Annotated in this window: 45 protein-coding genes (2 of these 45 only partly in view); 15 read left to right on the forward strand and 30 right to left on the reverse strand. The window is 54.8% G+C overall.

Annotation, left to right across the window (positions count from 1 at the left end; translation table 11 throughout):
• The 15 genes from rfbB to MM194_RS14300 form a co-directional block, all read right to left on the reverse strand.
• Window positions 1-860 (reverse strand): dTDP-glucose 4,6-dehydratase (gene rfbB / locus MM194_RS14230; protein WP_241343913.1); only part of this gene is annotated, 860 nt, incomplete at its 3' end.
• 1 nt (window position 861) lies between these two features.
• On the reverse strand, window positions 862-1,791 hold the full coding sequence (gene galU, locus MM194_RS14235) for a UTP--glucose-1-phosphate uridylyltransferase GalU (RefSeq protein WP_241343914.1): 930 nt from the start codon (window positions 1,789-1,791) through the stop codon (window positions 862-864).
• A 26-nt stretch (window positions 1,792-1,817) separates the two neighbouring features.
• Window positions 1,818-2,843, reverse strand: a complete 1,026-nt coding sequence (locus MM194_RS14240) for a glycosyltransferase family 1 protein (protein ID WP_241343915.1) — start codon at window positions 2,841-2,843, stop codon at window positions 1,818-1,820.
• Window positions 2,831-4,846 carry a glycosyltransferase family 2 protein gene (locus tag MM194_RS14245; protein ID WP_241343916.1) on the reverse strand — a complete coding sequence of 672 codons (2,016 nt, stop codon included), beginning with the start codon at window positions 4,844-4,846 and terminating at the stop codon, window positions 2,831-2,833. The genes MM194_RS14240 and MM194_RS14245 overlap by 13 nt, the downstream gene beginning before the upstream one ends.
• 93 nt (window positions 4,847-4,939) lie before the next feature.
• A complete protein-coding gene (locus MM194_RS14250) occupies window positions 4,940-5,845 on the reverse strand; it encodes a glycosyltransferase family 92 protein (RefSeq protein WP_241343917.1) in 906 nt (301 codons plus the stop codon).
• A gap of 146 nt (window positions 5,846-5,991) precedes the next feature.
• The gene (locus tag MM194_RS14255; RefSeq protein WP_241343918.1) at window positions 5,992-7,044 is read right to left on the reverse strand and encodes a hypothetical protein; all 1,053 of its coding nucleotides are present in this window, start codon (window positions 7,042-7,044) and stop codon (window positions 5,992-5,994) included.
• On the reverse strand, window positions 7,034-8,233 hold the full coding sequence (locus tag MM194_RS14260; RefSeq protein WP_241343919.1) for a hypothetical protein: 1,200 nt from the start codon (window positions 8,231-8,233) through the stop codon (window positions 7,034-7,036). The genes MM194_RS14255 and MM194_RS14260 overlap by 11 nt, the downstream gene beginning before the upstream one ends.
• A gap of 191 nt (window positions 8,234-8,424) precedes the next feature.
• Window positions 8,425-9,591, reverse strand: coding sequence for a nucleotide sugar dehydrogenase (locus tag MM194_RS14265; RefSeq protein WP_241343920.1), 1,167 nt, complete (start codon window positions 9,589-9,591; stop codon window positions 8,425-8,427).
• Between the two features lie 56 nt (window positions 9,592-9,647).
• Window positions 9,648-10,874, reverse strand: a complete 1,227-nt coding sequence (locus MM194_RS14270; protein ID WP_241343921.1) for a hypothetical protein — start codon at window positions 10,872-10,874, stop codon at window positions 9,648-9,650.
• A gap of 11 nt (window positions 10,875-10,885) precedes the next feature.
• On the reverse strand, window positions 10,886-14,428 hold the full coding sequence (locus tag MM194_RS14275) for a glycosyltransferase (protein WP_241343922.1): 3,543 nt from the start codon (window positions 14,426-14,428) through the stop codon (window positions 10,886-10,888).
• Between the two features lie 413 nt (window positions 14,429-14,841).
• Complete coding sequence (locus MM194_RS14280) at window positions 14,842-16,044, reverse strand: sugar transporter (RefSeq protein WP_347006506.1); 1,203 nt, start codon at window positions 16,042-16,044, stop codon at window positions 14,842-14,844.
• Between the two features lie 15 nt (window positions 16,045-16,059).
• Complete coding sequence (locus MM194_RS14285) at window positions 16,060-16,710, reverse strand: ABC transporter ATP-binding protein (protein WP_241343924.1); 651 nt, start codon at window positions 16,708-16,710, stop codon at window positions 16,060-16,062.
• A gap of 22 nt (window positions 16,711-16,732) precedes the next feature.
• Window positions 16,733-17,533: an ABC transporter permease gene (locus tag MM194_RS14290; RefSeq protein ID WP_241343925.1), complete on the reverse strand. Its 801-nt coding sequence runs from the start codon at window positions 17,531-17,533 to the stop codon at window positions 16,733-16,735.
• Between the two features lie 63 nt (window positions 17,534-17,596).
• On the reverse strand, window positions 17,597-19,399 hold the full coding sequence (locus tag MM194_RS14295; RefSeq protein WP_241343926.1) for a polysaccharide biosynthesis/export family protein: 1,803 nt from the start codon (window positions 19,397-19,399) through the stop codon (window positions 17,597-17,599).
• The gene (locus MM194_RS14300; protein WP_241343927.1) at window positions 19,386-19,760 is read right to left on the reverse strand and encodes a hypothetical protein; all 375 of its coding nucleotides are present in this window, start codon (window positions 19,758-19,760) and stop codon (window positions 19,386-19,388) included. Before MM194_RS14300 ends, MM194_RS14295 begins: the two co-directional genes overlap by 14 nt.
• 833 nt (window positions 19,761-20,593) lie before the next feature.
• On the opposite strand from MM194_RS14300, the gene MM194_RS14305 reads away from it, so the two are divergent.
• Window positions 20,594-21,118: an acyloxyacyl hydrolase gene (locus MM194_RS14305; protein ID WP_033130080.1), complete on the forward strand. Its 525-nt coding sequence runs from the start codon at window positions 20,594-20,596 to the stop codon at window positions 21,116-21,118.
• A gap of 99 nt (window positions 21,119-21,217) precedes the next feature.
• Here MM194_RS14305 and MM194_RS14310 read toward each other — a convergent pair whose 3' ends face one another.
• The 3 genes from MM194_RS14310 to MM194_RS14320 all read right to left on the reverse strand — a co-directional run bounded on the left by MM194_RS14310 (window position 21,218) and on the right by MM194_RS14320 (window position 25,825).
• Window positions 21,218-21,859: an energy-coupling factor ABC transporter permease gene (locus MM194_RS14310; RefSeq protein ID WP_033130079.1), complete on the reverse strand. Its 642-nt coding sequence runs from the start codon at window positions 21,857-21,859 to the stop codon at window positions 21,218-21,220.
• A gap of 99 nt (window positions 21,860-21,958) precedes the next feature.
• Window positions 21,959-22,807: a pyruvate formate lyase 1-activating protein gene (gene pflA / locus MM194_RS14315; protein WP_152599100.1), complete on the reverse strand. Its 849-nt coding sequence runs from the start codon at window positions 22,805-22,807 to the stop codon at window positions 21,959-21,961.
• 75 nt (window positions 22,808-22,882) lie between these two features.
• Window positions 22,883-25,825 (reverse strand): GGDEF and EAL domain-containing protein, encoded by a 2,943-nt coding sequence (locus tag MM194_RS14320; protein WP_241343928.1) that lies wholly within the window; start codon window positions 25,823-25,825, stop codon window positions 22,883-22,885.
• A gap of 401 nt (window positions 25,826-26,226) precedes the next feature.
• Between MM194_RS14320 and MM194_RS14325 the strand changes: the two genes are divergently transcribed.
• The 3 genes from MM194_RS14325 (at window position 26,227) to MM194_RS14335 (ending at window position 29,228) form a co-directional block, all read left to right on the forward strand.
• Window positions 26,227-26,937, forward strand: a complete 711-nt coding sequence (locus tag MM194_RS14325) for a UTRA domain-containing protein (protein ID WP_033131532.1) — start codon at window positions 26,227-26,229, stop codon at window positions 26,935-26,937.
• A complete protein-coding gene (locus MM194_RS14330; protein ID WP_241343929.1) occupies window positions 26,870-27,922 on the forward strand; it encodes a TIM barrel protein in 1,053 nt (350 codons plus the stop codon). Before MM194_RS14325 ends, MM194_RS14330 begins: the two co-directional genes overlap by 68 nt.
• A gap of 145 nt (window positions 27,923-28,067) precedes the next feature.
• The gene (locus MM194_RS14335) at window positions 28,068-29,228 is read left to right on the forward strand and encodes an MFS transporter (RefSeq protein WP_277605126.1); all 1,161 of its coding nucleotides are present in this window, start codon (window positions 28,068-28,070) and stop codon (window positions 29,226-29,228) included.
• Between the two features lie 117 nt (window positions 29,229-29,345).
• On the opposite strand, the gene MM194_RS14340 is transcribed toward MM194_RS14335, so the two are convergent.
• The 5 genes from MM194_RS14340 to MM194_RS14360 are packed head-to-tail and all read right to left on the reverse strand — an operon-like array spanning window position 29,346 to window position 34,456.
• A complete protein-coding gene (locus MM194_RS14340; RefSeq protein ID WP_033131535.1) occupies window positions 29,346-29,765 on the reverse strand; it encodes an ion channel in 420 nt (139 codons plus the stop codon).
• Window position 29,766: 1 nt separating this feature from the next.
• Complete coding sequence (locus tag MM194_RS14345; RefSeq protein ID WP_033131536.1) at window positions 29,767-30,792, reverse strand: DUF2955 domain-containing protein; 1,026 nt, start codon at window positions 30,790-30,792, stop codon at window positions 29,767-29,769.
• 8 nt (window positions 30,793-30,800) lie between these two features.
• Complete coding sequence (locus MM194_RS14350; protein ID WP_241343930.1) at window positions 30,801-31,895, reverse strand: HlyD family secretion protein; 1,095 nt, start codon at window positions 31,893-31,895, stop codon at window positions 30,801-30,803.
• Window positions 31,888-33,414: a TolC family protein gene (locus MM194_RS14355; protein WP_033131538.1), complete on the reverse strand. Its 1,527-nt coding sequence runs from the start codon at window positions 33,412-33,414 to the stop codon at window positions 31,888-31,890. The genes MM194_RS14350 and MM194_RS14355 overlap by 8 nt, the downstream gene beginning before the upstream one ends.
• A gap of 4 nt (window positions 33,415-33,418) precedes the next feature.
• Window positions 33,419-34,456: an AI-2E family transporter gene (locus MM194_RS14360; protein WP_238566442.1), complete on the reverse strand. Its 1,038-nt coding sequence runs from the start codon at window positions 34,454-34,456 to the stop codon at window positions 33,419-33,421.
• A gap of 560 nt (window positions 34,457-35,016) precedes the next feature.
• Here MM194_RS14360 and MM194_RS14365 point away from each other — a divergent pair.
• Together MM194_RS14365 and pbpC are read left to right on the forward strand one after the other, a co-directional pair.
• Window positions 35,017-39,870 carry an alpha-2-macroglobulin gene (locus MM194_RS14365; protein WP_241343931.1) on the forward strand — a complete coding sequence of 1,618 codons (4,854 nt, stop codon included), beginning with the start codon at window positions 35,017-35,019 and terminating at the stop codon, window positions 39,868-39,870.
• A gap of 37 nt (window positions 39,871-39,907) precedes the next feature.
• Window positions 39,908-42,232, forward strand: a complete 2,325-nt coding sequence (gene pbpC / locus MM194_RS14370) for a penicillin-binding protein 1C (protein ID WP_241343963.1) — start codon at window positions 39,908-39,910, stop codon at window positions 42,230-42,232.
• Window positions 42,233-42,335: 103 nt separating this feature from the next.
• Here pbpC and MM194_RS14375 read toward each other — a convergent pair whose 3' ends face one another.
• Window positions 42,336-43,295: a hypothetical protein gene (locus MM194_RS14375; RefSeq protein WP_241343932.1), complete on the reverse strand. Its 960-nt coding sequence runs from the start codon at window positions 43,293-43,295 to the stop codon at window positions 42,336-42,338.
• A 190-nt stretch (window positions 43,296-43,485) separates the two neighbouring features.
• On the opposite strand from MM194_RS14375, the gene thiI reads away from it, so the two are divergent.
• Complete coding sequence (gene thiI, locus MM194_RS14380; protein WP_241343933.1) at window positions 43,486-44,934, forward strand: tRNA uracil 4-sulfurtransferase ThiI; 1,449 nt, start codon at window positions 43,486-43,488, stop codon at window positions 44,932-44,934.
• A gap of 100 nt (window positions 44,935-45,034) precedes the next feature.
• Here the strand turns inward: thiI and MM194_RS14385 are convergent, their stop codons facing one another.
• Both MM194_RS14385 and MM194_RS14390 read right to left on the reverse strand, forming a co-directional pair.
• Complete coding sequence (locus tag MM194_RS14385; protein ID WP_033131544.1) at window positions 45,035-45,427, reverse strand: hypothetical protein; 393 nt, start codon at window positions 45,425-45,427, stop codon at window positions 45,035-45,037.
• Window positions 45,428-45,528: 101 nt separating this feature from the next.
• Window positions 45,529-46,161, reverse strand: a complete 633-nt coding sequence (locus MM194_RS14390; RefSeq protein ID WP_241343934.1) for a trimeric intracellular cation channel family protein — start codon at window positions 46,159-46,161, stop codon at window positions 45,529-45,531.
• A 404-nt stretch (window positions 46,162-46,565) separates the two neighbouring features.
• Between MM194_RS14390 and MM194_RS14395 the strand changes: the two genes are divergently transcribed.
• From MM194_RS14395 to MM194_RS14430, 8 genes are all read left to right on the forward strand, one after another.
• On the forward strand, window positions 46,566-47,480 hold the full coding sequence (locus MM194_RS14395) for a flagellin (protein WP_241343935.1): 915 nt from the start codon (window positions 46,566-46,568) through the stop codon (window positions 47,478-47,480).
• Window positions 47,481-48,101: 621 nt separating this feature from the next.
• The gene (locus MM194_RS14400; RefSeq protein WP_042641680.1) at window positions 48,102-49,001 is read left to right on the forward strand and encodes a flagellin; all 900 of its coding nucleotides are present in this window, start codon (window positions 48,102-48,104) and stop codon (window positions 48,999-49,001) included.
• 592 nt (window positions 49,002-49,593) lie between these two features.
• Complete coding sequence (locus MM194_RS14405; RefSeq protein WP_241343936.1) at window positions 49,594-50,505, forward strand: flagellin; 912 nt, start codon at window positions 49,594-49,596, stop codon at window positions 50,503-50,505.
• Window positions 50,506-50,544: 39 nt separating this feature from the next.
• Window positions 50,545-51,000, forward strand: coding sequence for a flagellar protein FlaG (locus MM194_RS14410; RefSeq protein WP_241343937.1), 456 nt, complete (start codon window positions 50,545-50,547; stop codon window positions 50,998-51,000).
• A 34-nt stretch (window positions 51,001-51,034) separates the two neighbouring features.
• On the forward strand, window positions 51,035-52,438 hold the full coding sequence (gene fliD / locus MM194_RS14415; RefSeq protein ID WP_241343938.1) for a flagellar filament capping protein FliD: 1,404 nt from the start codon (window positions 51,035-51,037) through the stop codon (window positions 52,436-52,438).
• 29 nt (window positions 52,439-52,467) lie between these two features.
• On the forward strand, window positions 52,468-52,890 hold the full coding sequence (fliS, locus tag MM194_RS14420) for a flagellar export chaperone FliS (protein WP_241343939.1): 423 nt from the start codon (window positions 52,468-52,470) through the stop codon (window positions 52,888-52,890).
• The gene (locus MM194_RS14425) at window positions 52,887-53,213 is read left to right on the forward strand and encodes a hypothetical protein (RefSeq protein WP_241343940.1); all 327 of its coding nucleotides are present in this window, start codon (window positions 52,887-52,889) and stop codon (window positions 53,211-53,213) included. The genes fliS and MM194_RS14425 overlap by 4 nt, the downstream gene beginning before the upstream one ends.
• The gene (locus MM194_RS14430) at window positions 53,213-55,306 is read left to right on the forward strand and encodes a 6-hydroxymethylpterin diphosphokinase MptE-like protein (RefSeq protein WP_241343941.1); all 2,094 of its coding nucleotides are present in this window, start codon (window positions 53,213-53,215) and stop codon (window positions 55,304-55,306) included. The genes MM194_RS14425 and MM194_RS14430 overlap by 1 nt, the downstream gene beginning before the upstream one ends.
• Window positions 55,307-55,401: 95 nt before the next feature.
• Here MM194_RS14430 and MM194_RS14435 read toward each other — a convergent pair whose 3' ends face one another.
• A complete protein-coding gene (locus MM194_RS14435) occupies window positions 55,402-56,067 on the reverse strand; it encodes a class I SAM-dependent methyltransferase (RefSeq protein ID WP_241343942.1) in 666 nt (221 codons plus the stop codon).
• 16 nt (window positions 56,068-56,083) lie between these two features.
• Window positions 56,084-57,124 carry a pseudaminic acid synthase gene (gene pseI / locus MM194_RS14440; protein WP_241343943.1) on the reverse strand — a complete coding sequence of 347 codons (1,041 nt, stop codon included), beginning with the start codon at window positions 57,122-57,124 and terminating at the stop codon, window positions 56,084-56,086.
• Window positions 57,121-57,671 carry the 3' portion of a UDP-4-amino-4,6-dideoxy-N-acetyl-beta-L-altrosamine N-acetyltransferase gene (pseH, locus tag MM194_RS14445; protein WP_241343944.1) on the reverse strand. Its footprint extends 13 nt past the window's final position, so only the last 551 of its 564 coding nucleotides appear in the window; the start codon falls outside the window, past its right edge — the gene reads right to left on this strand; its stop codon occupies window positions 57,121-57,123. The genes pseI and pseH overlap by 4 nt, the downstream gene beginning before the upstream one ends.
• Window positions 57,666-57,671, reverse strand: the end of a protein-coding gene (locus tag MM194_RS14450) for a hypothetical protein (protein ID WP_241343945.1). Its footprint extends 939 nt past the window's final position; the window shows 6 of its 945 coding nt (coding positions 940-945); its start codon lies beyond the right edge, outside the window; the stop codon is at window positions 57,666-57,668. Before MM194_RS14450 ends, pseH begins: the two co-directional genes overlap by 19 nt.

Raw genomic sequence — 57,671 nt, forward strand, 5'->3', positions numbered from 1 at the left:
TAAGAGCCCGCCTTGGGCACCATCTCATCGAGCAGATCGCAGATGGTGTGCACCACCTCCAGATTCTGCTTCTCGTTGTGACCGCCGATGTTGTAGGTCTCACCCATCACGCCAGTGGTCACCACGGAATAGAGCGCGCGGGCATGATCTTCCACGTAGAGCCAGTCACGGATCTGGTCGCCCTTGCCATACACCGGCAGCGGCTTGCCATCCAGCGCATTCAGGATCACCAGCGGGATCAGTTTCTCGGGGAAGTGATAGGGGCCGTAGTTGTTGGAGCAGTTGGTGACCACGGTCGGCAAGCCGTAGGTACGACGCCAGGCGCGCACCAAGTGGTCGCTGGAGGCCTTGGACGCAGAGTAGGGGCTGCTGGGGGCATAAGGGGTCGTTTCGGTAAAGAGCGGCAACGTCTCGCCGGGCGCAACTTCATCGGGATGGGGCAGGTCGCCATATACCTCATCGGTGGAGATATGGTGGAAGCGGAAGGCCGCCTTGCGTGTCTCGTCCAGGCCGTTCCAATATGCACGGGCGGCTTCCAGCAGCATGTAGGTGCCGACGATATTGGTTTCGATGAAATCGGCAGGTCCGGTGATGGAGCGATCGACGTGGCTCTCTGCGGCCAGATGCATCACGGCATCGGGTTGGTGGGTGGCAAAGACGCGATCCAGCTCGACGCGGTTGCAGATATCTACCTGCTCGAAGGCATAGCGCTCGCTGCTCGATACTTCTGCCAAGGACTCCAGGTTGCCCGCATAAGTCAGCTTGTCGAGATTGATGACGGAGTCTTGGGTGTCACGGATGATATGGCGAACAACGGCAGAGCCAATAAAGCCGGCACCACCGGTCACGAGGATTTTCATATTACACGCTTGCCTTTTTATGAGACGTTGAGGTTAAGTTTTCGAGATAGTCGATAACTGACTGACCGATCTCATGATGCCGCATGGCATAAGTGATATTGGCCTTCATATAGCCCAGCTTGTTGCCACAATCATGGGATTGCCCTGTCATATGAAATGCATCGACAGTTTCTTGTCCTATCAACATGGCAATAGCGTCGGTCAGTTGTATTTCGTCGCCAGCACCGGGGGTAGTTTTTTTGAGCAATGGCCAGATATGGTTGCTTAAAACATAGCGGCCAACCACGGCCAGATTACTTGGCGCCGCATCTACATCAGGCTTTTCAACTAGGCCCACTATGGGGGCAGATTGACCGGGTTGCAGTGCTATCTGGTTGCAATCGGCAATGCCATACTTGTCGGTATCGCTCAGGGGAACCGGCTCCACCATTACCTGGCTTTGGCCAGTTAATTGATAGCGAACCAGCATGGCCGCCAGATTTTCGGCATGTTGATCGGCGGTATATTCATCCAGGATCACATCAGGCAATACGACGGCGAAAGGTTCATCACCAATAACTGGGTAGGCACACAAGACCGCATGGCCCAGACCTTTGGCCTCTCCTTGGCGCACATGCATGATGGTTACATCTTTTGGACAGATAGCCTGGATCTCATCAAGCAGTTTGCGTTTGACTCGGGCTTCAAGGGTTGCCTCCAGTTCGAACGAGGTATCGAAGTGGTTCTCGATGGCGTTTTTGGAGGAGTGAGTTACCAAGACAATTTCCTTGATCCCCGCGGCCACACACTCATTGACCACATACTGGATGAGTGGTTTGTCGACAATGGGTAACATCTCTTTGGGAATTGCCTTGGTTGCAGGCAACATGCGGGTACCAAGACCCGCGACAGGAATAACCGCCTTTCTAATTTTAATATTCTTATATGGCATAATTAATATTATCTCGTGCTGCTTTTTTAATTTATTAATGAATGTGCGTACTCTCTGGCATTGTACGCAAGCTTATGACGTTTTTGCTCGGCATTAACCAAAAGCGATAGCGCCTTTATCCATTTTTGTGGGTCATTATCCAGCAATACACCGTTTACGTTTTGCTCGATAAAATCACTGTAAGGGGCACAGTTGCTATAAATTCCCACTGCGCCCATTCTGACAAAGTCATAGAATTTGACCGGCCCTCGTGCCAGATTAAAAGCTGAATCGAGCAAAGGGGCCAGGCCGATATCCAGTTGATTGCTCTGAGTGTAAGCCAAGTAGTTTTGCCAGTTCATCGGATGTAACACCGACACTCTGGGCAGGTCCCGATAGAGTTTATATATATCATGTTCGCCAAAAATTTCGAAGCTGGCTTGTGGACACAGTGCCAACACCCCCTCGACCACCTGTCGCAGCCAGTATTTTTCATCCCGATGAGAACTGGACCCATGATAAGCAATTTTTACTGGCCGCTGTGCCACAAGGAGCAAGGGAGAGGGTTTGGCAGGCACGATATCAGGATTAAGGGATGCATATTTATTAGCCAGGTAAGGGGTCGATACCCAGATGTCATCGCAATACTCAGTGATCCATCTATGCTGAGCGGCAGAGCGTCGTATTATCTTTGAGCGGTATTCTTTTGGCAACGAATTTAATGCCGACGGATCGAACAGATCATCGTCCATGAAGTAGACCACCCTAGAGAGCCTATCGATGTTTTGTTCAATTTCTCGTTGCCATAGTGGGGTAATAAAGCGAATTATTACCATGGCCGCCCCCTCATCAATGGTGATGTCTGGGGTGGCTGATGTATCAATCAGCTGACATGCGGTACCCGGGAAACGATTCTTTATCGCCGCTTCAAAATAAGCCAGTGTAGGGGAGTTACCCTCATGCAGGATCAATAAATTTTGACACTCAATCAAAGAGTCGTATTGATTTCCATAACTCTGCTTACTTAACTTCAAGTAGGGTTTGAATAACGCCTTTCTAATCAATTCATCCATGGCAACACCACATTGGGAGCATGACTTAATGAAAAGTCTGGTCGGTCATAACTCAAGTTGGGGTTATAGGCCGGATCGTGTTCAAGCCGCTGAGCCCAGCGCTTCTTCATATAGCGCAGCTCCCTTTGTGCTCGCGCCAACTGTTGTGGCGTCACATCCTTGCCACGGGATACCGACTCATGATGATAGAGCTCTGCAAAAGGAGTCCAGACAACTCGCCAGCCAGCCTCACCCACACGCAGGCAATAATCCACATCGTTGAAGGCAACGGGCAGATTGCTCTCATCCAGACCACCGAGGGACAGAAAGAGCTGCCGATGAGTCAGCAGGCAAGCCGCAGTCACGGCAGAGAGCTCCTGAGCACAGACAGCCCTGCGTTGATAGCCGGGGTCATCAGAGGTAAGGCCTGCATGAAAGTGATCGGCGCAGCCGCCAGGCCCAACGGCATCGCCACCATGCTGTACTCGACCGTCACCATAATAAAGCTTGGCACCCACTACACCGACGCCTGGACGCAGCAAATGAGAGACCATTTCGTCCAACCAGTCCGGGCTCATGACCTCAGTGTCGTTATTGAGCAGGCAGATGAGCTCACCACTGGCCTGGCTCACTGCACTGTTATTAATGGCCGAGTAGTTGAACGGATGGTCATAAGGGATTACCCGTACCCCGTATTCCTGGGTGGCATGAGCCAAATAGGAAAGGGTACCGGCCTCATTGCTCTGGTTATCCATCACCAGGATCTCCAGATTGGGATAAAGAGTCCGTTGCACCAGACTGTCAATGCAGGGCTTGAGATGAGCCACGCCATTGCGGGTGGGGATGATCACCGAGACACGTGGCAATTGGGCTGGCAATGGCCAGTGCCAGCGACAGATCCCGTGGGGAGCAGGGGATACCGTCACGCCCGAAGGCATCACTTGGCTCGCCTGAGCGATCAGCCCATGATCATCCTGCTCTTCACAGGGTTGATGCATCATCAGCACTGGAATATGGGCTATCTGGGTGGCTTCCAGTTGCCGGGCAAGTCGTAACCACCAGTGATGGCACTCGGCCCGACTGACAGGTATATGGGAAGTACCTTGGTCACGCCATAAGGCGCCCCAGCCAATATAGTTTTGGCTGTGCAGCAGCGTTTCATTCCAATCCGGTTTGAAGTGGGGAGAGTGGCGTTTGCCATTCTCATCCCGCAGATCGTGATCCCCGTAAATCCATTTTGCATCCGGAGTCAGCCGCAACTGATGAGCGACCCAAAAGAGCGCAGCTGGCGCGAGCTCGCCCCCAAGAGGGATGGCCCAATGCCAGGTTTCGGCAGTGTGCTCAGACTCAGGCCTCTCAATGCCCTGCTCCAGCGGGGTGATGTGGCTTGTCGGGTAGCAGAGCGCCTCGATACTGGTCAGGGTGCGCTGGCGAGCGGCCTCATCCCCCTCGCCAACCAGATGCAGGTAGATATGAGGCAAGTTGCCCCAGCGAGCCAACAAGCGGCCAATCATCTGACGATCCCCTGGCAGCAAGCTATCGAAGGTGGCCAGCCAATGTTCGTAGGCGTGCAGGGGTCTGTCATCACGCAGTTTGCCAACCAGTTCATATGCCAGAGGCAGATTGGTTAGCCATAGGTGCCAGGATAATCCCAGACGTTTGCGCTTTTGAGCATTAAGCCGCCCGTAGAAGGGCCATACCCGGCGCAGACGGCGCCAGAGGCTCTCGATGGACGATGCCTGACGTATCTGGGTAAGCTCAACCAGGCAATCTGCCCCCTGATTGCTTGCCAACAAGGCGAGCTGACAGGCTCCCATGGGGAGATAGACCAGCTCTTGCAAGGTGCCACGGCGGGTGACGGGAAGTATCTGTTCATGCCAGCGCCCTTGGCGGCATTGCCAGCGCAACCGGGTTTCCCCCCGTGGTTGACGGGCCTGGACTTTGCCTTGAATAAAGAGCCAGCCTGATCGCAACGAAAATGAGTCTGGCAGGCTCAGGGGCTGCCAATGGTCATCGCTATACATAACAAGTTTCACAATCTGAAGAAGAGGGTGCCCAGTTTGACCACAGGGATGGCTGGTAAAGCATGGGCAAGAGAAGTGAAGGCCGCCGTGGAATCAGCCCATCCATTTCTTCATCTTGGTTCCGATCCAGGAGCCACCAGGGGTTGTCTCTTCGGCGGGGAGGGCCGCCATCCGCTCGCCAAGGGCGGCCATTTCTGCTTTGACCCTTGGAGCCAGAGCGGCGGCAAGCAGGCAGGTTTCATCGTTGCGATCATGGGCTTTGAAATAGGCTTTGTGCTTGACCCGGTTGGCGGTTGCCGCACTGCCGCGTAAGTGTTTTCCCAGCAAGAACTCTTCCAGCGACTTCACAACATAGTGATTGACCCGAACCCCACTCCAAAGTACCTCGGCACTGACCCCATTGCCGTGCTTGGGGTGCAATATCAAATCATTTCCCAAGGCATCGATATAACGGCCAGAGCGCAGCTCGGCATAGTGCGGGTTATGAAAACGATTCACCCGCTGTGGCCTCACGACGCTTTTAAAATTGTGGTGAACATTGAAAGATTGCGGCGCACGCTTGGTAAAACGCTCGGTTACTAGGCCATCTTCGGCAAACACCTCACCGTTGGACCCGAAATTGGCCCAGTTCAGGGCGAGGGCACTCACGTTTTCATCACCAAAGCGACTTGCGATAAATTCAGTCAGCGATTGATCTTGGCCAGTGGGTAGCAGAAATTCGTCGGCATCGATAAAGGCCAGCAGATCGATGGAGGCAGGACAGGATCGTAAGATGCGTTCATACGCCGGTAATTGGGGTTTATCCTCGCCGATGGTAGGATGATCCAGCACGGTGACCAACCCTAGTCGGGCCAAGGCACCAAGCAGCTCACGGCTGCCATCATGACTGCTGTTATCGGCGATGATAAAACCCTGAATACCCAGCACACGGTGATAGGCGATCCATTCCAGCAACCCGGAATGCTCATCTTTGATGATGGAAGCAATAAATAGTTTCAAAATTTATCCAACTGATAATAAAAATGCCATGCCGGCTTCATTGAAATGTTGAATGTTAGCACATATATTAAACATGTGAACAATTAGGCTGGGTTTAATTAATAACTATCGATTAAATTAATTTAATCGATATTCAACGGCTCAGCTTATAAGTGAAGTGGAAAATACATTTTATCATTGTGAATTGAATTTAAAAATTTTTTATCAAAGTCTTTATCTAATGTAATGATGTTATCTGAGAACAAAAAACCAGCTATGCCATATACATGGTCGCTTTCGTTTTCAATAATGAATGAACCGTTCACGTCAAATGGCAAGGACGTTAACTTTAAATATTTAGATCTAAGAAGTCCATGAGCCAACTGCCCACATGATGAAATCTTAAAAAGATTTTCATTCATATCTGACCAATGCAGGATGCCGATTAAACTATGGTCAAAAGGAACCTCAACGACTAACTTATCTTTTAGTTCAACAATATCACAAGAAAATAATGAAGTGGATTTTCTTATTCTAATAGTGCTTGATGGGGGGGGGACGTAAAACATCCTTGATTTTGATTTACATTTTAAATTGGAAGTCCTGTCCTCATCATTCCAATTTTCTATGAATTTAATGATCCAATTTGATATTAACTCAGAAAATTTACAATTTAAATGCGCAGGATCTTTGAAGGCTGATTTAATCTGTATATCATCTAATGATTCAAAATATGGATGACAATCTAGAATCGTCACATTAGATTGTGCGGCATAATATAAATGTGCTTTATAAATGTCATTTGAAAAAATTCCATGTATTCTTTTCTGAGTGGGCAGCAATAAGACAATTAGTTTTTTACTGATAGTGGCATCAAAATTATAGTAGTAATCAATGCAAGTGAGGAGCGCGGCCTTCGTTAACTCCTTGTTACCTACAAAGGAGACATCATTTACAAATGGCTCAACAATAATGTATTTTGCATTATCTAGTAGTTTTCGATGAATTAAGAATATTAGCGCTATATAGCTTGACGATGTTGCACCTAAAGACAGATTTATGACCTGATATAAAGCTATTTTTTTTGTGAAAAAATATGCCCATCCTTGACTCATAAGACTATTGCTTGCACCAATAATTACGATGTATTCATCATTACAAGTGCGCGCATTCAAGTTGTTTATTTTGTGTTCAATAATGTTTGAGTTATTAATGTTCATTTGCAGGGCCACGTTCTTTATGACTAATATCAAACATAGTGTCGGCAGATGAACCTAGGTCTAATGCAATACCACCAGAGTTTTTAATAATATCGCAATAAATAATCCCTAAAATTCCAGCTCCGACAAGTACGAGATCACCTGCTTTAATTTCTTCAGCAAGAAAATTAGATATTTTAAAAAAAACGTCCGGGTAATGCTTTGTGTTCTGTTCTTTGTTAGGTGAAACCTGCTTTGCAGGGACTGGTATCTTAATTATGTCACGGCCTAGTATAGAGGCTAGAGTTGAAATATCGCAATGTGTGATAACGTATAACTTATCCACTTGCATCAACAGTTTCTTGAAATCAGAGCTTTTTGAAAGATCATCGTAAATATTAACTGCGGTAAAATTTTTATTTTTATAGGCGTTTAAAATACGCAGATTATTGAATGTATTCTTTTCCAAAAGATGAAGCCGATTAGAGGATACTCTCTTTAGTGTTGGAACCGCAATGATATTACAGTTAATTACAGCGCGCTTTATTAATGTCGAAATATGATAAGTATCTGCCTCATCTAAAGTATATCCAAACTGATGGCTGTATATAAGCTTGATTTCTTCATGTGAGTACGAGTGTCCATAGCCAAGTAGCTTATTCTCGCAATGGTGAATTTTCAAAACACTATATGCTTTTTTTATTTCAAAAGAAGATGCTATTTCTATCAAGAATGCAGCTGTAGTAAGCATATTTTTATTTACTTCATTAAAGACTAATTGTTGCTCTAATTCACTCCATTTGTTGGATGGTTGCTTCTCGACTGTTAAACTAATTGTGAAATTATCTTTTTTATAGATAGGAGTTATACCAATGGCGTTAAACACTCGAGATAATAAGCTCGCTCTTGATTCTATTTTATTTTCATGATCAATATACTTAAATGATTCTTGACTGATTCCAATAAATGTAGAAAACAATGTCTTTACATTTATTTCCGATGAAAAATCCAATATTGAGCCTATAACAATTACACTTGTGAATATAAAGTGTTTTTCCAATATTTTAGATAGTTCAACTATGTTTGAAAAATAATGGACAGTCTCATTAAAGCTAAAGTTACCTTCGTGAATATTTATTGTTAAGGTTGAATTGGTATCTATATTTGAATGTCTCATCACCCCTTGAGTAAGCACAATTAATTTATTCATATTTTCTCATTTAAATATATGTTATATCAACGCTTAAGGAAATCAAAAAATGAGCTAATAAATGTAGCCATTGATAACTAAAAGTAATTAAAAGGCTAAAGCCTATTTTTGTGAGGGATTTTTTTCGAATCAGTCTAGTGAAATGACGGCTTTTTATATGGCTTAAGTAAGGGCGTTTGTTTATAAGTTTCTTAATCGGACCCAAAGAGATCTCTAGTGTAGACCTTGTCTGCTACATCGACCAGTTCGCTGGCCATTCGGTTGCAGAGGATCACGTCGCTAAGGGTTTTGAACTCATCCAGATCGCCAATAACACGAGAGTGGAAGAAAGTTGTTTCCTTGAAGGTGGGTTCAAATATCACCACCTCTATCCCCTTGGCTTTTATTCGCTTCATAATCCCCTGGATGGCAGAAGAGCGGAAGTTGTCAGAGCCTGCTTTCATCACTAAGCGGTGGATGCCGACCACCTTGGGATTGCGACGGATCACGCTGTCGGCAATAAAATCTTTGCGGGTGGTGTTGGCATCAACGATGGCGCGAATCAGGTTGTTGGGCACTTGGTTGTAGTTGGCCAGCAACTGTTTGGTATCCTTGGGCAGGCAGTAGCCACCATAGCCAAAGGAGGGGTTGTTGTAGTGGCTGCCGATGCGCGGGTCGAGACCAATCCCCTCGATGATTTGACGGCTGTCCAGCCCATGGGATTGGGCATAGGTGTCCAGCTCGTTGAAATAAGCCACCCGCATCGCCAGGTAGGTATTGGCAAACAGCTTGATGGCCTCGGCCTCTGTACTGCCAGTCAGCAACACAGGCACATCCTGCTTGATGGCCCCCTCTTTGAGTAGATCGGCAAAGAGTTGGGCCCGCTCGCTGCATTCACCCACGACGATACGAGAGGGGTGGAGGTTGTCATATAGCGCCTTGCCTTCGCGCAGGAATTCGGGGGAAAAGAGCAGATTCTCCGTGCCAAGTTCGCGCCGCATTCGCTCGGTAAAACCCACCGGAATGGTGGATTTGATCACCATCACCGCCCGAGGGTTGATGGACATCACATCGCGGATCACCGCTTCGACTGTGCTGGTATTGAAGTAGTTGGTCTCGGGATCATAGTCGGTCGGGGTGGCGATAATCACAAAGTCGGCGGTTTCATAGGCTTCAAATTTATCCAGCGTTGCCTTTAAATTGAGCTGCTTGCTGCCCAAGTACTCTTCGAGCTCTTTATCTGCAATAGGGGATTGGCGCTCATTAATCAGCTCGACCTTCTCTGGCACTACGTCCAAGGTTATAACATGATGATGTTGAGCTAGTAATACAGCATTTGATAACCCAACATAACCAGTTCCGGAAATACATATATTCATAATGCACCAATAGAAATACTTAAAGGGAAATTTAAATCACTATGAATATAGAACAATTAGGTAGACCACCAGAAATTGAATTTTTCAAATCCATCCCCTCTTGTTTTTATATTTTCGATTGCATCCATAAGAGAGCCTACGTCAATAGATATACCACCATGTCGGAATACGGTGTCACAATATATTTTACCAAGTATCCCTGCGCCAATTAATACAACGACTCCAGGGGACACAATGCGTTCTATTTCCTGTTCTATTTTGTTAAATGCTTCAGGGTAATGCTGGTAAATATGATCGTCATTTCCTTTGAATCTATTTTCTGCAGGAATACTTATTTTTTTTATAGTTTTTCCTAGTTTATGTTCTAGGGCACTAATATCTCTGCACGTAATGGCAACAATGTTTTCAGCACTCTCAATGATTTTCTTAAAAGCTTCATTTTGTCCTAGATCATAGTGAATGTTGACGTTGGTGAAAAGTTGATCTTTTAAAAGTGATAATTTATATAAATGTATCCTGGTAGAGTGTTCTAGTAATCTCAATTTACTAGAGTTAAGATCATTATCCTGTGGTATTCCTAATACAGTAGAGTTTTTTACAGCTTCTTTAATTCTAGACGAGATGTAACCTGTTTCTTTTTGATTTAAAACTTTACCAAATTGTATATCATAGGTGATGTCAGCTTCTTCCTTTGAAAAACTGAAATCATACCCTAGAATTCTATTTTCACAATGATTTAATCTTATAAAACTAAATGGCTTTTTAGATGCTATGTGATCTGAAAGTAATGATATGAACTGATCATGACTAATTGTCTTCTCGGAGGTCGCTCGCTTAACTTCTTGATGACAAAAGCGGGACCATCTAGTTGGAAAGTCGAAATCTAAAATGATATAGCCATCATGAATTCTTACAGATGGTTCTTCATTAATAGCAGTAAAACATCTATTTAATAGCGTAAGCTTGCTGCTTATTCTACTTTTTTCATCCACATATAATAAGCGACCCTTAACTAAGCTAGTAAAGCCAGCAAAAGCGGTCCTTATATTTATTTCTGATGAAAAATGGCTTATGGCACCGTATATTATAATTTGCTCTATATTAAGCGACTCTTTTTCTAAGCAAAAAAGGAACTCTAATATGTTGCTGAATGTAAATTTTACATTTCCAATGATGGTTGTACCGGAAGAGATATTTACTTTAATTACATCATTCATTAGTTCTGGAAATATAGCTTCAGAAATATAAAAGCCATCATCATTATTAGATACAATTAGTTTCATTTTGTTGACCTTTATTTAAAGATGATAGCTTCAATGCGAGATACCCATTGGACAATATCATTGTCGACTTTATATATCTTCGAGTTATTCGATAGATCAATTGTGGTATATGGAGTAATATTGCTACACACGATAGGTAAACCCAAGGTCGCCAACTCTAAAACCTTTAAAGGGCTTTTCTTTTCCGAAAACGTCTCATTTACTAATGGTGCAACACCAAGATCAAAATTATGAGAAATTCTAATCATCCAATTTACAAAAATATCATAGCGAGAACTTGGTGGTGCCAGTCTAGTAATACTACTGTTTTCAGAGAAATCGCCACACCCTATAACAAACAAATGAACCTTTTCCTCATTCTCATTTATTTTGTTTATAACAGATACTAAAAAGTTTAAGTCCTCTTGATGTGTCTTCGAACCGAAATAAACAATACTCTTCGTTACATCATTTTTTTCTATATTTATCCTCTCTTCCGGAGAAATATTCATATTCCACCGATGAGGAAATATTTTATTAGGCCTTATTATTGTATTGCTATTGTATTCAGATATTGTCATTGCGAGCGAGGGGTTGGTGACATGCACTGATTCTGCATTAATTAAAAGTTGTTTAAAGTGTTCTTTATATTTTTTATAACATCCGTCAGTATCAATGGTATCAGGAACATGCAAGAGATCGTCATCGATTTCATATTCAAACGGAATTAGATTTCTTTTCAGTGAGTTGATACACCATTCTACAGCAATACTAGGTATTGCATCCCTCTGAATAATAACTCTATTCAGTTCGTTGTTCTTATATGTCAAAAGCTCGTGCCATGCCATAAACTCAACTTTTAATTTTGTTTTTTTCTCAAATTCATCCTTCCAATCTATGAGTCTAACATATGCAGTCGGCGGGACATTAGGGTAATATCCTTTCATGACTATACCCAAAGTTCGCTTCTCTGGAAGTTGTGTTTTAAATGAATCCTGATAAATAAATATATATTTTTCAGTCATTCTACTGACAGTATTATACGTACCATAGCCACTTTGCCACTCGGCAACAAACTTAAGCTTATCTTCGATTTGATGTGGATTATTGCAAAGTGAGATTAACTGTTCATAACACTCTTTAGGATCATTGTTCACTAACCAGCCAGCGCTATGTTCTTTAATTCTCTTTTCGACGGCGCCATAAGATAGTCCTATTACAGGGAGGCCTGATGCCCAACTCTCAGTTAATGTGTGACAATAAGTTTCTGGCCATATAGAGAACACCGCTGAGATATCAGGATTAATTTCCGCTACTTTTTTAGTAAACTCATTCCTATGATATTTTCCATGATAAGTGACAACCTCCATGAGGTCTTTATCGCACGTACCTAATACATGGAAATTAATCTGATTGTTTACATCGAGCGCTTTAATTTGTTTTATTAGAAACTTGCCTTTTGTGAGGGTTATATTCCCTGGTACGAGAACATTAATACTATTACTTGAGAATGTTTTTTTAGGTTGTATGTAACTATCGAAATCTCGGCCATGTGGTATAACTGTAAAGGGAATATATTTTAATTTTGGCAAGCTCTTTAATATTATTTCTTTGGCACTTTCACAAGTAGTAATAAAGTGGTCGCAGTATGATAGGGCATGTGTCATTCTTTCCTTCCATGCTATAAGCATGGATGGTGTCATCGGATTAACAGTTTCATCATGCCATAATGGATTGTTAATCCCATGGTCCAAACCGTCTATAAACAGTTCTCCATTTTCATCAACTAAGTTTACTGAGGGGCAAAGGGTATAAAAATCATGAAATGATTTTATTACCGGAATACTCATCTCCTTTGCTATCTGGGGTAGCTTCAGGCTATGCCACGCAATGTGTCGTATGTGTAAAAGCTCTATGCTGTACTTGTAAATTATGCTTCGAACAACCTGCTCATATTCGAATGACCTATGGGTAGAAAAAATAACAGGTTCTTGAAGATGAAATTTTTCTATAACCTCATAATCTTTATCACCCGCTCGCATGATTTCAATTGTTTTGGAGTTTGATGCTAGAACATAGCAATCATAAATATCACTTAAGGCCCGCATAAGGTCGTAGTTTGTCTTCGGTGTTCCGCCTGTGCGAGTTGATATGACAAATAATATCTTCGGCTTTACTATAGCCCCATTTTGGGGCGTTTTATTTATCTTGTTGTCAATCAAATCCCTAGATTTTTTAAATAAGGCGGATTTCGAGATAGCTTTAATCGCGCCAGAGTAATATGGGTGATCATTTTTAACTTGAGAAATTCCTTGCTCAATAAGCAGTTCTTTTTCACCTTTAAATGATGCTGAGCGTTTATGATATACAAATGTCTTGATGTCGATAATGTTGACCCATCCTTTGGAGACGGCCCTCATACAGAAATCGTTTTCTTCACCATAGCCGCGTGGAAATTTAGCCATATCGAATATACCGATATCATCGATTAATTCACGTTTAATGAAAAGACAAAAGCCATTTCCTGTTGGTGTTGTGACAAACGCTGAGTCGATAGAAGACGCTACTAGTCGAGCAATATGGGTAATCGAAAAATGATCAGGTATATCGTTCCAGCCTGCCTTGGGTACTGAGAATGCCCCTGCACCATTAGATACAGCAGTTACAGTACCAATATCGTTGCTTTGATATGCAGCTATAGACATTTGTCTGAGCCAGTTTTTTGATACGATTGTGTCACTATTCAAAAGAACAACGTCATCTTCCCCACAAAGAGAAAGACCATAATTAACGTTGTTTGTATATCCGATATTCTTCTTGTTATGAATTATCCTAACGCCGGATATATTTTTGTAAGTATTTAGTCTGGTATATATATTATTATCTGTGCTAGCATCATTAATCACTAAAAGTCTAATGTTACTACCAAGATGCGTGTTTTGAATCACACTATCTAAGCAATCTGTAACCTCATCAATAGCATTGTAGACGGGTATTATTATAGTTATTTTTATTTTTGAAAGCTTTGAAGGAATATTGATTAAGCTGATTTTTTTTTGTTCTTTTTGTGATTTTGAGATTGCCCTTTTTTCGTTTACACCGTATTTAAGGTAATGATAAAGTGGGTTCATCCCTGATTTTCTTACATCACTATGTAAATAGTAGTAGAAGGAACCATCAAATTTTTCTGATGTACGATTTAGAATAGCATTAGGTGAAGATATATAATGTGCTAGTGAGGTAATATTAACCTCTATATTATAAACACTTTTATAAAATGCAGGGTCGAAAAATTCATTAGGCCAGCGATTCTCTCTATGGCCATGACGGATAAAATGACGGATTGGGTCTAGTTTTTTTTGTGAAACATCTTTATATCTTCTATTGTAGTATTCTGAGTCAAATAGCCCAGAATCTTTTATCATTTTGTACTCTGCATCATACGATAGTGTGTTTTTTGAGGAAGGGGATTCATCATCTTTTGGGATGAGTGATTCTTCATATGAAAGCAAAGTATTTTTTTGTTTTTTTGTTTTTATATTTTTTATTTTTCTTAAAAAATCAGTTACTATCATGTAGTTACCTTTTTTACAATGCACCAGGCGTAATTAAGTGCTTTAATATTGTCTAAGTTGATTGCAACATGTAAATATGGTTGCTTATAAGTATTTTCCCGTGATAAATTTCTATTGGGTTATGATGACCTCGAATTACATTCAATTATAATGCATGGCATTATTTACTCTACTTAAATGCCACATGAAAAATAGCTAGTGGTAATGTATGCTTAATATTTATTATTTTTATAATAAATATTCCTGAATGACATCTCCCTAGAGGATGTTTGTTTTGTCCCTATTTGGTAGTCAAGTTTTTTTAGTACAATGAAGTGCAGGTAATACACTATTAAACTGTCGGAAACGAAGTGTTGAAAGCTGGTTGCATATAACCGCCAGCAGAGGCAGCTGTATTCGAGGTTGCATTCCTATCAGTCTTGATGCTCACGCAGGGTGGCAAGGCCCATCACGATCAGCCCATAGAAGAGGATAAGCAGCACGCTTACCGTGGCCAAGTTATAGAGACGGCGAGGATATTCCGCATCTTGGGCCAGGCTCGGCTGGCTGATGACCAACAGGTGTTTGAGCTTGCGATACGCCTCTATTCTGGCCTGCTCCAAGCTAATGAGGCCTGTCTTGTAGAGATCTGCCGCCAGGGTAGCCTGGGTCTGCATATCCATGTAACTGGCGGTGATCTCGTTCATGGCATCTTTATCAAGGCCGGTGAGCTTGGCGCGCTCCTGCTCCAGTTGCCTGGTCAAGGCATCTACTCGACTCTGCACCGAGATGACAGCGGGAGCAGTGCCCTTCATATAACTGCGCAGTTGCTTCAATTCTGCCTGTTGGCGCACTAGCTCGGCTTCAATCTGGCTGACTACCCCAAGACGGGCACTGCTGGTGGATTCCGGGCTGATCAGTTGATGGGTGTTTTGAAAGGCCAGCACCTTGGTTTTTTCATCCTGCAGCCGTTGATAGGCGCGATCGACCTCTTTCTCTACAAAGGCCAGTTGATCCAGTGCGACCTGATGCCCCAGTTTATTGATAAAGTGCTCGGACTCTTTGAGCATCAGGCCCACCACCTGCTGACCATATTCGGGATCAAATGCCTGCAATTCGATGGTGAGCACCCCTGACAGTTCGTCGAGGCGCAGCGTCAGGTGCTTACGGTAGTATTCGATGAAGTCTTCCCGGCTGACATCCTGCGGCAGACGGGAAAAATAGTCAGCCTTGTCACTCTGGTAATGGGACTTGAGGCCTAGCTCCTTGTCGAGCTTGGACAGCAGATCCCAGGATTTCAGGTATTCCTGGATCAACAGCACATCCTGATGATTGCTGCCACCCAGGCCTAGCATCGAGAGGGCATCTGGCAGCATCTTGATCTGATCTGCCTGCTTGATCATCAGCTCTGCTCGGCTCACATAACGGTCAGAGACGATGACACCCAGATAGAGGGTGGCGATGGCAAAACAGGCTAGCACCCAGAGAAAACTGCCGAGCTTGAGACTCTGCTGCCAGGAGCGGTGGGCAATCTGAAAGCTGTTGGAGTCGATAAAGAAACGTTTGGGCTCGTTGCTTAGTTTGCGCAGTTTGCGCATGAGGCGTGATGGTCTTTCGGAACTTATAGGTTGGGTCATAGTGGATGCAGCTTGTTATAGATTCTGATAGATGCGGATGGCGTCGTCGATATCGTCGAATATTTCCAATACGCTATTACGCAGCAAAATACCCATGTCACACTGTTGACGCAGGTTCTTCATATCGTGCGACACCATGATAAGGCTGGCGGTTTCGCGCTTCTGATTAAAAGTGTCGATGCACTTCTGTTTAAAGCGGGCATCCCCCACCGAGGTTATTTCATCAGTAAGATAGATATCAAAGTCGAAGGCCATGCTGACGGCAAAGGAAAATTTTGATTTCATCCCGCTGGAGTAGGTCTTGATGGGCAATTCGAAGTGCTGACCTATTTCGGAGAACTCCTTGACCCACTCCTCTACTTCTTGAGTATCACGTACCCCGTGGATGCGGCAGACGAAACGGGTGTTCTCCCGTCCTGTCATGCTGCCTTGAAAGCCGCCGCCGAGGGCTAACGGCCAAGAAACTCGACATTGCCGGATCACCCGGCCTTGGCTAGGTGCATCCATGCCTCCTAGTAGGCGCAACAGGGTGGACTTACCCGCCCCGTTGATACCCAGAATGCCGATATTGCGATCTCTTGGTAGCTCGATGCTCACATCGCGCAGTACATAGTTACGGCCAAATTTTGTAGGGTAATACTTGGAGACATTGTCAAGAATGATCATGTTATTTCGCTCTCATTGGCGATCAACTGGCGATTAGTCGACGGTGGCTCAGGCGATAGCAGCTCATGGCAAAAGTCAGTAGCAGCAAGGTCACCCCGGATAAATAAGCCCAGCTGACGCCGGGACTGCTATAGCCCGCGATCCAGCCGCTTCTGATCAGCTCGAGGGCATGTACTAGTGGATTCCATAAAAACCAGTGTTGGTATTGCACCGGTACTGCCGTCAGCGGGTACATTACGCATGAGATAAACATCAGCGGCATCATTAACAGGCCGAGGAACTTGTCCGCCTCTTGGAATAGCTTGCCAATCACGCAAAAGACAATGCCGAGGGAGAACGAGAACACCATAAGCAGCAGATAGCCAAGTATGACTTGTAAGGGATCCGCCGGAATGGCATCAAAGCCGAACCAGAGCAGCCCCAGCACCAAAATAATGCCCACCATCATGCCAACCATGACCTCGAGCATAAAACGGGCAACAAAGGTGGCAAAAGGGGTGACCTGGCGGTAGCAAAACAGCCCCATATTGGCGCTGACGGCAGATTTAAGCTGACTCACCACCTTGTTGAAAAACATGAAAGGTAGGTAACCGGCCGTAATAAAAACCTGCGCAGACACTCCACCGAAACCGCTCTGGCTACGCATCCCGAAAATCAGGCTAAATGCACCAATCATTAGCAGAGGGTCAAGCAAGGCCCAGGCATAGCCCAGCCGGTAACTGCCAAAACGGGTTTTCAGCTCGCGGATCAGCAGGCCAAAGGTTACATCGCGCAGTACCTGCAAGGGCGTCCGAGGTGTTTGGTTGAGGATGGGTTTATGCATTGAGTCGTTTTACCCTATAACAGACTCGCCACCAGGCGAGTCTGTCTTTTTTCGGGGGAGGGGTTAGTTACCCAGCACCACGTCCGCCGCTACGGCGATCTGATAGATGATTTGGGTGATGTCTTTGACCGACTGCATGGTTTTGCTGTCAACCTTCGGCAAGACCAGGATCTGATCTCCCGCCTGAACACTGCCCTGGCCTTTAAACTCCACCAGCCCATTGGCATGGACAACGGCGATGCGCTTGTCATTCGCACGTTCGGTAAATCCACCCGCCCAGGCGACATAGTCATCGAGATCGGCATTGGCGTTGTAGACCACGGCTTGTGGCATCAGCACTTCACCGCCAACCTGGATGAGATCTGTCTTGTTCGGGATAACGATCTGGTCGCCCTGCTCCAGCTGGATATTGGCAATGATGCCTTTATCAGCCACCACGACTTTGCCAAGAGGCTGGATCCTGCGGGCTTTTTCCACAAACTGCATGACCAGTTCGGCTTCTTTGGCGCGAATGACCGCTTCCCCATCCGAACTGGCCGGCGCGGTGAACACGCTGCGCTCCAATCGGTTGAGTGATTCATCCAGCATCTCTTTTTGCCTGGCCGCCACGCTCTTTCGCATCAGGTAGATGGATTGGTAATCGGCCAGTTTGGGATCGATGGGAATGTGATTGAGCAGATCGTGCAGTTTGGTCTCTTTGCGGACGGTGAAATAAGAGGGCCCCATGTAGCTGCCAGTGACCTGCACATCGTAGACCTGGGCATGCATATCATCGTTAAACAAGACTTTGTCCCCATCCTTGAGCTGGACACTGGCAAAATCTTTGTACGGAAGATAGATAGAGAAGGGGCCGTTGGGACGATCACCTATGACCCCGACGTGGCTCACCTTGGCAAGGGGAAGAGCATAGTCGATGAGCTCAGAGCCTTGTGTATTGCGCTTCTTCAATTCAAAGCGGAACGGGTTTCGCACCTTGCCCGCCACATTGATCATCGGTCCCTGCGGCTCTACCAGGATCACATCCTGATCTTTCAGCGAAAGCTTGGGCATCCGGCCTTGCTGCATGAACTCGTACAGATCGATCTGCTGAATGACTTGGTTTTGGCGCAAGATCTTGATCTGACGGTAACTACCACGATCTGAGTCGATCCCCCCCGCTCGTTTGAGGAAATAGAGCACACTGTCAGAGGATTGTCCGGCGTATTGACCCGGACGGATCACCGGACCAGTGACGAATACGCTGACGGGGGTTGTCGTCAGCAGATTGACGTAAATATTGACATTGTTGGTGAAGACGTCCCCTATCTTGCTGGTGACCAAGTTATTGATTTGGCTGGCGGGCACGTTTTTGACGTTGATCGGACCTACATCGGGAATAAAGATGTTGCCCTGATTATCGACGGTCACGACGTTGGAGAAGTTGACTGCACCCCAGATCCAGATATTGAGCTTATCCCCGGGTGCTATCAGGTAATTGTCATTCAAGCCGTCGCTGCGTTCGGTTTCATACCCTCCGGCAAATAGGTTGGCGCCGTAGGGCGGGGGCAATCCCGCCTCTGACTGCGGCAGCAATTTGCGCACATCAGACTCACCAGGCAGTAGCATTCCCTGCCGATTTTGTTGCGTAAAACTGCCGGTAGTGGAGTTGGTGTTAGCTTGACCGCTCAATGCCGACTGACCACCGAGTTGGGGTCGGTCGCCGCTACCCGAAAGGCTATAGCCAAATGACTGACCATTGGGTTGAGCCTGATCCTGTGTGGTGGCAGCAATGGATGCGCAGGAGGCACTGACGAGAAACAGGATGGTACTCAGGTGACGAATGTTCGTTATCTTCAAAACGTATACCTTCAGGTTATTGATCAGCAAGGAGGTTGCTGACGGATGCCTGTTCCAATTGAGGTATCAAATACCATTGTTCTGCGATCTTGCATGCAACACTTCTTTGAGAGTGGATTTGATCACTGTTGAACAACAGCTCAATGCACTCACTTCCCAAGGCTGACACATAACGCTGGCCCAAGGTGAAGGTGGTGCTGTTTGTGCTGAGGACTGCTCCTTGCGGCAGGGTATTGAGAGCCTGTTGCAGATTGGCAGGCATGGCCTGCAGTTCAGTGGAGGTAGCCGGGTTGACGAGGGGGCGGGATGCTTCGACTTTCTTTGGCTCATATGCGCAGCCACCAATCTGTATAGCTAGCGATATTGCCAGAAACCGGGTCGCGTAGTTCATGTGTCAATATTTTCCATAGAGTCAAAACTCGATATGTGATCAAGTTGTTGATCAAATGTGTCGTGATTGGTTGTTGAGTTATTCGGTATTATATGTAAATGCGGGAGCTGCTTAAGTGGAGACTTGTATATCGAGGAAAAAGAGCAAAGCTACCGCACGGAAGTAACATGGCCCCGGTCTAAAAAGTAACAATTTGTGGTTGTAAACAGAAATATAAAACAAGGCAACTAAATTGCAGATCTGTTCAATTCTCGTTCAGCTTTTCCGAAAGCACGCTATTCATGTAGGGAATTAGCCTGTATATAATGCTTCATTTTGCGGCGAACGTCATGCTTAATTTATTTCGCGCGCATAGTACTGATGGGTGTTGTTTGAGTCAACTCCCATTTGGGATAATACGTATGAGTTACTCAAGAATGTTGACTGAATCAGTGTAATCCATTGTTATAAATGGTAAATATACAAATGATAGAGTTGTTCATACAGTTCGGCTGAGTATTGGCAATGAGATGGTGATTAATTAAGAAATACCTTACATAAGATACCATCATCAATATTATTTTATTTTGTGATCTCTGTTTATTGTGCTTATCAATTTTCTATGATTTCGGTGAGGCGAGTATGTCATCGAGGTTACATAATGACCACAGGATATACATTGCTTTGAATGTAAAAAAATAGTGCCACCATTGCTAGACCATCTACTCATAATTGTATGTTTTTTTTAGTTTTTAACACTTTATTGACAATGTGCTTTTTTACCGACTATTCCTGAAGTGTGCCTGCCGAATGCATGGCTGGCACCTTAAAATCACAAGGATGTGGGAGTAGAAATGCGCGCTGACATTCTCTTGGTTTCTGGGCTGCTGGCCTCATTGACAGTTGGCACAGATGCAGTGGCAAACGATGACATTGTGGTCTTGCAAGTGGGTACACCAGCTGAAAGCCAGAAGTCCGATGTATTTTTTGTGGATGTAAAATACCACCACATGTTCTGGCAATGGGGAGACTCAGGTTGCCAAGCGGGGTTGGGGGGCCGTGCTGGCATCTTGGATGTCGGACACGAGTCTGGCGCCAGGTTGGGAGCCGGGGCACGTGTAGAGTGTCAGTGGAACCAGTGGGTTGTATGGATGCCTTTTGAAGTGTTGTGGCTCAGCAAGCATGAATTTGGGCAGAAGGGGGATTGCTTCAAGGATTATGGCGGCCCTGTTCAGCTATCAACGGGATTGGGGTTGGGCTATGCCTTCACCAGGAGCTGGTTGATTGGCTACCAGTATGAGCACATGTCCAATGGGCACATGTATGAACCCAACCCGGCACTCGACAGCCACACACTTCATATTGAGTACCGATTCTAGATTTTCACCTGTGAGGATTGGCTGCTGAAGTTAAGGAGCCAATCAAGTTGATGCTGCCTGAAACCAACATATAAATGTCCGCATGGGCGTCTTTCAGGGTTAACGACCCAGATATTCCCTGTCGAAGAAGGTGTTGACCCAGTGGGGGCGGTAGACGGCGAGCAGAGTCATGGCCATGCCGTTGAGCAGTGCCTCGGGGAAGAGCAGCAGCGGCCAGATGGAGAGATAGTCTGCGCTGATCACCTGCCAGCTGTAGCGCTCGTCCAGTCCCATCAGCAGGGCGCTGGCAATCATCTTGAACGAGATGCTCAGCGCCCCGCCGAGGAAGGCTGCCACGAACAGATAGACGAACAGGTGGCGGGGCATCCAGGCCCAGCTAGCCAAGAACAGCAACCAGCTGGTGGCCACCGGCAAGCCGATGCCGATCAGCGCCTGCGCGCCGAAGTCGGCGAGATCGGTGACACCGAAGTAACCGAGGATCAGCAGGGTGAGGCAGGGGGCGAGCAGGGCGAGGCGCCAGCCCAGCAGCAGGGTCAGGCTGGTGAGGCCGAGAAAATGGATCTCCAGCCCCTCGTGCAGACCGGCCCGCAGATACCAGAGCGGCACCAGCGCGATGGCGCTCCCCAGGCAGAGATGCTGATAGAGGGGATTGTCATGCAGGGTGCGCAGCAGGGAGCCACGCAGGCTGGCTGCCAGCAGCACCAGCCATAGCAGGAGGGCGGCAACTTGTCCTTCAGTCATGGCATGTCCTTTTGCACGTTACTGATTGCGGATGAACGAGGGGCCATCGCCGGGATGGCAAAGAAAAAGGGCTGACCCTGTCGGGTCAGCCCTTTTTCTTCAGTATTTGACGTTGGGGTGGTACTTGCCGAGGATCGCCTGGACCCTGTCCATGGTCTCCTTGCTGGGGGGCTTGATCCCGGTGAGATCATAGGTGTCACCCAGTACGTCCCACTTGTGTTTGCCGAGCTCGTGGTAGGGCAGCAGTTCCACCTTCTCGACGCAGTCACCCAGCTCGGCGATGAACTGGCCGAGTCCCTCGGCGCTCTCGTCATCGTCTGACCAGGTGGGCACCACTACGTAACGGATCCACATGGTCTGGCCCCTGGCCGCCAGGTAACGGGCAAATTCCAGGGTGTATTTGTTGCTGACGTGGGTGAGCGGTATGTGCTTCTCATCATTGATCTGCTTGATGTCGAGCAGCACCAGGTCGGTGTTGTCGAGCACCCGATCGAGCAGCTCGTCGTAGTGGCGCACGAAGCCGTTGGTATCGAGACAGGTGTGGATCCCCTGCGCCTTGCAGGCGGCAAACAACTCGGCGATAAAGTCTTGCTGCAGCATGGCTTCCCCGCCGGAGGCGGTGACGCCGCCGCCGGAGGCATTCATGAAGTGGCGGTAGCTGGTGAGATCCTGCATCAGCTCGGGCACGGTGACCTCGCGGCCACCCTGGGTGTCCCAGGTATCCCGGTTATGGCAATACTTGCAGCGCATCAGGCAGCCCTGCATGAACACGATGAAGCGGATGCCGGGGCCATCGACGGTGCCGCAGGTCTCGATGGAATGGATCCGGCCAATGACTTCGGTATTGCTGGCGTCGCTAACGGTGGCGGCAGGGATCCGGTGATTAGCCACTTTCCTGTCGGCAGAGCCGCTGGCTTCGACGGCAGGGATCCGGTTAATGATTGACATAGACGACTCCAATTGTTCTGGCAGGGTGCGAGCGGTCGTTATTTTATTACAAAAAGCCCTATAAATCCTACCTGTTTAGCCCGACCGGGCTTTGCCCAGCAGCACCTCCAGTGCCTTGACCGCGAGTGGACGGCTGGTCAGGAAGCCCTGATAGTGCTGGCATCCCAGCTGTTTGAGGACGTCCAGCTGCTCCTCATCCTCCACCCCTTCGGCGGTCACGGTGAAGCGAAATACCCGGGCGAGATCCAGGATCGCCTTGACGATGGCCCTGTCCTGCTCGCTGTGAACCAGCGTCTGGATGAAACTCCTATCCAGTTTGACCTCATCGGCGGGCAGATCGCGCAAATAAGCGAGGGAGGAATAACCGGTGCCGAAATCGTCGATGGAGATCAGGATGCCGAGCGCCTTGAGCTGGCGGATCTTGGCGATGCTGTCCAGCCGGTTTTCCAGCACCACGGACTCGGTCACCTCCAGCAGCAGGCGGGAGGGAGGCACGCCGGTGTCGCGCAGTATGTACTCCACCTGCTGCACGAAGCCGGCGGTGTGGAACTGGCGGGCGCTGACGTTGACCGACAGATGGGGAATGGTGAGACCGTTGTTGAGCCAGAAACTGTACTGGGCACAGGCGGTCTTCATCACCCAATAGCCGATCTCCTGGATGAGGGTGGTCTCCTCGGCGATGGGGATGAACTCACCGGGGGGCACCATGGTGCCGTCGGCTTTCTGCCAGCGCAGCAGGGCCTCCACCCCGGACAGACTGCCGTTGTCGACCCTGTACTGGGGTTGATAATGCAGCACCAGCTCGTTGTTGCGCAGGGCATCGCGCAGCTGGTTGCTCAGGGAGAGCTTGTTCTTTTCCTTCTCTGCCATGGCCTCGCTGAAGAACACATAGTTGCCCTGGCCGGCGCGCTTGGCCATGTGCACGGCGGTGTCGGCCTGTTGCATCAGGATCAGGTGATCCCTGTCATCGCCGCAGAAGAGGCTGATCCCCACCGAGGCGCTGCAGTGCAGCTTGTGATCACCGATATCAAACGGATTGCGGAAGATGCCCATCAGCTCGCGGGCGAAATGCTCCGCCAGTATCTTGGCGGTGACATAACCCTGGCCGAGCGCCGTGAACAGCAGGGCGAACTCGTCCCCCGAGGTCCGGGCCAACACCAGGTTCTCCTGTGGCAGGGACTTGAGCCGCGCCACCACGGCCTGCAGCAGCAGATCGCCGCAGGCGTGGCCGAGGGAGTCGTTGATCGACTTGAAGTTGTCGAGATCGAGCAGCAGCAAGGCACCCCATTGTCCACTGGGGCTCTGCAAGGTGCGCTGCATGATGTCGTTCAGGCTGCGCCTGTTGTAGAGATCGCTCAGATCGTCGTAATAGGCGAGCCGCTCTATGTGGCGTGCGGCCTCCTTCTCACTGGTGATGTCGTGGAAGCTGCAGACGAAATGGCTGATCTCGCCGGCCTCATCCTTGACGCCGCTCACCATGAGCCGCACCGGGAAGAGCTGGCCAGCCTTGTGCAGGCACTGCTCCTCACCGAGCCAGTATTCCTGCTCGTTGACGGCGGCGGTGACGTCATCTTTGAGGCTGTCACCGTAGTAGGTCGGGCGCAGGGCACCGATGTGAAGGCCGATCACCTCATCCCTCTCAAAGCCGGTGATGCGGCTGAATGAGTCGTTGACCTTGAGAATGATGCCGCTGTGATCCATCACCAGCAGGCCGTCGTGGGTATTGAAGGCGACTTCGGCCAGGCGCAGGGCATCGTCATTGGCGAGGCGTTGCAGCTCGATGGCGGCCCGCTCACGCTGGCTGTCGAGGGCGTCGAGCAGAGGCATGGGATCGGCGAGTGACCCATCGAGCAGCAAGGTGAGCTGGCCCAGAGGGGCGCCACTTGGGCCATGGAGGGGAATACCGACATAGGCCCTGGCATCGAGGGCCAGCAACTTGCTGGCCTGGGGGTAGCGCAGGGGCAGGTCATCTACGTAGAGGCTCTGGCCGTGCTGGAAGATCTCCCGGCCTGGGCCCATGTCCATCCGGATGGGTCTGACGGTGGAGAAGGTCTCCCCCGACAGGACGCAGCGCGGGATGATCCAGAGATCCTGACCGCGGGGCTGAAATTCACCGATCCAACCGATGCGGGCCCCGCAACTGGCCATGGCCCAGCCGAGCAGGGCACGGCAATAGTCGTTGCCGGTCTTGCAGCTCAGCTCGTCGGCGGGCAGGGAGATGACCACTGTCTCGGCCGCCAGTGGCTCCGGTTGCCAGTGGCCCAGCAGCCGGGCGCAGTGGCGCACCAGTTGCAGCGTCTCCTCACTCGGTAGGACCGTCTCGGTATATTCGAGGCTGAGTACGCCGATGAGCTTTTCCTGCTCCAGCAAGGCGCCATCCAGGCGGGAGCAGACATTGGCATCAGCCAGATAGTAATGCTGGCTCAGCATGGGCTGATGGGCCGCCTCGGAGAAGCTCAGGGCGCCGCGGGTGCGCAGGGCGCGGATATAGCGACTATCGCCTCGAATAGCGCTCGGCGTCTCAACCCCCAGGGTGAAGACCGGGGTCAGCTGTTCGCTACCAAGGGGGCCATTGGCCTGGTAGTGCCAGAGGATGAGGCGATCGGCGCCGAGGCATTCCTTGAGGCTCTCCAGCATGGCGGCGTACTGTTGCTGGCTGGCCATCTGGCTCAGGCGCGGCAGTTGCAGCGACAGGTTGGCCGCGCTCTCCTGGCGCTGGGTCTGCAGGCAGATGAGCCAGAAAGCATCCTGTTCGTGGGAAAGGGAGATGTGCCACTGCAGATCGGCAAAGCGCAGCAGCAGCTTGCCGCCTTGGCCGCTGGCGAGCCGCTGCTCTATGGGCTGGCGCAAGGCATCCGGCAACTGGGCCGGCCAGGCGTCTCTTGGCTCATCGAGCCAGTGGAGCGGTGTCTGCATCACATCGGTCAGGGCGACCAGCCGTTGGCTGCGGGTATCCAGGCGAAAGAACAGCGGCGCCTGGCTGGCGGTCGGGAGATGACTGAGCGCGGTAGACGACATGAACGGGCACTATCCTGTTGGGCAATTATCTGCGGCCAAGAATACTGCAAAACCGGTCCAAACGAAATTTCACGCCATAGGAAGTGCGGGCGCTGTCGAGCTTGTGTCCAAAAGTCTGCCAGGGCGCTTCCTTGTCACGTCTCTCGAGGCATGAGTCTTCGGTTTGAGCGGGCTGAACCGGCGTCCAGACGGAAATCTTGTCTCTCCGCTTCTGACAAGAGCCTGAGAGGCCTCGATGGAAGCTTCTCTGGTAGTATTGCTCCTCCCATCTGGGCTCAAATCCCATCGGCACTGAGAGTGAAATCACATTTTGACACCATGACCTCGGGTCGCTGTTGCCGGCTACGGGGGCGAGGGAGTACTGTTTCTGAATCTGGTTTAAACCAATTTATAAGGGCGTGATGTCAAACACTATATATACCGTCGAAGTCGCTAAAGTAGCGCTGGATAAATGGATAGCCGATCACCGGCTGGCTGCCGGTAGCAAGCTGCCATCCGAGCGAGCATTATGTGAAGCGCTCAATGTAAAGCGGATGACGCTCAGGCAGGCATTATTGAGCCTGGAATCAGATTCAGTCATTTTTAGAAAGGATCGCCGTGGCTGGTTTATGACGCCCGCCCGCTTTATTTATAATCCAAAATCTTCGTCCAGCTTTCGCATTGCCGCCGAGGAGCAGGGACGTGTTCCCAGTTGGGGATATTTAAGCAAGGAAATCCTTGCTGAATATGAGGCGCGTTTCGCCACTATTTTTTTCGGCGAAGAGAGGAAATCCATTTATAAGATTACTGGTTGGGGCGCCCTGGACGATCACCTGGTATTTTATCATGAGACTTATATTCATCCCGAATATGCCCCCGACTTTATCGATCATATCGGCAACGACTCCTTGCAGACGCTGTGGCAAACCCGTTTCACCCAGACGGTGAGGACTCAACATCTGACCTTCAGTCCCGTCCGGATCGGTGCGGATATTTGCCGGCATCTGGGTTGTGCTCCCGGTTCGCCCGCCATTCTCGTCGAAAAGCACAGGGCCAATGAGGACGGTGTGGTGGTCCATATCGATATCGAATATTGGCGTTTTGAGTCTGTGGATTTTGTTATTCATCTGTGAGGTTGTAAATATGAACGCAAGTCAGGCCAGAAAAATCCTTGAGCGGCAGGCATCGCTGCCGCTCTATCTGCACGCATATTCTTTCCATATGAACATGCGCCTGGAGCAGATCTTGCCAGCTGATCTACTGGACATTGCTCATCAGCAGGGGCTGCGCGGGGTCAAGATCCATATCCTGGATGGAGAGAGCCGTTCCCTGAAGTACCTGAGCGACCAGGAACTGGCGGCTTTTCGCCGCAAGGCCGAGCAGCTGAGACTGGATATCAACCTGGAGATCAGCTCCTCCGCACCGGCGGAGATCGACGAGGCCGTCACCGTCGCCGAGAAGATAGGCGCCACCTCACTGCGTTTCTATCCTCGCTATGAGGGGCATCTGTCGACTGTATTGGCGCGTATCAGGGATGATTTGGCACATATTCGGCAACAGCACGGCCATCGGGAGTTGTCCTTCACCATAGAGCAGCATGAGGATCTGAAGTCAGGCGAGCTGGTGAAGCTAGTACAGGAAAGTGGCATCGACTCCCTCTCCCTGTTATTTGATTTTGGCAACATGATCAACGCCAACGAGCAGCCTCTCGCGGCGTTGCAGATCATGGCACCCCACATCGCCCACGTGCATATCAAGGATGCCAAGATCATTCCGGAGGGGACCGGCCTCGGTCATATTGCCTGTGCGTCCGGGACCGGGGATATGCCATTTGAAGAGCTGTTGAAACAGCTGATCTGTCTGGGGGACGATACGCCGCAGGTGCTCGCCTACGGATTGGAAGAAGAAGTGGATTATTATGCACCGGCATTTCGTTTCAGCGACGAGGGCAATGATCCCTGGATCCCGTGGCGTGAAATGAGCGAGACCCCCTTGCCGGCCCCCGAACTGTTATCAGCCCGTCTGATCCAGGAAAAACAGGATGCCATTCGCCAGATAGAACATGTCAGGGCCGTCCTGAAAAAATTGGTCACTCAAGCCGAAACCATTCTGAATTAATAAAAAGCACGTTCCCTACCCATAATATAAAACAAGAGACACTATTATGCTCACCAAGAAGAGATGGGCTCTTTTCAGCCTGCTCACGCTGTGCGGCGGTACTATCTATAAATTGCCATCCCTGAAAGATGCATTTTATATCCCCATGCAGGAATACTTTAATTTAACCAATGGGCAGATAGGCAATGCCATGTCGGTCAACTCCATAGTGGCGACCATGGGTTTTTTCTTCTCTATTTATTTTGCCGATAAATTGCCGAAAAAATATACAATGGCTGTTTCTCTGATAGCCACCGGTCTCCTGGGATTATATCTCTCGAGCATGCCGGGATATTGGAGCATCCTGCTGATCTGGGCCCTGTTTGGCGTGACCTGCGACATGTTGAATTGGCCGGTCCTTCTCAAGTCGGTCAGCCTGTTGGGGGACAACACCCAGCAGGGGCGGCTGTTCGGTTTCTTTGAGACCGGGCGTGGGGTGGTGGACACCGTGGTCGCCTTCTGTGCACTGGGGGTCTTCGCCTATTTCGGCAGTGGTCTGAGCGGTTTCAGGGCCGGTATCCTTTTCTACTCCTGCATAGTGATAGTGGTGGGGATTGGCATCCTGTTCCTGATGAACGACGAGGAGAAGACCGGGGGCGGGCAGAAGGCGGCGCGTACCGGCGACCTCTCGTCGGTGCTCAAGGACAAGCTGGTGTGGCTCATCGCCCTCAACATCTTCTGCGTCTACTCCGTCTATTGCGGTCTGACCTTCTTCATCCCCTTCCTGAGCAAGATCTACGCCCTGCCGGTGGCCCTGGTCGGCGCCTATGGCATCATCAACCAGTACTGCCTGAAGATGGTGGGGGGCCCCATCGGCGGCATCATCGCAGACAAAGTGTTGAAGTCCCCCAGCCGTTATCTCTGCTACAGCTTCATGGTCAGCACCGTCATGCTCGGCCTGCTGATCGTCTTGCCCCACGAGCAGATGTCCGTCTACCTCGGCATGGCCTGCACCCTGGGCTTTGGGACCGTGGTGTTCACCCAGCGCGCTGTCTTCTTCGCCCCCATCGGCGAGGCCAGGATCAAGGAAGATCACATCGGTTCCGCCATGGCGATGGGCAGCTTCATCGGCTATGCCCCGGCCATGTTCTGCTTCAGCCTCTATGGCCACTTGCTGGATCAATACAGCGGTCTATTGGGGTATCAGATAGTGTTCGGCATCATGGCCTGCTTCGCCTTCGCCGGGACCGTCATCTCCACTATGTTGGTGCGTGAAATCAAGCGTAAGAACACTGTCACCGCGACCGAACAGATCACCGCGAGCTGAGGTTAGGAGCACGGGGCGAGCGGTCGGCTCCAAGCCACCTGAAATGAGAGAGGGGAGCCACTGGCTCCCCTCTTTTTTATGTGTTCGAGCGCCCGGCGAGAGGCACTATTCGTGGCACTACTGGCCGAGTTGCTTGCGAATGTGATGCTGCAGGACCGCCAGCATGCTGGCGCCGGACAGGCCGATCATCAGGGCGCCGTTGACCGCCTCCAGCGGGCCAAGCAGCTTCCACTGTGCACTCATGACGATGTCGCCATAGCCCAGGGTGGCAAAGTTGACCCCGGAGTGATAGATGGCCTCCTGCAGGGTGGCAAACTCCCCCAGCCACAGGAACAGGGCGCCCCAGAGCGTGATCTGCAGCAGGTTGCCCGTCAGCACTATGATGATGATGCCAAACAGGGCCAACACCCCGGCCAGTACCCCTTCCCGTTCATGGAAGTGATTGATGTAGAAGCGAATACCCCCGACGGATACCAGGGATTGCAGCAGCATATTGGCCAGGATCACGGGGAGGCCGACCAGCAAAATAGATAACATATCACTCTCCTATCTGTGTTTCTGCCGCCGGTCGGCCAACGGGCCACCAGCGCTCTAGGGTCACGATGCACAACCAGCCATAACCGGCCACCAGCAGATACAGGCCACACCGCATCGCGGCCGCCAGCCAGACGTCTTTGCCGGTCGCACTGTCTTCGATGGCCGGACCAAACAGGATCAGCGCCGTGATCCAGGCATTGCTCCAGAACGAGGGCGGGAAGCGGCCCGGTACCAGCCGCACCAATCGCCTGGCCAGCCAGAGGGTCATCAGGCCCAGCATCAGCACCAGCATCAGCAGGGAGGGCCAGATGCTGAGCCCCATCCAGAGTACAAAGGCCAGCAGGGCACCCATCAGGGTCGACAGCACCAGCTCCTTGCCCGCGTGTTTGGCATTGATTGAGGTGCTCTGCTGCGCGAGCGCCACCGTCTTCATCACGGCGGGAATGTAGAAGGCCGGGTTGCCGAGTGCCAGCAGCCAGACCGGCAGCACTATCACCACGGCTCGCATCGCCAGCCGGGTCGGCTGCTCGGGGCGAGAGGGGGCCTTGCCCGCCACGGCGGCCGTGGGCTGAGGAGGGAACAGCCCATGGCTCAGCAGATTGACCAGGGTACCGATCAGGATCCCTACTCCCATCATCTGAGCGATGGAGATGGCCAGCGTCTGCTCGATGAGGCCCGCCACCGGGATCACGGTGATGGCCATGATGAGCAGCATGGCGGATGCCCCCTTGCCGGCCATCGACTGTTGCATCAGCAGATAGAGCAGCAGGGCGATGAGCAGCACGGCCGCCAGGGCATAGTGGGTCAGCAGGGGGACCAGCAAGACGCCACCGACCATGATGGCCAGCAGCATGAGCCCCCCGACCAGCCCCTTGCGCAGGGCGAGCGGTTCCCCCGGGCGGCACAGCACCACCCAGGCCATGATGCAGCCAAGGTGTGGCATGGGCAGGGCCAGCCCATAGCAGATCAGAGTGGCGAGCGCGATGCCAACACCAATTCTGAGTACCGCACGATCTCCGTTATGCATAGGGCTCATCAGTACAGGAAGGAGCAGAGGCTCATCAGGCGAATGTAGAGGGCGCCCAACAGGTTCATCAGCCCGCCCTTATCCGCATAGACCAGCACGTCGGCCTGACCGCCGACCCGCAGCGCGGCAACCGGCGGCAGATCGTCTTCGGTGAAGGCGACCTTGACCGGGAAGCGTTGGGCCTGGCGCAGCCAGTCACGGTTGTTGTCAACCGTCGGCAGCGACCCCGCCGGCTGACTCTGACCATCACCCACCCCGTAGCCGATGCTGCGCACCTTGCCTTTGAAGATGCGGCCGGGCAGGCTGTCGAGCAGGATGGCGACCTCATCGTCAGGCTGAATGTTGGCCAGGTTGTTCTCGGTCAGATCGGCGGAGATCCAGACGTCGTGGATGGCGATCAGGGTCATGGCCGGTGCACCGGCGCCGATGAACTGGCCGACGTCGGTACTCAGGTCAGTGATGAGGCCGCTACCGGGCGCCACCACCAGGGTATTCTTCCGATCCAGCTCCGCCTTGTGCACCGCCGAGCGGGCGCTGAGCAGCTGGGAGTTGTTCTCACCGTTCACCCCTGCGGCCTCGATGGCGCGACGCACATCGGCCTCGGCCGCGGCCACCTGGCTCTTGGCCGTCTCGCGGGTGGCCTGGGCGACCTCGAGGCGACGGACCGAAATGGCACCCGGATCTTCCCGATAGAGGCGCTCCTGGCGGTCGGCATCCTTGGCCGCATTGTCATAGGCGGCGCGCATGGCCTGCAGGCTTGCCTCTGCGGCCTTGATGCCTTCACCGCTCGCCTTGACGCTGCTGAGCACCGTCTGGTAGTCGGAGCGCGCCTTGGCGAGGGCGATGTCGTAGGGCTCGGGATCGATCTCGAACAGGGAGGCCCCTGCCGACACGTCCTGATTGTCGCGCACATAGACCTGCTTGATCTGGCCGGATACCTCGGCGGCGACGGGGACCACAAAGGCTTGCACCCGGGCCTGGGAGCTGTAGGGGGTGAGCCGGTCGGCCAGCAGATACCAGCCGAGCAGCAGGGCGATCAAGCCCAGCAGCCCGAGAGTGGCGCGGCTGCTGGCCTGACCGGGAGAAACATTGCTGTCAGTCATTCGATGTTACCTTCTGGTGCTGGGTTTGAGGCTGAGGCCGGGTTGCGTCGAGCAGGGGAGCCCAGTCGGCGCGGGCGCGCAGCTGGGCTTCCACCTCCGGGGTCACCAGGGGGCGCGATCGTCCCTGCTCCCAGCCACCACCCAGCGCCTTGTAGAGCGTGATGAGATCGCGCATCTGGGCACCACGGCTGTTGACCAGGCGCTCCTGCTGGTTGAACAGGGCGCGTTGGGAGTCGAGTACCCGCTGGAAGTCGGCCATTCCCTCGCGGTACTGGGTGTTGGCGATGTCCAGTGAACGGCGGGCCGCCTCACCGGTCTGGGTCAGCAAGGCGAGCTCATCCTGGCCGTTGGCGTAGCCTACGGCCGCATCATCCACCTCGCGGGCGGCCTTGAACACGGTATCGCGGTAGCGTTCATGCAACTGCTGGAAGCGGGCATCCTGCACCAGGATCTGGTTGCCGAGCCGCCCCTGATCGAGCAGGTTCCAGCTTAGCGAGGGACCGACGGCCCAGGAGAAGGTGCCACTGTCGCCACCGGTAGCGCTAACTCCCAGGGTGCCGAGCAGGGTGATGGAGGGATAGAGATCGCTCTCGGCCACCCCGATCAGGGCCGACTGGGCAGCCAGTTGCCGCTCCGCGACCCGCACGTCGGGACGGCGGCGCAGCAAGTCGGCCGGCATCTCGGCGACCAGGGCGAGCTTGCCCTGGGGGATCTGACCGGTGTTGGCGGCCATCTCGGGCAGCGGGCCCGGTGTCCTCGCGAGCAGGGTACTCAGGGCATTCTGGCTCTGGCGCAAGTTGGTTTCGAGCTGGGGTATGCCAGAGAGAGTGCCCAGATACTGGGTCTTGGCCTGTTGCACATCCAGCTCGGCGCTGTTGCCGCTCTTGAACAGCCGCTCGGTAATCTCCAGACTGCGCTGCTGGATACGGGCGTTCTCATGGGCGATTTGGAGTCTGGCCTCGACGGTTCTGATGCTCACATAGAGCTGGGCCACCTGGGCAATCATCAGCACCTGGACATCGTCATACTGGGCCAGAGTGGCGAAGTAATTGGCGTCAGCCGATTCTATGCCGCGCTGGAACTTGCCCCAGAAGTCGAGCTCCCAGCCGAGATTGAAGCCCGCGCCATAACTGCTGCCGGCACTGCTGTGGCCGTTGCGGGTCTGACCCGCCTGCAGTAACTCGGCGGTGCCTATGGTGGCCTGGGGACCGAGCAGGCTCTCGGCAATGCCGAGCTGGGCCTGGGCCTCGAGGATGCGCAGACCCGCTATCCGCACGTCCGGATTCTTCTTCAGGGCCTCTTCCACCAGGGCGCTCAGCACGGGATCCCCGAGTTGGTGCCACCACAGACGATAGTCGGCGGCTGCGGTCGTTTTCTGACTCTCGCTGGCGCTGTGCCAGTCAGTAATCTCCTTGACTTGGGGTGTCTGGTAGTCGGGGCCGAGCACGGTACAGGCGCTGAGCAACAGGCATGCGCCCCCTGTGAACAGGGGGCGCATAGAGGGAAGAGCGATGACCATGGGGTTATTTTTCCGCAGTGGCCAGGCCTTCGTTGACCCAGGCCATGAAGATGCGATAGCCGATGGAGAGCATGGTGGCACCGATAAACATACCGAGGATGCCGCTGGTTGCCATGCCGCCAAGGGCGCCAAGCAGCACCACCGGCATGGGGGCATCGACCCCGCGCCCCAGCAGCAGCGGCTTGAGCACGTTGTCTGCCATGCCGGCAATGACCAGCAGCACCGAGTAGATGATGTTGACCAGGGTGCCGTGATCCCCTGCCATCCACATGTAGGCGATGATGGGACCGGTGACCAGAATGACGGGGACCTGGGCGATGCCGAGGATGAGGGCCAGGATGAAGAAGATGCCCACGGCCGGGATCCCCGCCAGCGACATGACGATGCCGGCCAGCAAGGCCTGGATGAAGGCCACGCCGATCACCCCTTGCGCCACCGCCCGTATGGTGCTGGTGCACAGCTTGGTCAGGGCGTTGCCCTTGCGCTCATCGGTGATGCGAATGGCGATGCGGTTGGCACTCACTGCGCCCGGGGCACCCCAGGCCATCATGATCCCCGCCACGATGAAGGAGGCGACGAAGCCCAGCAAGCCACCGCCCATGCTGGCCAGCATGCCGACGACCTGCTTGGCAAGATCCCCCAACTGCGGCTTGTAGCTGATGATGAGGCTTGGCAAGTCCACCGAGGCTTTCAGCCAGATGGCGTGCAGCTTGGCACCCACCAGCGGAATGTTGGCGATGTCGGCGGACGGGGCCGGGATCACCAGAGTGTTGTTGTCCACCTTGTCGACCAGGGTGCTGACGCTGTCACCCAGCGAGCTGACCATGGCAACCGTGGGAGCCACGATCAAGAGTATTCCCAGCAATACCAGCAGGGTCGATGCCTTGCCCTGTTTCCCGCCAAGGCGCGCGGCGAAGCGCTGGTGGAGGGGATAGAGGGTAACCGCCAGGATCAGGGCCCACAGCATCATGTTCATGAAGGGGGAGAACACGGTGAAGCAGAAAGATCCCAAGGCCAGGATAAGACCGAACTTGATGAACATATCCAGGAATCTGGCAACCAGTCTTTTTTCGACTACGGCAAGATCATTAATTTCCATTCTGGTATCACTCCAACAGGTGATGAGCGCACAACAATTCTGGCCCGACAAAAGCCGAGCCAGCAAGTAAAGGTTGCGCAGTAATAAATGAACTTGAGTTCAAACATTGAGGGTGCGCCTTGGTATTGCACCATGCCTTCTTTTCATTGATGGCACAGACGTCAAGTTTTTAAAAAATGACTTAACCGTTTGATATTAGGTTGATTGGTGCAACAGTTCCAGTGGGGCTAGAGAATAAAGAGTCCTCGCATACCACACAAGTGAACTGTTGTTCCCAGTTTAGCTTGGGTTCAGAAAACGGGGGATAAAGGTATATATAAAATAGTTATCCATTAATAAGCCTCGAATGGGTTACGCCAATATCACTCTTATGGGTAGATATATGTGCTGAAATATACCTCTTGCACGACATTATCCCTGTCATGGATGTGTATTCATGGGAAACCCTATATTCTATTGGCTCCTGAGCTGCGTCAGCGGCGACTCCACCCGGGATGAAACTTATGCGCCTTTTCGAGCCCAAACCCCTGCCTCGTGCCTCCTATGCCTGCCGTCCTTGGTCAGCCCTGTTGCTGACTGCTGTGCTGCTCGCCGGTTGCGGCCCAGAGCCCGCGACTGAGGCCAGTCCGCCGTCTGCGGCGCAGCAAGAGAGCGGCGCCCCGAGCGAGATCAGTCAGGCCAGTGCTCGCCAATACCGGGATGCACCGGCGCTGGCGCTGGTCTTCTCGGCCCCGCTCTCACCGCGCAGCAGCTGGCAGCGCTGGCTCGCCGTGAGCGAGGGGGGCAAGCAGGTGCAGGGAGACTGGGTCCTGGCCGAGGATGGCCGCACTCTTTACTTCCCGCAGGTTGCCCCCGACAAAAGCTACGAGGTGACCCTCAAGGCGGGGCTGGGGCCCGCCCCCCAGAGTTGGACCATCAAGACCCGGCCGTTGGTGGCGGGGGCCTCTTTCACCGCCAGCGGCATGGTGTTGCCGCTGCGTCAGGAGCTGCGCCTGCCCATCAGCGCGGTCAACGTGGACGAGGTCAATATCGACTTCTTCCGCATCGAGGCCGACTATCTGCCGCGCTTTCTGGCGGAATACAAGCCGGGGGCGGGCATGGGCAACTGGGATCTGGAGCAGGTCAGTGCGCGGGCCAAACGGGTGTTCAGCGGCCGCTACGCCCTGGCGCTCGATCCGAACCGCCGCGAGACCCGTCTCATCAACGTGAAGGAGCCGCAACTGGCGGAGGCCGGGGTCTATTTCGCGGTGATGTCCCCCCTTGGCAACTACAACTGGCGCAAGGAGACCACCTACTTCGCGGTGAGCGACATGGGGCTCAGTGCCCGTCGCTACCCGGATCAGCTGGAGGTGTTCGTCAGCTCCCTGGCCAGCGCCGCCCCCCTCAAGGATGTGCAGCTCTCCCTGCTCGATGAGAAGGGTAACCGGCTGCAGGTGCACACCACGGACGTCCAGGGTCATCGCCGCTTCGAGCAGATCCAGGGGGCCCGCCTGTTGCTGGCCGAGCAGGGCAAGCACCTGGCCGTGCTGCGCCTCGACGGCGCTGCGCTGGATCTCTCCTCCTTCGATCTGGGCACCCAGCCCTGGCAGGCCCAGCAGCTCTATCTGTTCAGCGGCCGGGATCTCTATCGTCCCGGCGAGCGGCTCGACAGCGAGATCCTGCTCAAGGGGCAGGATGGCCAGTTGCTGCCGGGCATGGCGGTGGAGCTGGAGATCAAGCAACCGGACGGTCAGCTGCTCGAGCAGCGGCGACTGCTGCCAGATAGCCTCGGCGCCGCGCACTATGGCGTGCGCCTGCCGGACGATGCCCCGCTTGGGCGTTGGAACATTATTCTCAAGACCGCCGCCGGCAGCCGCTTCGAGTGGCCCTTCCTGGTGGAGGAGTTTCTGCCGGAGCGGTTGAAACTCCAGCTGGGCAAGGGGCCGGATGGGGAGCTGCTGAGCGACGTCGATGCGCTGACGCTGCCGCTACAGGGGGACTATCTCTATGGCGCCCCTGCCAGCGGCACCAAGGCCAAGGCAGAAGTGAAGATTAGTCGCGCCCTCATGCCCTTCACCCAGTGGCAGGAGTTCACCCTGGGGGATGTGCGGCTCATCGAACAGGTCAAGGAGCTGGAGCCCGTCAGCCTGACCCTGGATGAGCAAGGGCAGGGGCGTGTTGCCCTCGCGGATCAGCTGGAGGACCTCAAGGCTCTGGGGCCACTCGAAGTGAATTATCGGGTGTCGCTGTCCGAACCCGGTGGCCGGGCGGTCAATCGCAGTCGCACCCAGTTCGGTTGGCCTGCGGGGAGCCAGTGGCCGGCCCTCAAGGCTGACTTCGTGGCCGACAGAGTGGAGGGAGGCCGGCCGCTGCCGTTCCAGATCCTCAACCTGGATGAGCAGGGGCAACCGGTGGCGGGAGAGGTGAAGGTGCGCCTCATCAACGAATACCGGGACTACTACTGGCACTACGCGGGGGGGGAGGGCTGGAAGTATGAATACAATCCCCAGCCCTATCTGGAGCAGGAGCAGACTCTGCAGCTCGATGGCAAGGGGCCGACGGCCTTGAGCCTGCCGCTCTCGGCGGGCTGGTATCGTCTCGAGGTGGAGAACAGTCAGGGCCACCAATCCAGCCTGAGAGTTGAGATTGGCAGCTATGCCTGGGGCGGCGGTGGCGAGCAGGCGCGCCCGGACAAGATCGCCATCAGCCTCGACAAGCGTGCCTATCAGGCTGGTGACAAGGCCAGGGTGACCCTGGTGGCCCCTCGTCCCGGCAAGGGACTGCTGCTGGTGGAAGATGGCGGCGGCCTGCGCTGGTGGCAGCGCATCGAGCTGAAGGAGGGGCGCGGCGAGTTCGAGATCCCGGTCAGTCCCGACTGGCTGCGCCACGACTTGCATATCTCGGCCCAGATAGCGGCTCCCGATAGCGAGTCGGTGGCCATGGGCAGCCAGGGCGCCGGCAGCAAGCAGGTGCAGGGCCTGCGCTCGGTCGGGCTGGTGCCGCTGGTGCTCGATCGGGAGGCGCGTCGGCTGCCGCTCAGTCTGAGTGCCCCGGACAAGGCGATGCCGCTCACCCGGCTCGAGGTGGCGGTCAGCGCGACCCCGAACAGCCGGGGCCGGGTGGTGCTGGCGGCGGTGGACAGAGGAGTGCTCAATATCAGCGATTACCAGCCCTTGGATCCCTTCGAGATCTTCTTCGGTCGCAAGCGCTTCGCCCAGGACCTGTTCGATAACTATGGCCAGGTGATCCCGCCCCAGGATGGCAAGCTGGCCCGCCTCAACTACGGCGGCGACGCGCCGACCCTCAAGAAGGGCGGGGCACTGGAGAGCCGGGTCGAGGTCGCCGCGCTCTGGAGCGGTGAGGTGAGCTTTGATGAGAACGGCAAGGCGGTCATACCGCTGGACTTGCCGAACTTCAACGGCGAGCTGGCGCTGATGGCGCTGGCTTGGAATGAGCAGCAAGTGGGTCAGGCCGAGCGGGCCATCAAGGTGGTGTCGCCCCTGGTGGCCGAGATAGGCTGGCCACGCTTCGGTGCGCGCGGGGATGAGACCCGTGCCCTGGTGCAACTGCGCAACATGAGCGGCGAGGATCAGACCCTGTCGCTGGCCTGGACCCTGAGTGGTGGCCTGCAGGCGGGCGCCGAGCTGCCAACCACGCTGGCGTTGAAGCAGGGCGAGGAGCATTGGCTCAATTTGCCGCTGCATGTCAGCGGGGCGAGCGGGGTAGCCAGCCTGCAACTGGCGGCCAGCGGCAAAGGCTTTGCGGTGAACCGCGAGTGGTCGCTGCCCCTGCGCTCCCCCTGGCCGGCCGAGACTCGTCAGCGTTATCAGATGCTGGCGCCAAACCAGCAGATGAACTTCGCCCCGGGCGAGTTGGCGGGGTTGGATCCTGCCAACCTGCAGGGGCTGCTCAGCCTCTCCGGCACGCCCCCCTGGGATCCGGCGGCCCAGTGGCAGGCCCTGGCCCAGTACCCTTATGCCTGCCTGGAGCAGACCCTGTCCCGTGCCTGGCCTTATCAGCTCAGCACGGCCGCCGAGCGCGAGGCCTGGTCCAAGGATCTGCCCGGGCCGGCCAAGGGGATGAGTGAGGCCGAGGTGCAGCGGGCCCTGCTGCAGCGCCTGCAACGGCTGCAACTGCCGAGCGGCGGCTTCGGTCTGTGGGATGGGCGCTCCGACGAGGAGCAGTGGCTCACCGCCTACGCCGCCGATTATCTGCTGACCCGAAAGGAAGCCGGGGAAGCCGTGCCCGAGGCCATGCTGAGCCAGGCGCTGGGTCGCCTGCAGAGTTATCTCACCGATGGCCAGTACGGCGAGCGCTGGAGCAGTGCCCCCGAGCACAGCCGGCTGGCCTATCAGGCCTACAGCGCCTTCGTGCTGGCACGGGTGGGCAAGGCGCCGCTCTCTACCCTGCGGCTCATCTGGGAGCAGCAGGCGGATCATGCCCGCTCCGGTCTGCCGTTGCTGCACCTCTCCCTGGCCCTGTCGGCCATGGGGGACGAGCAGAACGGTGCCCTGGCCCTCGGCCGGGCGCTGGCGACCCCGCGCGGGGAGGATTATCTCGCGGATTACGGCTCGCCGCTGCGGGACGGTGCGCTCGAGCTCGCCTTGCTGCGCCAGTACAAGCTGGCGCAGGCGAGCTGGCCTGACTTGAGCGCCAAGCTGGCCGACACCTTGGCCCATCGCCAGTGGCTCAGCACCCAGGAGCGGCTCGCCCTGCTGCGCCTGGCTCAGGTCGACCCCGCCGTCGACTGGCAGGCCAGGGTGGAGAGCGCGAGCGGCGAGCAGCCCCTCGCCGGTCAGATGAGTCGGCAGCTGGGTGCCCCGGATGCGCTGACCGTCACCGGCGTCGACAATCAGGGCGAGGGCTCCCTCTATGTGCAGCGCACCCTGATAGGCTACCCGGCGCAGGCACCCACCCGCATCAGCCAGGGCATGAGCGTGACTCGCAGCTGGTTCAATGCCGATGGCCAGCGTTTCGATCCCGCCAAGGCACGGGTCGGCGATCTCGTTGTGGTGCGGCTCAACGTGGCGAGCGAACAGGCAGTGCCCGACGCCCTGCTGGTGGAGATGCTGCCGGCGGGCTTCGAGCTGGAGAACCCGGCCCTTGGCAACAGCATCAAGCTGGAGGAGCTGAAGATTGAAGGCAAGCCGGCCTGGCAGAGCGACTGGAACGACTACCTCAAGCATCAGGAGTTCCGGGACGATCGCTACACGGCGGCGCTGGATCTGAGCGCGGGGGGCAATCAGCAACTGGTCTACCTGATGCGGGCGGTGACGCCGGGTCGCTATCAGGTGCCGCCAACCCAGGTGGAGGATATGTATCGCCCCGAGCTTAGGGCGGTGGGGCAGGATATTCACGAGGTGATCATCTCTGAATAAGTCGTTCTTGTCGGACCCCTCACGTCCGGCCAGCTACTTGGCGCTATGCCGGGCAGGCGCTCGCAAGCTAGGGTCCACCTGGCGGAGGTGGCCACGTTGGCTGCGCCTGACGGGGTTGCTATTGGCTGGCATTCCCCTGTTATTGCTGGTGCTGGATCGGGCCTTCCCGCCACCGCCGCTGGATCCCGCCTATGCCCGGGTGGTGCTGGATATGAGGGGCAAGCCGCTGCGGGCCTTCGCCGACACCAGCGGGGTCTGGCGCTATCCGGTCACCCTGGAGCAGGTCTCCCCTCGCTACATAGAGGCGCTGCTCGGCTACGAGGATCGCCACTTCTGGCAACACCCCGGGGTCAACCCGCTGGCCATGGCGCGGGGCGTCTGGCAGTGGCTACGTTATGGCCGAGCCGTCTCAGGCGGCTCGACCCTCACCATGCAGGTGGCGCGTCTCATCGAATCCTACCAGCGATCCATTCCGGGCAAGCTGCGCCAGATGGCGCGGGCGCTGCAGCTGGAGTGGCACTATGACAAGCGCACCCTGCTCACCGTCTACCTCAACCGGGCGCCCTTTGGTGGCAATCTGGAGGGGGTACAGGCGGCGAGCTTCGCCTATCTCGGCAAGAGTGCGGCCAAGCTCACCCATGCGGAGGCGGCCCTGCTGGCGGTGCTGCCCCAGGCCCCCAGCCGTTACCGGCCGGACAGGCACCCCGAACGGGCCCGTGCCGCCCGGGACAAGGTGATGCAGCGGCTGGTCAGGCAGGGGGCCTGGCCCGCATCGGTCTGGGAGCAGGGGCGCATCGAACCGGTACTGGCCCGAGGACACTTCACCCCCATGGAGGCGCCGCTGTTTGCCCGCCTCGTCGCCGACAGCCAGCCGGGGGCCCTGGTGCACACCACCATAGACGGGGATCTGCAACGCTGGCTGGAGGCGCGGGTGGCGAGCTATATCCGCCGCTTCCCGGAGCAGACCTCCGCCGCCCTGCTGCTGGTAGACAACCAGACCATGGCGGTGCGCGCCTATGTGGGCAGCGCCGAGTATGGCAACCTGCGGCGCCACGGCTACCTCGACATGGTGCAGGCGATCCGCTCCCCCGGCTCCACCCTCAAGCCGTTCATCTATGGCCTGGCGCTGGATGCCGGGCTGGTGCATTCGGCCTCCCTGCTCTCCGATGCCCCTCGCCTCGGCGCTGACTATCGCCCCGCGAACTTCAGCGGTGCCTTTCAGGGACCCGTGACCCTGACCCAGGCGTTGCAGCAGTCCCTCAATGTGCCGACGGTGCAGGTGTTGGAGGCGCTGGGACCCGATACCCTGGTCAACCGGTTGGACAATGCTGGCGTCAGGTTGGCGCTGTCCGATAAACCCAATCCCGCCATTGCGCTGGGGGCCGCAGGCATTCGGCTGGAGCAGTTGGTGGCGCTCTACAGTGCGCTCACCCGCCAGGGGCAGGTGGCGATGCCGGTCTGGCTCGCGGGGCAGCAGGCGGTGTCTCGGCCCTTGCTGAGCCCGGGGGCAGCCTGGATTGTCTGGCACATGCTGAGCACTCAGGGGAGGGCGGATCAGCCCTTCGACAGCGAAGCGACCGGGCGGGTTAACCGGCTGGCCTGGAAGACCGGCACCAGCTATGGCTACCGCGACAGCTGGGCGCTCGGGGTCTCGGGTCGCTGGACTCTGGGGGTCTGGCTCGGCCGGCCCGATGGCACCCCCTTGCCCGGCTTCTACGGCCAGAGTGCGGCGGTGCCGCTGCTGCTCTCGGTTTATTCTCGCCTCGGCGATAACAGCCCCTTGCCGGCGCAGCCCAATACGGTGAGCGAGGCCGACATCTGCTGGCCACTGGGGCGGCGGGCAAGCGCCACCCTGCCAGGTACCTGCCAACAGCATCAGAACGCCTGGCTGCTGGATGAGCGGGATCCACCGACCCTGCCTGATCCCATGGACTGGCCCTCGCCGTTGCGCAAGGTGGCGCTGACGGCGCAGGGCAAACCGACCCTGGCGCGCTGTCTCGAGGCCAGCGGCTCTGCCTGGCGGGCCTTGTGGCCGCTGGCGCTCGAGCCCTGGCGTGCCCCCGCCGAGCGGCGCGGGGCCCTGCTCGCCAGTGGTTGCGAGGGGGAGGGACGTGGGGCAGATTTGCAGGCGCCCATCCGCATCGTGGCGCTGGGGGAGGGCAACCTCATCCGCAGCCAGCGTTACCGCCTGCAACCCAGGGTGCTGGGCGGGATCGGCAAGCCGTTCTGGTTTCTGAACGGTCAGCGCCTGCGCTGGGACGGGGATCAGGTACTCAGCGAGGCGGGTCTTTACCAGCTGGTGGTGGTCGATGAGGCGGGCAACAGCGATCGCATAGAGTTTCGACTGGAAAACCCCTCCTGAGCAGGAGGGGGTTCGGTTTTAGCCCACAATAATGCGACAAAATATTGACGATTGCCCATGTCAGGAGCCTATGGATGGCGAAAGGTGTCGAGCCCTAAGCCGTTTACGGCTTGACCTGCCCCAGGCGAGTGAAGAAGTGCTGGCTCTTGCGCTGATGGAAGTGGCTCTTCTTGATGGGATGGAAGATGAGCGTCGTGTCCGGGTGGCTCGCCTTGAGCCGGTGGATCATCGCCATGGCGGGTAAGCCAGTACTGACGAGCGTGGTGAACGGCAGACTTTGGGTCTCTGCCCCGAGCAGCAGGTTGAGCCCTTGCTGGCCCTGCTCGAAGCGAGTCAATACGGCGGGGTCGGCATAGCCGCTACCCAGCATGGTGAGCAAGGCATCGAGGGCCTGATGAAAGGCCGCCAGCTGCTGACGAAAACCGCTGCGCCCGCGCAGTGCAATGAGTTCGGCAAACGGGATCTCGGCCAGGTGAGTGGGCACTCGCAGCGGGATCTCGAGGTGGAAGCAATCCTGACCGCCCCGGTTGTGGTAGCGGGATTCGAGCAGGTGCAGCAACCGGTCCAGATAGTCGTGATCGGTGATGAGGGCTCCCTCATTGGCGAGCGCCCACTCACGGGCGAGACGCATGGAGAGCAGGTTCGCGAAGCGCCGCGCCATCCTGATCCCCCCCTCGTCCTGGCTGGCAAAGCCGGTGGCGAGACAATAGCCGTGCAGCCGTTCGAGGCCGTCCTGAGCCGGGCAGAAACAGTCGTGATTGCTGGCCTGACGCCAGCGACCGATGAGTTCCTTGTTGCCAAACACCTTGTGGCGGACGAAGTCGGGAGCGATAAGGCCGGCGATCTGATTTTCTATTTGGGGGCTGATGGCAGCAAAGAAGTCGGCATCGGGCCGCTCGGCCAGCAGATCGGTCTGCTGGCGCAGGGTTTCCAGCAGGGCGGTCAGGCCGCTCTTCTCGCTGACAGTAAAGACGAAGGCGAGCCGCTCCAGGTAGATCAGGGCAAACTTGAGCCAGAGTTCATCCCGCACTTCCATGCCGGGGTAGTAGATATAGGTCTTCATCGAATCGATCTGTTATCAAGACTGTTGCCAAGTCGCAGGCTGGGGAATATACGCAAGATCGCCGTCTGGCGGCAAACATTGCGTGGGGAATTGTGTGGGGGAATGTGAGCGGGCGCTCAGCCAGTAGGCGCTGGCCCTAAACTTCTGATATAATTCGCGCCCTTAAATCGAGGCCACCCGAGTCATCATCATGAAGTTCATTATCAAGCTGTTCCCGGAAATCACCATCAAGAGCAAGTCAGTGCGTCAGCGCTTCACCAAGATGCTGCAGGGCAACATCCGCAACGTGTTGCGCCGCTTTGACGAAGATGCCCGCGTGCGGATGGACTGGGACAAGCTGATCGTGAGCTCGCGCAACGACCAGTTCCACGCCCAGTATCTGGAGACCCTGGCCTGCATTCCCGGCATCCAGTATTTCCTGGAAGTGAAGCTGAGCAACTTCACCGACCTGCACGATATCTTCGAGCAGACTCGCGCCGTCTGGGGAGATCGCCTTAAGGGCAAGACCTTCTGCGTGCGTGCCCGCCGGGTCGGCAAGCACGACTTCAGCTCCCTGGAGCTGGAGCGCTACGTGGGGGGTGGCCTGAACCAGCATTGCGAAACCGCCGGCGTGCGCCTGAAAAAACCCGATATCCAGGTCAACCTGGAAGTGGAGAACGATGAGCTCTACATCATCAGCGCCGTGCACCACGGTATGGGTGGCTTCCCCATGGCGACCCAGGAAGACGTGCTGAGCCTGCTGTCCGGTGGCTTCGACTCCGGCGTTGCCTCCTACCAATTCATCAAGCGTGGCTGCCGGGTGCACTACTGCTTCTTCAATCTGGGCGGGGCCGCCCATGAGATCGGCGTCAAGCAGGTTGCCTATTACCTCTGGAGCAAGTTCGGTGCCTCCCACAAGGTGCGCTTCACCGCCATCGACTTCGAGCCTGTGGTGGCGGAGATCCTCGAGAAGATCGACAACGGCCAGATGGGCGTGGTGCTCAAGCGCATGATGATGCGTGCCGCCGGCCAGGTGGCAGAGACCTTCCAGATCCCGGCGCTGGTGACCGGCGAATGCGTGGGGCAGGTCTCCAGCCAGACCCTCACCAACCTCAACGTCATCGACCGGGTGACCGACAAGGTGATCCTGCGTCCGCTCATCACCTGGGACAAGCCGGACATCATCAGCGAGGCGCGCCGCATCGGTACCCTGGAGTTCGCCGAGACCATGCCGGAATATTGCGGCGTCATCTCCAAGAAGCCGACCATCAAGGCCGTGCTGTCCAACATCGAGGCGGAAGAGGGCAACTTCGACTTCGCGATCCTGGACAAGGTGGTGAGTGAAGCCCGCTATCTCGATATCCGCCGCATCGGCGAGGAGACCTCCGCCCAGGTGCAGGAGGTCGAGACGACAGAAGTGCTGGCCGCCGATGAGATCGTGCTGGATATCCGATCCAGCGATGAGCGCGACGAGAAGCCGCTGGTGATGGAGGGGCGTGAAGTGCTGCACATCCCGTTCTTCAAGCTGGCGACCACCTTTGGCGACCTGCCCAAGGAGCAGACCTATCTGCTGTATTGCGATCGCGGCGTGATGAGCAAGCTGCAGGCGCTCTATCTCAAGGAGCAGGGCTTTGACAACGTGAAGGTGTATCGCCCGTAACCCACGCGCCTCCCATAAAAAAATCCGGCCATTGTGCCGGATTTTTTTATTTCACCTCGGGAGTCAGCCCAGGCTGCTCCCTATCTCTTCTGCCATGGGGTCAGGGGCAAGGCACGGGGGTAAAGGTTTCCTGGCCCTGGCAGCGCCAGCCCATCTCGGCCTGACGCATCTGCCACAGGTTGTCACTGCGAAACAGCGTCAGGATATAGATCATGTCGCTCTTGCGGCCATCGAGGGCCACAGAGAGTACCAGATCGTTATCCAGTTGCTGGGCGTGGATGCGACTGGGCACGTCTTCGTGGCCCACGAAGCGGCGCGCCACTTCGCGGTAGTCGTTGACCCAACTCTGCTGGCTGCTGCTCGCCAGGCGGATCTGCTGGTTGAACTGTTGCACCGGAGTCGATGCCAGGCGTCCGAACAGGGCCTGTGCGCCGGCGTGAGCCGCCGCAACCGTCATCAGTAGGAGAGTGGTAATGAGCCCAAGTTTTTGCATGAGGTAGTCCGGCTTAAAACGACCACTCTATGACAACAGAAAAGCGTACTTGGTTCAATGTTACCCCTCCCGGGATGGGATCCAGTCCATTCAGAGCCGGTTCAGTGTCGCTGCAGCGAGAAGGTCGGCAGTGACAGATGCCAGTAGATGGCCGCCACCCGCAGGCCAAACACCCCCAGCATGCTGATCAGCATGGCGATGACCTTGTCCACATGGCACTCCAGCGCCAGGGTATAGAGGATACCCCCCAGAATGCAGGCGGTGGCGTAGATCTCCTTTTGCAGCACCATGGGCACTTCCCGGGCCAGTACGTCCCGGATCATGCCGCCGGCGACGCCGGTCATGGTGCCCATGATCACCGCAATCAGGCCCGGCGTGCCGAAATTGAGCGCCTTTTGTGCCCCGATCACGGTAAACAGGGCCAGCCCGAAGGCATCCGCTACCGGCAGCACGTACCAGGGCATGCGCCTTGGCAGCTTGACCATCCACATGCCGATCAAGGCGGTGGCGATGATCACCCAGATATAGAGGGGATCGCGTACCCAGAACACCGGGGTGGCGCCCAGGATCATGTCGCGGATGGTCCCCCCGCCGATGGCGGTTACCGCTGCCAGCACCATGACACCGAAGCCATCCATGCGCAGCCGACCAGCGACCAGCACCCCGGAGAACGCGAAGACCGCAGTACCAAACATGTCGCTGATGTAAACAATTTGCTCAACCAATGTCTGCATGGAGAACAACTCACGTCCGATAAATGGTGGGGCGGCGATTTTAGGGGCAAGGGGCGCCGGTGAGCAATGCTGGCGTGCAAAAGTGAGAGCCAGAGCCGGTTTCCTTGGCGCCAGTCGTCGGAGGAGGCTGGCGAGATCGGTGCTCCCGGTGCATCGGCAGTAACAAGGAGGGAGCCATGCAGATGAGGGGCAGTCCGGACATATCGGTAAAAAATCTCGAATTTCTTCTCAAGGCTGACCGACATGGGCCGATATATAGGGTAGGCGGCGATTACAGCGAAAAGAGCTGTAAAAAACAAATTAAAGTATCTGAAAAAGGCGCCGTTAACTAAACATATCAGGCACAAAACAAAACAAAGCCTGAGTGAATTAAAGATAAAATTTAATAGCTTAGGAGAATGGTTATGAGTCTGTTTATTAATACTAACGTTTCATCGCTCAACGCTCAGCGTAACATGATGAATAGCACCAAATCCCTGGATACCTCCTACACTCGTCTGGCCTCCGGCCTGCGCATCAACAGCGCCAAGGACGATGCGGCGGGTCTGCAGATCTCCAACCGTCTGACCTCCCAGGTCAACGGCCTGGATCAAGGTAACCGCAATGCCAACGACGGCATCTCCCTGGCACAGACCGCAGAAGGGGCCATGGACGAAGTGACCGGTATGCTGCAGCGCATGCGTACCCTGGCCCAACAGTCCGCCAACGGTTCGAACTCGGACAAGGACCGTGAGGCTCTGCAGAAGGAAGTGGATCAGCTGGGTGCCGAGATCAACCGTATCTCCACCGCGACGACTTTTGCGGGCACCAAGCTGCTCGACGGCTCCTTCAGCGGCACCTTCCAGGTCGGCGCAGATGCCAACCAGACCATCAGTTTCAGTCTGTCTCAGGCCAATGGCTTCAGCATCTCAGGAATTGCGGCTGCGGCGGCAACGACGATTTCCGTATTGAATGCAGCTAGCACTGCTACAACGGTCGCCGTAACAGCTATTTTTGGTAGCGGCAGTGCTGGTGGGATCAGCATTAGCACTCAGAGTAAGGCTCAGGAGGTCTTGGCTGCAGCAGATGCCATGTTGGGTGTTGTTGATAGCAAGCGTGCCGAGCTGGGTGCGGTGCAAAACCGGCTGGACTCCACCATTCGTAACCAGGCCAATATCTCCGAGAACGTCAGTGCCGCACGTTCCCGTATCAGAGACGCGGACTTTGCCACCGAGACTGCCAACATGACCAAGCAGAATATCCTGCAACAGGCCGCTTCCAGCATCCTGGCTCAGGCGAACCAGCGTCCGCAGTCTGCGCTCTCTCTGCTGCAGAACTAAGCCATCATTTCAAGAATAAGAAAAGGGCGGTTGTTCAGGCCGCCCTGGTAAGAAAGATGGAACAACGGGGTGTTCGGATTTACGCCTTGTTCTATCGAAAGAGAGATTCTCTTATTGGTATACCCCTCGAGTGTTGCGCAGATCGTTCACTCTGTCACCCTCGAGGTTGTTCTCCTGAGCGTAAGCTCTTCTTTGGCCGACATTGTCGGCCTTTTTTTATGGCGCCGAAAAATCGACGCATCTAACGTTAAGCACAAAGTGTGCCAGTTTTATTCGGCATGATGATCAAGACCCGTATCCATCTCCTGTACTCAGGAGTGCCTCATGGTGATGCACTCCCCCTGCTATGTCGCACGGACCGCTACGCGCGAGTTTCATGTGTTGATGAGAGTGGCAATAAATTACTTAAAGCTTCTGATGGGGCGGCCGTTACAGAGTGTGAAGCAAATTGAGGGGTGTTCGGAAATCCAACATTTGCGCAACTGCGGGTCCTATGTCCGTTCAAACAGAGGACCCGCCAGGTGGAGCAGACTCGTTCAAGCTGTCCACCTGAACGGTGGGATCCTGACTGTGTGATATCAGTAGAGCCCGCAGTTTCTTGTTCATCAGGAGAAATCTTTTATGGCCATGTTTATCAATACCAACACTTCATCACTGAACGCCCAGCGTAACTTGATGAACACCACCAAGTCGTTGGATACCTCATATACCCGCTTGGCATCCGGCCTGCGCATCAACAGCGCCAAGGACGATGCGGCGGGTCTGCAGATCTCCAACCGTCTGACCTCTCAGGTCAACGGCCTGGATCAGGGCAACCGCAACGCCAATGACGGTATCTCCCTGGCGCAGACCGCGGAAGGGGCCATGGATGAAGTGACCGGCATGCTGCAGCGCATGCGCACCCTGGCTCAGCAATCCGCCAACGGTTCCAACTCCGCCAAGGACCGCGAGGCCTTGCAGAAGGAAGTGGATCAGCTGGGGTCTGAAATCAACCGTATCTCAACCGATACCACCTTCGCCGGCACCAAGTTACTGGATGGCAACTACAACGGCAGCTTCCAGGTTGGGGCTGACGCCAACCAGACCATCGGCTTTAGCCTTTCCCAGGCAGGGGGGTTTAGCATTTCCGGTATTTCTGCTGCGGCGAACACTACTGTGACCGCAGCGAGTGGCGGTGCTCTTGCCGTGAGCACCATCTTCTTGAGTGGTAGTGCGGGTGGCATCAGTATCAGTACTCAGACTAATGCGCAAAATGTTCTGGCTGCTGTTGATTCTATGTTGGGGATCGTCGATGGCAAACGTGCCGAGCTGGGTGCGGTGCAGAACCGTCTGGATTCGACCATTCGTAACCAGTCCAACATTTCCGAGAACGTCAGTGCCGCGCGCTCCCGTATCCGGGATGCGGACTTTGCGACCGAAACCGCCAATATGACCAAGCAGAATATTCTGCAACAGGCGGCTTCCAGCATCCTGGCTCAGGCCAACCAGCGTCCGCAGTCGGCTCTGTCGCTGCTGGGCTAAGCAAAAGAAAAGGGCGGTTGTTCAGGCCGCCCTGGTAAGAAAGATGGAACAACGGGGTGTTCGGATTTACGCCTTGTTCTATCGAAAGAGAAATTCTCTTGTTGTGGTATACCGCCTCGAGGGTCGTGCAGTCGTTCACTCTGCCCGCTCTCCAGGCTGTTCTCCTGAGCATAAGCTCTTCTTTGGCCGACATCGTCGGCTTTCTTATGGGCGCCATAAACTCGGCGACCCATAGCCTAAAGCATTAACCATGCCACTCTTCATCTGAGCCATAGGGTCCATCATAGGGCTGGCTCTCTGCGTCTGGATTGGGACCGCAATCTCATACAGGCGGAGGAGTCTTGCCTCTCTGCTGATGAAAGCGGCAATAAATTTCCTAAAGCTTCTGATGGGACTGCCGTTACAGGATATGAAGCAAATTGTGGGGTGTTCGGAAATCCAGCATTTGCGCAACTGTGGGTCCTATGTCCGTTCAAACAAGGGACCCGCCAGATGGCACAGACCGTTCAATCTGTCCATCTGAACGGTGGGATCCTGGCTGTGTTGACACAAGCAGAGCCCGCAGTTTCTTGTTCATCAGGAGAAATCTTTTATGGCCATGTTTATCAATACCAACACTTCATCACTGAACGCCCAGCGTAACTTGATGAACACCACCAAATCGTTGGATACCTCATACACCCGCCTGGCATCCGGTCTGCGCATCAACAGTGCCAAGGATGATGCAGCAGGCCTGCAGATCTCCAACCGTCTGACCTCCCAGGTCAATGGGCTGGATCAGGGTAACCGCAACGCCAACGATGGCATCTCCCTGGCGCAGACCGCAGAAGGGGCCATGGATGAAGTGACCGGCATGCTGCAGCGCATGCGTACCCTGGCCCAGCAATCTGCCAACGGCTCCAACTCAGACAAGGATCGTGAGGCCCTGCAAAAGGAAGTGGATCAACTGGGGTCAGAGATTAACCGTATCTCTACCGATACCACCTTCGCTGGTACCAAGCTTCTAGACGGCAGTTACACAGGCTCTTTCCAAGTGGGGGCTGACGCCAACCAGACTATCGGTTTCAGTTTGAATCAGTCTGCCGGTTTCAGTATCTCTGGTATTGCGGCGGCGGCGGGAACAACCATTTCCGTATTGAATGCAGCTAGCGCTGTCACTACCGTCGCAATCACCACCATTTTCGGTGGTGGCAGTGCCGGTGGGATCAGTATTAGCACTCAGAGTAAGGCTCAGGAAGTCTTGGCTGCGGCAGATGCCATGCTGGGCGTGGTAGATGGCAAGCGTGCCGAGCTGGGTGCGGTGCAGAACCGGTTGGATTCGACCATTCGCAACCAGGCCAACATCTCCGAAAACGTCAGTGCCGCGCGCTCCCGTATCCGTGATGCAGACTTTGCGACCGAGACCGCCAATATGACCAAGCAGAATATTCTGCAACAGGCGGCCTCCAGCATCCTGGCCCAGGCCAACCAGCGTCCGCAGTCGGCCCTGTCGCTGCTGGGCTAAGCCGGTACCATCTTCAGCCACTGATATAAGGAGCAGCAGATGGCCAATGAATCGATAACCTTGCCTTCTGTTACTTCGACGCTCACTCAACATGGCGGCCCTCAGGCCGCCATGACTGTTTCTCCCGCATCAGGTGGGGATAACTTGGTCGAACAGGCAAGTGTCGAGCCGACAGCCAGGGTATCGCAGGATCCGCCGGCGCATACCAAACCAGCAGAGTCGCGTATAGATAAGGCCTATATAGAAAAACAGGCCCAAGAATTGCAAGAAAGATTGGATAGTTTGAGCAAGTTGAAGGGATGGACAATCAACTTCAGTCTGGTGCCCGAGCTCGATCAACCCGTGATTAAGGTGATAGATGCGGATACCAAGCAGGTCATTCGCCAGATCCCGAGCGAAGAAATGCTGTTGATAAGCAAGCGGTTACAGTCGCTGGACCAGACGAGCAGCAGTGGTGTCAACCTCTCTGGACTGCTGTTTGATGGTCAGGTGTGACCTAAATTTTTAAGTTGATAGACAGGAGGATAGGATGGCAATTACCTCTGCTGGGGCGGGTTCTGGACTCGATCTTGAGAGTGTGATCGCGGCGAGTGTGGCGGCCAAAAAAGCCCAATTGCAACAGCCGCTCGTGACCAAGCAAAACAGTACTCAGATCACCTTGTCTGGCATAGGTCAGCTCAAGTCCTCCATCTCTGCTTTCACCGACATTCTCGACAAGTTGAGTGCCCCCGGCGCATTCAACAAACGCGCCATCAACATTACCCAGAGCAAAGACGATCCCATCTTGAAGGTGGAGAGCAAGACTGGTGGCTCCAATGGGCAGTACAACATTACTGTCAATAAGTTGGCACAGACGAGCCGTCAGGAGGGGATATTCGATAGCTCTACTACCCCTATGGTGACTCAGGATGGTCAGCTGACGTTCAAGGCCGGTGACAAGACCTTCAAGGTGGACGTCAAGGCGGGTTATACCCTGCAAGATATCCGCAAGAGCATCAACAGCAATGGGGATAACTTCGGTCTCAGTGCCAACATCGTCAACACGGCAGATGGCAAGGCCAAGCTGATGATTGACTCCGGTATCTCGGGGGATGGCAAGGATCTGACCATTACCGGCAATACGGCTGAACTCGGTATTTTTGAGGCGGGGGGCGGGGTCATGAACCAGACCCGGCCAGCCAGCAGTGCCGAGATCAACGTGGATGGCAACGTCCTCAAGAGCGACACCAATACCTTTGATGACTCCATTCAGGATCTGAAGATAACCGTACTGCGCGTCTCGGATACGGATAAAGACAGCAGCGTACCGGGGGCGCTCAAGTCAAACAAGGTGGATATCACCACCGACAAGACCTCTATCCAGGAGCTGGTCCAGCAGTTTGTGGATGGCTACAACACGCTGCAAGACAAGATGAACGCCCTGGACAAGCGTGGCACCTTCGTCGGCGGTGTGAAGCAGGATGATGGTGGCGCCCTGGCCGGTGACGCCACTACCCGCGCCATCAGCTCTTTCATGAGCAATCTGCTGGTCAGCCCCTCCAAGAACAGCGGCACCTATTCCACCGTCTTCGAGATCGGCATGAAGATGGATAACAAGGGCAAGCTGTCTCTGGACAAGACGAAGTTCAGCGAGGCTATCGACAAGAACTTCGATCAGGTGGTGGCGCTATTTGGGGGGGATGATGGTTTGGCATCCACCTTGAACAAGGGTCTGAAGGAATACACCAAGAGTGGCGGCATGTTGGCACAGCGGGAAGATGTGCTGAATTCGGATCTGCGCAGCCTCACTCAAAAAGCATCGACGGCCAATGCGCAGCTGACAAAATATGAAGCGGCCTTGCGGGCCCAATACGGTAGCCTGGATGCCTTGTTGGTCAAAATGAATAACTCGGCATCCGCCCTGACGTCGCTACAAATAAACAATAAGAATTGATTAATCGTGATATTACGAGGACTCATATCATGTACAACCGTAATCTGAAGGCATATAAGGCAACCAGCATCGCGGCTGATTTGACGGTTGCCGATCCTCATCGTGTCATTCAGCTTATGATGCAAGGCCTTCTCGAGCGTTTGGCTCAGGCCAAGGGCGCCATCGAGCGGCAAGATATGGAGGCAAAATCGGTTGCTGTTTCCAAGGCGCAAGGGTTGCTGCACGGCCTGCAGGATGCGCTCGACCTGAGCCAGGGGGCCATGGCCGAGGATCTGTATGGACTCTATGCCTATATGGATGAGCGTATCTGGGATGCGAGTCTGGCACGGGATATTGCGCCCCTCGAGGAGGTTATGGGTCTGATGGTGACCATCAAATCCGGTTGGGATCAGCTGCCGGAGGCCGAAAAACAGCAAGGCTATCAGATGAGACAACAGCTGGGTGAGTTGTGAGCGTCACGCTCGTCTCCCTTGCAGAGGCATTGACGGAAAATGCCTGCCTGATGGAGTCGCTGTTGCAACAACAGCAATATGACGAAGCCTTGCTGTGCATGGATGACCGGCTGGCGTTGATCGACAGCCTGGTACAGCTGGTCAGAGAGGATCCGGCGCAGCAGCAAGCTGCGGCGGCCCTGGCCGGCGCTCTGTCAATTCAGGAAAAGAGCATGAAAACCCTGGCCGCCAGCCATCATCACACCATTTTCGAACAGCTGGCTCGCGTCGGGAGAGGCACCAGGGCCGGGCAAGCCTATCGTGTGAACAGCAAGGAGTTCTGATGTCACTCAATATCGACGCAACCCTGGTCAAAGCCGAACAAGACGCACTGCGACTTCAACAGCAGGCAGAACAGGAAGCGGCCATGGCGATGGCCTTACCGCTGCGCTTTGAACAGAATATGGCGGCATTTCGCCAATATATCCCCCATATCGCCGATATGTACGAAGCCTACCAACCCGCACGCCCTTTCCGATTCTTCTGCAATGAGAATGGTCAGCCCAACTTGGCCTGGCTCGACGATGACGTCGCCGTCTACGGCAAAGAGCCCTACCTCATCTGCGAGACGCTGGTGACCGAGTTCATGGAGAAGGGGGGGCTATCCAAGTTCTCCTTCAGCCAGGAGGCAAATCCGCTCGGCTTCATGCATGTGGAATACCTCAACAAACTCAATGCCTATCTCGACGATATCTCGGCCCGGGAGGTGATGCTGGATCGAGTACCCCATGAGGTACCCAGCGCCCTGATCTTCGGGGTGGGGCTGGGTTACCATCTCGGTTACCTCTATGAGCAGTGCAAGATAGGCACCCTGTTCCTGTTCGAGCCGGATCTGGATCTGTTTTACGGGTCGCTGTTTTGCTTCGACTGGGCTCCCCTGCTGGCCTATCTGCATCAGGAGAATCTGGGGCTGCACATACTGCTGGGACAGGATGAAGAGACCATAGTGAAGGATTTCGCGTCGGCCATTCACAGTCGGGGTTCTTTCCTCATCGCCAACGCCTTCATCATGTGGGGGTATCAGGGCGATAAGATAAAGAAACTGATAGAGAAGGTGCAGCAGGAATATTATCTGCTGGTGATGGGCTGGGGCTTCTTCGATGACAACCTGATCGCCTTGTCTCACACCATCAACAATATCGAGCGTGGTGTGCCGTTCCTGCAAAAAGATCGGCGGATCTCGCCCCAGTATCAACGTACCCCCATCTTCATCATCGCCAACGGTCCCTCGCTGGACGAATCCATCGCCGTCATCGCAGAAAATCGGGACAAGGCCATCCTGATCTCCTGTGGCAGTGCCATCTCGGCCTTGCACAAGGTGGGCATCAAGCCGGATATCCATGTCGAGACCGAGCGCACCAAGATCGTCTATGACTTCCTGGTGAATCTGGATGACCCAGACTACCTGCGTGATGTGCTGTTCCTGAGCACAGACGTCATCCATCCGGATTGCGCCACCCTGTTCAACCACTCGGCGCTGGGGTTCAAGCTCAGCGAGCCCGGGGTGGTGCTCTACCAGAACTACTTCTCTCAACTGAAACCCTGTGCCGGGCTCGGCGGGGTGAATCCCCTGGTGGGCAATATCGGTATCAGTGCTCCCGTCCACCTCGGGTTCAAGCATCTCTATCTGTTCGGCCTGGACAATGGCTACAAGCACAAGGGACACCATCACTCCAAGCTCAGCTCCTATTACAACGATGAGGAGAATGCCGGTGCTCTGGGGGAGATGATGTATGGCGACAGCCTGTGGCAGCGTGAGGGGAACTTCGGTGGCATGGTCATCAGCAATGCCATGTTCGATACCTCCCGCCGCGTGATGGAGCAGGTATTGCTCACCAATGACGAGGTGCGCTGCTTCAATTGCAGCGATGGCGCCAAAATTGAGAAGGCCAGGGCCTTGCCGAGCACGGAGATAAGCCTCTCCCTGCCGATCGACAAGTCCGCCCTGCTGGGGGAGATTTCGGCACTCTGCGAGCCCATTCCCTTGTCCAAGCAAGACTTTTCCCCGCTGCTCGACGTCGAGTTCTTCAATGTGTTCATCGACAAGATGATGGACGAATGGCAGCAGCCATTCTCGTCCCGCAACGAGCTGAACCAGCTGATGCTGCGCAACTTTGGTTACCTTGCCCAGATCGCCGCGACCCGGCAACAGCATATTTCCCAGACCATGGTGGGGTCGATGAACTATGTGTTCACCCTGCTGAGCTCCATTCTCTATTCGTTCGAGGGGGAAGAGGAGACGCTGGTGCTGATGCAACCCGCCATCGAGCTATGGCTGGAGTTCCTGGGGAAGGTGAGAGAGATGTATCCGAAGGCGCTCGACAGCGTCGATATGATCGATAACGAAGTGATGGCCCTCTTCAGGAAGAAAGCGTAGGAAACAGGCCGGAAGGCCTGTTCAGAACATCAGCCGAAAGATGGGCCTGTAACAGGGCCCGAAAAGAACAATGCCGACCCGGGGGTCGGCATTTTTTATCGCTTCGGATAGGGGTTCTGCGCCGCGAGCAGCCTCGCGTCCTTGCGCAATATCTGCACCGAGATCAGCGCATCGGGCTCCAGCTCCTGACCGCCGTCGTGATGCTGCACGTGTTCGAACAGGCGGTGGTAGCCGGGGTGCCAGCCAAACAAGTCGCCGTAATTCATCTTGTAGCTGAACAGATTGGCGTGATGCTGATAGTCGTTGCGATAGTGGCCCGCTGGAGGATTGAAATCCAGGATGGTCATCAGGCCCCGATCGGCCAGCAGGGCATCGCTGCCGGCGGCAATCTTGAACAGATCCTGGGGATCGCACAGGTAGAGGCAGAAACCGAAGATGATGAGATCGACGGGCTCTATCTCGGGCAGGCAGTCGGCCGTGCCCACGCTGAGCTGCAAGCCGGGGTAACGGGCAAGGCCATCCTGGATGGCACTGGCCGATGGATCCACCCCGTAGCAGCGAGCGCCGTAGTGCTCGGCCAGCTGCGCCAGTCGCCAGCCGTTGGCACAGCCTATCTCCAGGATCCGGCCGGGTTTGACCGCCAGATAGTGCAGCGCCTTGAAGATGGGATCGCTGGCCAGCGACTTGCCGAGAATGGCGGTCTTGTTGCGCTCATACCACTCGTTCCCTTCCTGCGCCATGAAGACGTTCTTCTGTTGCATCTTGTGTTCCTCGGGGTCAGGAAACCAGTGACCAATCCAGTGGCGTACCCGCCTGAATATCCTGACTGGCGCTGCGACCGAGCAGGGAGGGCAGGTGGACAGGTGCCAAGCCGTGGGCGGGGCGAATGGATCTCAGGTTTTGGGGGGTGAACGTCTCGCCTGCCTTCATCTCCTGGCACACGAAGAGGGAGCGCGAGAATTGCCGACTCAGCATTGCTTTCTCATTGAGGTGGTAGCTGACCTCGCCCAGCGCCGCTTCCGCTTGCCGTATGCCTTCAACCATTGAGCCGAACTCGCTGGGTGTCATCGAAAAAGAGGCGTCAGGCCCACCAATGGTTCTATCCAGAATAAAGTGCTTCTCGATCACCCGGGCACCGAGGGCGGTGGCGGCGATGGCCACGGCATGACCCAGGGTATGATCCGACAACCCGGCCTTGACCCCGAAGGTCTGCGCCAGGTTGGGCATGGTGAGCAGGTTGGCCTCCTCCACCGGGGCGGGGTAGGAGGAGGTGCACTTGAGCAGGGTGATGTCCTGGTTGCCCATGCGCCGACAGGCCTGCACGGCTGCATCTATGTCGGCAAGGGTGGCGATGCCGGTCGAGATGATCATCGGCTTGCCCTTGCTGGCCGCGTATTCGATCAGGGGGATGTCGGTGATCTCGAACGAGGCGATCTTGTAGAGGGGGACACCGAGGGTCTCCAGGAAGTCGACGGCAGTGACATCAAAGGGGGTCGAGAAGAAGACAAGCCCTGCTTTCTCCGCTTCGGCCTGGATGGCGGCATGCCATTCCCAGGGGGTAAAGGCTTGCTGATACAGCTGGTAGAGGGTGGTGCCATCCCAGATGGTCCCCTGCTTGATCTGGAAATAGTCGTTGTCACAATCCAGGGTGATGGTGTCGGCCGTGTAGGTCTGGATCTTGATGGCATCGGCGCCGCACGCCTTGGCGGCGCGCACGGTTGCCAGCGCCGTCTCCAGGGAGTGGCCATGATTGGCCGACAGTTCGGCGATGACGAAGCATCGATTCGGATTGATGGCCTGAGCCATGGCTTGGGTCATGGGTGTCTCCACTCCTGTTCGGTGATCCCCATGAGCAGGAGATCGATAAAGCGGTGTTGATCCGGGCGGCAGACGGCTTCCCGCCAGGCGCCTTCGTGGCGAAAGCCGGCATTGCGATAGGCCTGGATGGCCCGCTCGTTGTCGGCGGCCACCTCCAGTTTGAGGGTGTGCAGCCGGGCGATATCGAACGCCAGCTGACCGACGGCCGCCAGCAGGTGCGCCCCCAGGCGTTCCCCGTGCCGCGAGGGGTTGCGATAGATGCCGAGCCAGGCGATGCGGTTGTGCCAGTCCAGCCGGTGCAGGGAAACGACTCCGGCGGGGCCACGGGCATCCTGGCAGAGGTAGTTGAAGTTGCGGGTCTCGTGCTGCTGGCGTGCCATGAAGGCCAGGTGAGCCTCCAGCGGGATCTCGCCTCCCGAGCTCATCCAGTGGGCCACATCCGGGTGGTTGCGCATCTGCCAGACCGTCAGTGTCTGCGGCTCACTCAGGGTGGAGAAGGGGAGGAGTGTCAGCCCGGCCAGCTCGACGCTTCGTTGCAGATCTAGTG

The organism is Aeromonas sp. MR16 (genome assembly GCF_022549315.1).
Lineage (GTDB): Bacteria > Pseudomonadota > Gammaproteobacteria > Enterobacterales > Aeromonadaceae > Aeromonas > Aeromonas aquatica.

What these genes read in the sequence shown, in the direction of transcription:
- MM194_RS14360 (WP_238566442.1), bottom strand. Translation starts at nt 34,456, where the DNA reads ATGTTCATCAAGTTCGGTCTTATCCTGGCCTTGGGATCTTTCTGCTTC.
- MM194_RS14310 (WP_033130079.1), bottom strand. Translation starts at nt 21,859, where the DNA reads ATGACTGAAGGACAAGTTGCCGCCCTCCTGCTATGGCTGGTGCTGCTG.
- MM194_RS14335 (WP_277605126.1), top strand. Translation starts at nt 28,068, where the DNA reads ATGCAGGAATACTTTAATTTAACCAATGGGCAGATAGGCAATGCCATG.
- MM194_RS14385 (WP_033131544.1), bottom strand. Translation starts at nt 45,427, where the DNA reads ATGCAAAAACTTGGGCTCATTACCACTCTCCTACTGATGACGGTTGCG.
- MM194_RS14270 (WP_241343921.1), bottom strand. Translation starts at nt 10,874, where the DNA reads ATGAAACTAATTGTATCTAATAATGATGATGGCTTTTATATTTCTGAA.
- galU (WP_241343914.1), bottom strand. Translation starts at nt 1,791, where the DNA reads ATGCCATATAAGAATATTAAAATTAGAAAGGCGGTTATTCCTGTCGCG.
- pseI (WP_241343943.1), bottom strand. Translation starts at nt 57,124, where the DNA reads ATGACCCAAGCCATGGCTCAGGCCATCAATCCGAATCGATGCTTCGTC.
- MM194_RS14305 (WP_033130080.1), top strand. Translation starts at nt 20,594, where the DNA reads ATGCGCGCTGACATTCTCTTGGTTTCTGGGCTGCTGGCCTCATTGACA.
- MM194_RS14245 (WP_241343916.1), bottom strand. Translation starts at nt 4,846, where the DNA reads ATGTATAGCGATGACCATTGGCAGCCCCTGAGCCTGCCAGACTCATTT.
- MM194_RS14255 (WP_241343918.1), bottom strand. Translation starts at nt 7,044, where the DNA reads ATGAACATTAATAACTCAAACATTATTGAACACAAAATAAACAACTTG.
- MM194_RS14340 (WP_033131535.1), bottom strand. Translation starts at nt 29,765, where the DNA reads ATGTTATCTATTTTGCTGGTCGGCCTCCCCGTGATCCTGGCCAATATG.
- MM194_RS14280 (WP_347006506.1), bottom strand. Translation starts at nt 16,044, where the DNA reads ATGACCCAACCTATAAGTTCCGAAAGACCATCACGCCTCATGCGCAAA.
- MM194_RS14375 (WP_241343932.1), bottom strand. Translation starts at nt 43,295, where the DNA reads ATGAAGACCTATATCTACTACCCCGGCATGGAAGTGCGGGATGAACTC.
- MM194_RS14405 (WP_241343936.1), top strand. Translation starts at nt 49,594, where the DNA reads ATGGCCATGTTTATCAATACCAACACTTCATCACTGAACGCCCAGCGT.
- MM194_RS14395 (WP_241343935.1), top strand. Translation starts at nt 46,566, where the DNA reads ATGAGTCTGTTTATTAATACTAACGTTTCATCGCTCAACGCTCAGCGT.
- MM194_RS14400 (WP_042641680.1), top strand. Translation starts at nt 48,102, where the DNA reads ATGGCCATGTTTATCAATACCAACACTTCATCACTGAACGCCCAGCGT.
- pflA (WP_152599100.1), bottom strand. Translation starts at nt 22,807, where the DNA reads ATGTCAATCATTAACCGGATCCCTGCCGTCGAAGCCAGCGGCTCTGCC.
- thiI (WP_241343933.1), top strand. Translation starts at nt 43,486, where the DNA reads ATGAAGTTCATTATCAAGCTGTTCCCGGAAATCACCATCAAGAGCAAG.
- MM194_RS14430 (WP_241343941.1), top strand. Translation starts at nt 53,213, where the DNA reads ATGTCACTCAATATCGACGCAACCCTGGTCAAAGCCGAACAAGACGCA.
- fliS (WP_241343939.1), top strand. Translation starts at nt 52,468, where the DNA reads ATGTACAACCGTAATCTGAAGGCATATAAGGCAACCAGCATCGCGGCT.
- MM194_RS14350 (WP_241343930.1), bottom strand. Translation starts at nt 31,895, where the DNA reads ATGACTGACAGCAATGTTTCTCCCGGTCAGGCCAGCAGCCGCGCCACT.
- MM194_RS14435 (WP_241343942.1), bottom strand. Translation starts at nt 56,067, where the DNA reads ATGCAACAGAAGAACGTCTTCATGGCGCAGGAAGGGAACGAGTGGTAT.
- MM194_RS14345 (WP_033131536.1), bottom strand. Translation starts at nt 30,792, where the DNA reads ATGCATAACGGAGATCGTGCGGTACTCAGAATTGGTGTTGGCATCGCG.
- MM194_RS14285 (WP_241343924.1), bottom strand. Translation starts at nt 16,710, where the DNA reads ATGATCATTCTTGACAATGTCTCCAAGTATTACCCTACAAAATTTGGC.
- MM194_RS14275 (WP_241343922.1), bottom strand. Translation starts at nt 14,428, where the DNA reads ATGATAGTAACTGATTTTTTAAGAAAAATAAAAAATATAAAAACAAAA.
- MM194_RS14290 (WP_241343925.1), bottom strand. Translation starts at nt 17,533, where the DNA reads ATGCATAAACCCATCCTCAACCAAACACCTCGGACGCCCTTGCAGGTA.
- MM194_RS14365 (WP_241343931.1), top strand. Translation starts at nt 35,017, where the DNA reads ATGCGCCTTTTCGAGCCCAAACCCCTGCCTCGTGCCTCCTATGCCTGC.
- MM194_RS14265 (WP_241343920.1), bottom strand. Translation starts at nt 9,591, where the DNA reads ATGAATATATGTATTTCCGGAACTGGTTATGTTGGGTTATCAAATGCT.
- MM194_RS14325 (WP_033131532.1), top strand. Translation starts at nt 26,227, where the DNA reads ATGTCAAACACTATATATACCGTCGAAGTCGCTAAAGTAGCGCTGGAT.
- fliD (WP_241343938.1), top strand. Translation starts at nt 51,035, where the DNA reads ATGGCAATTACCTCTGCTGGGGCGGGTTCTGGACTCGATCTTGAGAGT.
- MM194_RS14320 (WP_241343928.1), bottom strand. Translation starts at nt 25,825, where the DNA reads ATGTCGTCTACCGCGCTCAGTCATCTCCCGACCGCCAGCCAGGCGCCG.
- MM194_RS14355 (WP_033131538.1), bottom strand. Translation starts at nt 33,414, where the DNA reads ATGGTCATCGCTCTTCCCTCTATGCGCCCCCTGTTCACAGGGGGCGCA.
- MM194_RS14410 (WP_241343937.1), top strand. Translation starts at nt 50,545, where the DNA reads ATGGCCAATGAATCGATAACCTTGCCTTCTGTTACTTCGACGCTCACT.
- MM194_RS14240 (WP_241343915.1), bottom strand. Translation starts at nt 2,843, where the DNA reads ATGGATGAATTGATTAGAAAGGCGTTATTCAAACCCTACTTGAAGTTA.
- MM194_RS14390 (WP_241343934.1), bottom strand. Translation starts at nt 46,161, where the DNA reads ATGCAGACATTGGTTGAGCAAATTGTTTACATCAGCGACATGTTTGGT.
- MM194_RS14300 (WP_241343927.1), bottom strand. Translation starts at nt 19,760, where the DNA reads ATGAACTACGCGACCCGGTTTCTGGCAATATCGCTAGCTATACAGATT.
- MM194_RS14260 (WP_241343919.1), bottom strand. Translation starts at nt 8,233, where the DNA reads ATGAATAAATTAATTGTGCTTACTCAAGGGGTGATGAGACATTCAAAT.